This is a genomic window from Micromonospora sp. WMMD956 (assembly GCF_029626125.1).
Taxonomy (GTDB): domain Bacteria; phylum Actinomycetota; class Actinomycetes; order Mycobacteriales; family Micromonosporaceae; genus Micromonospora; species Micromonospora carbonacea.
Genome location: NZ_JARUBI010000005.1, coordinates 5,048,081 through 5,105,751, shown reverse-complemented (window position 1 = coordinate 5,105,751; position 57,671 = coordinate 5,048,081). Strand labels below are relative to the sequence as shown.

Here is a 57,671-nt window from a genome sequence, read left to right as displayed (position 1 = left end):
GCCGAGCCAGCGGCGGACGAAGCTGTTGGCGCCGTCGCAGCCGAGCACCCAGTCGGCGGTGAAGGCGTGGGGCGTGCCGTCGGCGTCGACGGCGGCCACCTCGACGTGGTCGCCGTGGTCGGCGAGGTCGGTCACCTCGACGCCGCGCAGCACCCGTACGCCGGGCAGGGCCGCGCCGCGTGCGGCGAGGGCGGCCTCCAGGCCGGGCTGGTAGAAGGAGATCGAGTCGGGCCAGCCCGTCGGGCCGTCCTCGGCGACCTTGACGTGCAGCAGGGTGCGGCCGAAGCCGTTCTTCCAGGTGTATTCGCCGGACAGCTCGCACACCGGGTCGAGGGTGTCGCCGAGGTCGCAGGCGGCGAGGATGCGGCTGGCCTCGCCGTCGTAGGACACGGCGCGGGGCATGCTGTACGGGGTGGCCCACTTCTCCACCACCTGCACGGTGAAGCCGCGCTGGGCGAGCAGGATCGCCGCCACCTGGCCCACCGGGCCGTAGCCCACGATCAGTACGTCGGTCATCGCCGTCCCCCCGGGTCCGCGCGTCGGTCGGGCGTCACAGCCCGAGTTCCGTGTCGATCAGGCTGAAGATCTCGTCGTCGCTGGCCTGGTCGAGGTCCAGGTCCAGGTCGTGGTCGGTGGCGGACGCGCCGCGCATGGTGCGCCACTTGGCGACCAGCACCTCCAGCCGGGCCGCGACCTGGGTGTGCAGCTCCGCCTCGACGACCGTCTCGGCGAGGGACCGTTCCAGGTTCTCCAGCTCGGCGAGGATGGCCGGCGCGGCCTGGCCGGCGTCGGGCACGAGCTGGGCGCGCAGGAAGCCGGCCAGCGCGGTCGGGTCCGGGTAGTCGAAGATCGCGGTGGCGGGCAGCCGGTGCCCGGTGGCCTCGGTGAGCCGGTTGCGCAGCTCGACGGCGGTCAGCGAGTCGAAGCCGATCTCGTTGAACGCCTGGGCGGGTTTGACGGCGTCGGGGCTGGCGTGGCCGAGGACGGTGGCCGCCTCGGCGCGGACCAGGTCCAGCAGCAGGGCGGACTGCTCGCCGGCGGTGAGCGCGCGCAGCCGGTCGGCGAGGTCCCGGCCGCCGGTGGCGGCCTCGGCGCGGGCGCGGGGGCGGACGCGCCGGACGAGTCCGCGCATCAGCGCGGGCACGGTGGCCCGGCCGGCGAGGGCGGTCACGTCGACGCGGGTCGGCACGAGGTGTTCCTCGGGGGCGGCCAGCCCGGCGTCGAACAGCGCCATGCCCAGGTCGGTGCCGATGGCGAGCTGCCCGTCGCGGGCGGTGATCCGGGGGTCGGCGCGGTCCAGCTTCGCGGTCATCGCGCTGGCCTGTTCCCACAGGCCCCACGCGTACGACTGGGCGGGCAGGCCCGCGCCGCGCCGCCGGGTGGCGAGGGCGTCGAGGTAGGCGTTGGCGGCGGCGTAGTTGCCCTGGCCGGGCACGCCGAACACCCCGGCGCCGGAGGAGAACAGCACGAACCCGGCGAGGTCGAGGTGGCGGGTGGCCTCGTCGAGGTGCCGGGCGGCGTCCACCTTGGGCGCGAAGACGGTGTCGAGGCGGTCGGGGGTGAGCGCGGTGACGACGCCGTCGTCGAGGACCCCGGCGAGGTGCACGACGGCGGTGAGCGGACGCTCGGCGGGCACGGCGGCGACGAGCCGGGCCACGGCGGCGCGGTCGGCGACGTCGGCGGCGGCCACGGTGACGGTGGCGCCGAGGGCGGTCAGCTCGGCGGTCAGCTCGGCGACGCCGGGCGCGTCGGGGCCGCCCCGGCTGGCGAGCAGCAGGTGCCGCACGCCGTGGCCGGTGACGAGGCGGCGGGCGACGAGGCCGCCGAGCAGGCCGGTGCCGCCGGTGAGCAGGACGGTGCCGGCGGGGTCCCACGGGGCCGGCACGGTGAGCACCACCTTGCCGACGTGCCGGGCCTGCTGGACGTGGCGGAACGCGTCGGGGGCCTGCCGGACGTCCCAGGCGCGCACCGGCAGCGGGGTCAGCGCCCCGGCGGCGAACAGGCCCATCAGCTCGACGAGCATCCGTTGGATCCGGTCGGGGTCGACGGCGGTCAGGTCGTACGCCTGGTAGGCGACGCCGGGGTGGTCGGCGGCGACGCGGCCGGGGTCGCGCAGGTCGGTCTTGCCCATCTCGACGAACCGGCCGCCGCGGGGCAGCAGCCGCAGGGAGGCGTCGACGAACTCCCGGGCGAGGGAGTCAAGGACGACGTCGACGCCGCGCCCGCCGCTGGTGGCGAGGAAGTGCGGTTCGAAGTCGAGGGTGCGCGACGACGCGAGGTGGCTGTCGGGGATGCCCATCGCGCGCAGGGCGGGCCACTTGCCGGGGCTGGCGGTGGCGTAGACGGTCGCGCCGAGGTGGCGGGCGAGTTGCACGGCCGCCATGCCGACGCCACCGGCGGCGGCGTGCACCAGCACGGACTCGCCGGCCCGCAGCCCGGCCAGGTCGACGAGCCCGTGGTAGGCGGTGAGGAACACCACCGGCACGGACGCGGCCTGGGCGTACGTCCAGCCGTCGGGCATCGGGGCGAGCAGCCGGCGGTCGGTGACGGCGACGGGGCCGAAGCAGCCGACGAAGACGCCGAGGACGCGGTCGCCGGGGCGCAGGTCGGTGACGTCCGCGCCGACCTCGGTGACGACGCCGGCGGCCTCGCCGCCGGGCGGCCCGGGGTCGCCGGGGTAGAGGCCGAGCGCGTTGAGCACGTCGCGGAAGTTGAGGCCGGCGGCGCGGACCCGCACCCGCACGTCGAGGGGGCCGAGGGGTGCGTCGGCGGCGTCGGTGGGCGCGAGGGTGAGGTTCTCCAGGCTGCCGCGCGCCGTGGTGTCGAGCCGCCAGGCGGTCGCGCCGGCCGGCGGGGTGAGCGTCGCGGCCTCGATGCGGCGGGCCAGCCGGGGGGCGTACGGGGTGCCGGCGCGCAGCGCCACCTGGGGTTCCGCGGCGGCGAGGACGGCGGTCAGCTCGGCGTCGGTGGGCGGGGCGTCGGCGTCGAGCAGGACGAACCGGTCGGGGTGTTCGGACTGGGCGGTGCGGACGAGCCCCCAGGCGGTGGCGGCGTCGGGGTCGTCGACCTCGGCGGGGCTGTGCACGCCGACCGCGCCCCGGGTGAGCAGCACCAGCGGGGTGGCCGCCCAGCGGGGTTCGGCCAGCCACGCCTGGACGAGGGCGAGCGCCTCGGCGGCGACGGCCCGCGCCCGGTCGGGCTCCCCCGCGAAAGCGTCGGACGCGCCGGTCGCGGGGGCGTCGGCCCAGCCCAGCGGGGCGAGGACGGCGTCGGGCGGGGCCGCGCCGCCGTCGACGGCGCGGGCGAGCGCCGCCGGGTCGGCGTGGTGCGGGAACGCTCCGACGGCCCGGCCGAGCGCGACGACGCGGGCCGGGGCGGGGGTCTCCGGCGCGGCCAGGGGCTGCCAGGCGAGGCGGAACAGCGCGTCGTCGACGGCGGCGTCGCGGGTGCCGAGTTCGGCGCGGGAGATGGGGCGCATCGCCAGCGACGCCACCTCGGCCACGGGCGCGCCGGTGACGTCGGCGACGGTCAGCGCGATCGCGTGCGGGGCGACCCGGGTGAGCCGGACCCGCAGCGCGGACGCCCCGGCGGCGTGCAGGGCGACGCCGTTCCAGGCGAACGGCAGCAGCAGCCGGTCGGGGCCGGCGTCGCCGATGCCGCCGAAGTGCGCGGCGTGCAGGGCGGCGTCGAGCAGGGCCGGGTGCAGGTGGTACCGGTCGGCGTCGGCACGTTGCCCGGCGGGCAGCTCCACCTCGGCGTACACCTCGTCGTCGCCGGTCCACACGGCGCGCAGCCCCTGGAACGCCGGCCCGTACGCGTAGCCGTCGGCGGCGAGCCCGGCGTAGAAGCCGGTGAGGTCGGCGGGGCGGGCGTGCGGCGGCGGCCAGGCGGTGAGGCCGGTGGGCGGGGTGGGCGGGGCGGCGGAGAGGGTCGCGCTGGCGTGCCGCGTCCACGGGGTGCCGGGCGGGGCGTCGGCGGGGCGGGAGTGCACGGCGACGGGGCGGCGGCCGGTGTCGTCGGGCGCGCCGACGGTGAGCTGCACCTGGGTGGCGGCGTGCCCGGGGCCCGGGGTGCCGGCGGCGTCGGCCGGGCCGGTTCCCGGGGCCGGCGCGGCGGCGGGGAGCGCGAGCGGGGCCTCGATGACCAGCTCGTCGAGGACGGGGCAGCCGACCTCGTCGCCGGCCCGCAGGCACAGCTCGACCAGGCCGGTGCCGGGCACCAGCACCGTCTCGCCGACCCGGTGGTCGGCCAGCCACGCCGGCGCGCCGGCGGCGATCCGGCCGGTGAACAGGTGCCCGCGCGCCTCGGCCAGCGCCACGGACGCGCCGAGCAGCGGGTGCCCGGCGGCGTCGAGGCCGGCCGCGCCGACGTCGCCGGGGCCGGTGGCGGGCCGGGGCCAGTAGCGGCGGTGGTCGAACGCGTAGGTGGGCAGGTCGACGCGCCGGCCCCCGGCCAGGGCGGGCCGCCAGTCGACGGCGACGCCGCGTACGTGCAGCTGGGCGGCGGAGAGCAGGAACCGGGCCCGGTCGCCCTGGTCGCGCTGCACGGAGCCGACGACGACGTGCGGGGCGTCGTGCTCGGCGAGGGTCTCGGCGATGCCGACGGTGAGCACCGGGTGCGGGCTGCACTCGACGTACGTGTCGTGGCCGAGCGCGGCCAGCTCCACCACGGCCCGGTGCAGCTCGACGGGCTGGCGCAGGTTGCGGTACCAGTAGTCGGGGCCCATCTCCGGCCCGTCGAGCCAGCGCAGGTCGGTGGTGGAGAACAGCGGCACGGCGGCCGGGCCGGGGGTGATGCCGGCCAGCGCCCCGGCCAGGTCGGCGCGGATCCGTTCCACCTGGGCGGAGTGGGAGGCGTAGTCGACGGCGATGCGGCGCACCCGGGCCCCGTCGGCGGCCAGCTCGGCGAGCACCTCCTCGACGGCGGCCTCCGCGCCGGAGACGACGACGGCGGCGGGCCCGTTGACGGCGGCGACGGCGACGGCGTCGCCGTGGCGGGCGATGCGCTCGCGGACCACGTCGGCGGGCAGCGCCACGGACGCCATCGCCCCGTGCCCGGCCAGGGCCCGGATCGCGCGGCTGCGCAGCGCCACCACCTGCGCCGCGTCGGGCAGGGAGAGCACCCCGGCGACGCAGGCGGCGGCGATCTCGCCCTGCGAGTGGCCGACGACGGCGGCGGGCCGCACGCCGTGGGAGCGCCACAGCTCGGCCAGCGACACCATCGTCGCGAACAGGGCCGGCTGCACCACGTCGACCCGGTCGAGGCTGGGCGCGCCGGGGGCCTGGCGCAGCACGTCGAGCACCGAGTAGCCCAGGTGGGGGCGCAGGGCCGCGTCGCAGGCGGCCATCCGCTCGGCGAACACGGGTGCCTGGTCGAGCAGGTCGAGGCCCATGCCGGGCCACTGGGAGCCCTGGCCGGGGAAGACGAACACGACCTTGCCGGCGGCGGTGGTGTCGCCGCGTACCAGGTCGGGGTGGGGGCGGCCGGCGGCGAGCGCGTCGAGGGCGGCGGCGACCCGGTCGGGTTCGGCGGCGACGACCACGGCCCGGGAGTCGAACGCGGCCCGGGTGGTCGCCAGCGACCAGGCCACGTCGCGGTGCGGCTGGTCGGGGTGGTCGGCGAGGTGGTCGCGCAGCCGGCGGGCCTGCCCGGCCAGCGCGTCGGCGCTGCGCGCGGAGAGCAGCCACGGCAGGGCGGCGGGGTCGGCGGGCGGTCCGGCGACGGGCTCGGGCTCGGCGGGCGGGTCGGCGGGTTCCGGGTCGGCGGGGACGGCCTCGACGACGACGTGGGCGTTGGTGCCGCTGATCCCGAAGGAGGAGATCCCGGCGCGGGCGGGCCGGTCGGCGCGCGGCCACGGGCGGGCCTCGGTGAGCAGCTCCACGGAGCCGGCGGCCCAGTCGACGCGGGTGGTGCGCCGCTGGGCGTGCAGAGTGCGGGGCAGGACGCCGTGCCGCATGGCGAGGACCATCTTCAGCACCCCGGCGACGCCGGCGGCGGCCTGGGTGTGCCCGAGGTTGGACTTGACGGAGCCGAGCAGCAGCGGCGGGGCGTCGGCGGGACGCTGGCCGTAGGTGGCGAGGATCGCCTCGGCCTCGATCGGGTCGCCCAGCGGGGTGCCGGTGCCGTGCGCCTCGACGGCGTCCACGTCGGCGGGGGTGAGGCCTGCGGCGGCCAGCGCGGCCCGGATGACCCGCTCCTGGGCGGGCCCGTTGGGGGCGGTCAGCCCGTTGGACGCCCCGTCGGAGTTGACGGCGGTGCCCCGGATCAGCGCGAGCACGGGGTGGCCGCGGCGGCGGGCGTCGGAGAGGCGTTCGACGACGAGCACGCCGACGCCCTCGGACATGCCGAACCCGTCGGCGTCCTCGGCGAACGCCTTGCACCGGCCGTCGGCGGCGAGGCCGCGCTGGCGGCTGAACCCGGTGAGCCCGGCGGGGCTGGACAGCACCGACACGCCGCCGGCGAGGGCCAGGTCGCAGTCGCCGGCGCGCAGCGCCTGCGCGGCCAGGTGCAGCGCGACCAGCGACGCCGAGCAGGCGGTGTCGACGGTGACGGCGGGCCCCTCCAGCCCGAGGGCGTACGCGACCCGCCCGGACAGGACGCTGGCGGCGGTGCCGGTGAGCAGGTGCCCCTCGTCGGCGGTGGTCTCCCCGTCGTCGGAGGCGACGCCGGGGGCGATCTGGTCGGTGTAGTCCTGGCCGTGGGTGCCGGCGAACACGCCGGTGCGGCTGCCGCGCAGGGTCCCGGGGTCGATGCCGGCGCGTTCCAGGGCCTCCCAGGAGGTCTCCAGCAGCAGCCGGTGCTGCGGGTCCATGGCCAGGGCCTCGCGGGGGCTGATGCCGAAGAACGCGGCGTCGAAGTCGGCGATGCCGGCGAGGAACCCGCCGGAGCGCACGTAGGTGCGGCCGGGGGTGCCGGGGACCGGGTCGTACAGGTCGGGCCAGCCCCGGTCGGTGGGCAGGTCGCCGATGACGTCGCCGCCGTCGTCGAGCAGCCGCCACAGTTGTTCGGGTGAGCCGATGCCGCCGGGGAACCGGCAGGCCATGGCGACGACGGCGACGGGTTCGTCGGCGGCGACGGTGGTGGCGTCGGCGACCTCGGTGGCGGTGGTGCCGAGCAGCCGGGCGTGCAGGTGCGCGGCGAGCAGCTCCGGGGTGGGGTGGTTGAACACGGCGTGCGGGGCGAGCCGGACGCCGGTGGCGGCGGAGAGCCGGTTGCTCAGCTCCACGGCCATCAGCGAGTCGAAGCCGAGGTCCTTGAACGGGCGGCGCGGCTCGATCTGCTCGCCGCCGGTGTGTCCGACGACGGTGGCGCACCGGGCGCGCACCAGGTCGAGCAGCGCGGCGGCCCGTTCGGGTTCGGTGCGGCCGGCGAGCCGGTCGGCGAACCCGGCGGCGGACGCGGGCGCGGGGTCGGCGTTGACGGCCCGGCGCGGCGGCGGGGGCAGCAGGGCGCGCAGCAGGGCGGGCACCTCCCCGGCGGCGCGGACGGCGGCCAGGTCCAGGCCGATCGGCACCAGCGCGGGCCGGTCGGCGCGCAGGGCGGCGTCGAACAGGGCCAGGCCGGCGGCGGTGTCCAGGGGGCGGGTGCCGCCCCGGGCGAGGCGGGCCAGGTCGGCGGCGGTGAGCGCGCCGGCCATCCCCTCCGGCGTGGCCCACAGGCCCCAGGCGAGGGCGGTGGCGGGCAGGCCGTGGGCGCGACGGTGCGCGGCGAGGGCGTCGAGGAACGCGTTGCCGGCGGCGTAGTTGCCCTGCCCGGGGCTGCCGAACACGGCCGACGCGGAGGAGAACAGCACGAACGCGGCCAGGTCGAGGCCGGCGGTCAGCTCGTGCAGGTGCCACGCGCCGTGCACCTTGGACCGCAGGGCCCGCTCCCAGCGGGCGGCGTCGAGGCCGGTGATCAGGGCGTCGTCGGTGGCCCCGGCGGCGTGCACGACGGCGGTGAGCCGGCCGGCGAGCGGGGCGAGCACCGCGGCGAGGGCGGCCCGGTCGGCGACGTCGGCGGCGACGACCCGCACGGTCGTCCCGGCGGCGGTGAGCGCGTCCATCCAGTCGGCGGGCCGGCCGGTCCGGCTGACCAGCACCAGCTCGGCGACGCCGTGGACGGTGGCGAGGTGGGTGGCGACGTGCCGGCCGATCCCGCCGGTGCCGCCGGTGACGAGGACGGTCCCGCCGGCCAGCGCGGGCAGCGGCCCGGCGGCGGGCGGGCCCGCCGGCAGCGAACCGGGAGCGGTCAAGCCGGCCGCCGGCAGCGGGTCGGAGGCGGTCGGTGCCGGTGCGGCGGCGGGCGCGGGCGCGGGCGCGCCGCCGGTCGGGGCCGGGGGCGGCGGGCCGGCGGTCGGGGGCTCGACGGGGCGCAGCCGGGGCAGCAGGGCCCGGCCGTCGCGGACGGCGACCTCCGGCTCGTCGGGGCCGACGGCCAGGGCCGTGCGGATCCCCGCGTCGTCGGCCGCGTCGAGGCGCAGCAGCAGGAACCGGTCGGGGTGCTCGGCCTGGGCGACGCGGACCAGCCCGGCGACGGTCGCGTGCGCGGGGTCGCCGTCGCGGACGACGACGGCGAGCCGGGTGCCCTCGGCGCGGGGGTCGGCCAGCCAGCGCTGGAGCACGCCGAGGGTGTCCAGGCCGGCGGCGTGCGCCCGGTCGGGCACCGGGGCGGCCGGGTCGCCGTCGCCGACCCGCAGCACCAGCACCGGCGGCAGCGGGCCGGCCGGCGGCGCGCCGTCGGCGAGCGCCCAGGCCGGCACCGGGGTCGCCGGGGCGGCGGCGGGCAGCCAGTCCACGGCGTACAGGCCGGCGGGCGCGGCGGCGGGGGCCGGGCCGTCGGGGGCCGGGGCGGCCACGGCGCGCAGCACCACCCGCTCCGCGTCGAGCACGGGTGCGCCGGCGTCGTCGACGGCGGACAGGGTGACCGCGTCCGCCCCGGCGGGGGCGAGCACGACCCGCAGGGCGTGCGCGCCGGTGGCGTGCACCCGCACCCCCGCCCAGTCGGTCGCCGTCGGCCGGGCCACGGCCCCGGCAGCGGGGGCGAAACCGGCGAGCGGGAGCAGGCGCAGGGCCGCGTCCAGCACCAGCGGGTGCACCGCGTACCGCTCGGCGTCGGCGTCCCGGGCGTCCTCCGGCAGGCGTACGTCGACGCAGAGCCGGTCCCCCGCGACCCACGCGGCCCGGGCCAGCGCGCCGGCGAGCGCCCGCCGCTGCGGGGTGTCCAGGTCGACGGGCCGGGCCCCGGTGGGCGGCCACACCGCCGGCGCGGCGGCTGCGGGCTGGTGGTCGGCGGGGGCGAGGACGGCCTCGGCGACCTCCCGCCACGGCTGGCCGTCGGCGGCGCGCACGTGGCAGCGGGCCACCCGGCGCGGGTGCTCGTCGGGCGCGTCGACGGTGACCTGCACGTCGACGGAGAGGCCGGCGGGCAGCGGCACCGGCGCGGGGACGCGCAGCCGCTCCACGGTGGGCAGGTCGAGCAGCATGCCGAGATGGGCGAACACGTCCAGCAGGGCGGTGGCGGGCAGCAGCGCCGGCCCGTCGGCGTCGGGCGCGACCAGCCACGGGTGGGTGGCGACGGCGACCCGCCCGGTGCAGACGACCTGCCCGGTGCCGGCGACGGGCAGCACCGCGCCGAGCAGCGGGTGCCCGGCGTCAGCCAGCCCCACGTCGGCCGGCCCGCCGGCCACCGCCGAGTACGGCAGCCAGTAGTGCCGGCGCTGGAACGCGTAGGTGGGCAGGTCGACCCGGCGGCGCGGCCCGGGGCCGGCGACGGCGGCGGGGTCCACGGCGACGCCGCGCACGTGCAGCCGGGCGACGGCGGCGACCAGCGCGTCCGGTTCGCCGTCGACGGTCCGCACGGCGGGCACGAAGGCCAGCTCGTCGGCGGTGTCGTCGGCGAGGCAGTCCTGGGCCATCGCGGTGAGCACCCCGCCGGGGCCGACCTCCAGGAACGTGGTGACCCCCAGCCCGCGCAGGGCGCGCATCCCGTCGAGGAAGCGGACGGTGCCGCGCACGTGGTCCACCCAGTGCTCCGGCGAGCAGAGCCGGGCCGGGTCGACCGGCCGACCGGTCAGGTTGGACACCACGGGCAGGTGCGGGGTGCGGTAGGTGAGGCCGGCGGCCACGGCGCGGAACGCGTCGAGCATCGGCTCCATGCGCGGCGAGTGGAACGCGTGCGACACCCGCAGCCGGCTGGTGCGCCGGCCGGCGGCGCGCAGGGTCGCGGCGGCGGCCAGCACCGCGTCGGTGTCGCCGGAGAGGACGACGCTGCGCGGCCCGTTGACGGCGGCGAGGCCCACCCGGTCGGTGAGGTGGGCGGCCACCTCCGCCTCGTCGGCCTCCACGGCGACCATCGCGCCGCCGTCGGGGAGCTGCTGCATCAGCCGGGCGCGGGCGGCCACCAGCGCCGCCGCGTCGGCGAGGGAGAACACCCCGGCGACGTGCGCGGCGGCCAGCTCGCCGACGGAGTGGCCGAGCAGCGCGTCGGGGCGGACGCCCCAGGACTCCAGCAGCCGGTGGAGGGCCACCTCGAAGGCGAACAGGGCCGGCTGGGTGTAGAGGGTGTCGTCGAGCCGGGCGGCGAGTGCGCTGCCGTCGGCGGCGGCGACCACGTCGGCGACGGGGTGCGGGGCGTGCCCGGCGAGGCAGCGGTCCAGCTCGGCGCAGGCGGCGTCGAACGCCTCCGCGAAGACCGGGTACGCGGCCCGCAGCCCGCGGCCCATCCGGGGGCGCTGGCCGCCCTGCCCGCCGAAGAGCAGGCCGAGCCGGCCGTCGACGACGCGGCCGGTCAGCACGGCCGCCGGGTCGGGTTCCGCCTCGCCCCGGGTCAGCGCGGTCAGCCCGGCGCGGGCGGCCGCCGGGTCGCCGGCCAGCACCACGGCCCGGTGTTCCAGGGCGGCGCGGGTGGTGGCCAGGGCGTGTCCGACGTCGGCGGGGTCGGCGTCCGCGCCGGGGCCGTCGAGCCAGGCGAGCAGGCGGGCCGCCTGGTCGCGCAGCGCCTCGCCGGTGGCGGCGGACAGCGGCCACGGCACCGGCGGCCGGCGGCCGGCGGTGCCCGGGTCGACGTCGCCGGTGCCGCTGCGGGGCCCGGGGGCGGCGGCGGTCTCCTCGTCGTCGTCGGCGGGGGGCGCCTCGATGATCACGTGGGCGTTGGTGCCGCTGATGCCGAACGACGAGATGCCGGCCCGCCTCGGCCGGTCCACCGCCGGCCACGGGCGCGCCTCGGTGAGCAGCTCCACCGCGCCGCCGGCCCAGTCCACCTCGGACGTCGGGGCGTCCACGTGCAGGGTCGCCGGCAGCGTGCCGTGCCGCATGGCGAGCACCATCTTGATCACCCCGGCGGCCCCGGCGGCGGCCTGGGTGTGGCCGAGGTTCGACTTCAGCGAGCCCAGCCGCAGCGGCTCGGCGTCGCCGCGCCCCGCCCCGTACGTGGCCAGCAGCGCCTGCGCCTCGATCGGGTCGCCGAGCCGGGTGCCGGTGCCGTGCGCCTCGACGGCGTCCACGTCGGCTCCGGTGAGCCCGGCGTTGGCGAGGGCGCGGCGGATGACCCGTTCCTGGGCGGGGCCGTTGGGGGCGGTCAGCCCGTTGGATGCCCCGTCGGAGTTGACGGCGCTGCCGCGCAGCACGGCGAGCACCGGGTGGCCGTTGCGGCGGGCGGCGGAGCGGCGCTCCAGCAGCAGCACGGCGACGCCCTCGGACCAGCCCGTGCCGTCGGCGGCGTCGGCGAACGCCTTGCACCGGCCGTCGGGGGCGAGCCCGCGCTGCCGGCTGAACTCGACGAACGCCTGCGGGGTGCCCATCACCGCCACGCCGCCGGCGACCGCGAGGTCGCAGTCCCCGGCGCGCAGCGCCTGGGCGGCCAGGTGCAGCGCCACCAGCGACGACGAGCAGGCGGTGTCCACGGTGACCGCCGGCCCCTCCAGCCCCAGCGCGTACGCGACCCGCCCGGAGACGACGCTGCCGGCGGTGCCGACGCCCAGGTAGCCCTCGGTGCCGGGCGGGGCCTGGCGCAGGTTGGCGGCGTAGTCGTGGTGCATGACGCCGGTGAAGACGCCGGTGGCGCTGCCCCGCAGCGAGGTGGGGTCGATGCCGGCGCGCTCGAACAGCTCCCAGGAGGTCTCCAGCAGCAGCCGCTGCTGCGGGTCCATGGCCAGCGCCTCGCGGGGGCTGATCGAGAACAGGGTGGCGTCGAAGTCCGCCGCGTCGGGCAGGAACCCGCCGACGCGCACGTACGAGGTGCCGGGGGCATCGGGGTCGTCGGAGAACAGGTGCGCCAGGTCCCAGCCCCGGTCGGTGGGGAACCCGGTGAGCCCCTCCCGGCCCTCGGCGACCAGGTCCCACAGCTCCTGCGGGGAACCCACCCCGCCGGGCAGGCGGCAGGCCATCGCGACGATGACCACGGGATCGTCGGCGTCGGGCGCGGTGGCCGGCCCGGCCGGGGCGACGGGGGCTCCCGGGCCGCCGCGCAGCCGGGCGGCGACGTGCCGGGCGAGGGCGTCGGGGCTCGGGTGGTCGAACGCGGCCGTGGCGGACAGCCGTACCCCGGTGGCCCGGGCCAGCCGGTCGCGCAGGGCGACCGCGCCGACGGAGGTGAAGCCCAGTTCCTTGAACGCGCGACCGGGGCGGACGGCGGCCGGACCGGGCAGGCCGGCGACGTCGGCGGTGGCGGCGCGGACCAGGTCGAGCAGGAGCCGGTCGCCCTCGGCGGTGGTCAGGCCGGCGAGCCGGCGGCGCAGCTCGGCGGCGTCGGCCGCGTCGCCGGCCTCGCCGGCCGCGCGGGCGGGGGGCCGCCAGGCCGGGTGGGGCGCGTCGGCCGGCACGGCGAGCAGCACGGGGTCGTCGCCGTCGTGGGCGACGTCGAAGGCGGCCAGGTCGGCGGCGGTCCCGCCCGCCGGGGCGGCGGCGTCGCCCGCGTGCGGCGACGCGGCGGGACCCGCAGGCTGCGCGGATCCGGCGAGGTCGGCCGACGGCGCGGATCCGGCCAGGTCGGCCGGCGGCGCGGACAGGGCCGGGTCGGTCGTGCCGATCAGCCGGGCGGGCAGGCCCGCCGCGCGGCGGCGGGCGACGAGGGCGTGCAGGGCCGCGACGGCCGCCGCCGCCCGCTCCCGACCGGGCGCGCCGAGCAGCAGGGCCGCCGGGACGGCGACGGTGAACGCCGTGGCGGCGGCGTGCCGGGTCCGGGCGTCGAGCGCCTCGGCGGAGGCCAGCAGCGCGGCGACGGCGGCGTCGTCGGCGAGGTCGGCGGCGGAGGGGCAGAGCAGGACCGCACCGACCGGCCCGTCGGCGGGCGCGGCGTCGGTGGGCCCGGACCCGGCGTGGGTGTCGGCGGGCGCGGCGAAAGCGGTGTCGGCGGGCGCGGAACCGGCGTCGGCGTCGGCGTCCAGCGGGGTCACCGTCGCGCCCGCGGCGGTCAGGTCCGCGACGAGTCGCCGCAGGGCGGCGTCGCCGGGCGGGCCGGCGGGCGCCAGCCGCAGCCGGCGGGCGCCGTGCGCGGCGACCAGGTGCCGGGCCAGCGCCGCACCGGTCGGCCCGTCGACCCCGGTCACCACCGCCGGGGCGGCCGGGTCGGCCACCGTCGCCGGCAGGCGGGGCGCGCGGGCGGGGGCCGGGCCGAGAGCCGGGTGCCGGGCCGTGCCGGCGCGCAGCGCGACCTGCGCGACACCGGCGGCCACGGCCGCCGGCACCAGGGCCAGCGACAGGTCGTCGGCGTCCCGGTCGACAAGCACGACCCGGTCCGGGTACGCGGCACCCAGGCAGCGCCCCCACGCCCACGCCGCCACGGCCGCCGGCACCAGGTCGGGGTCGTCGGGCCGGTCGGGAGTGGACGCGTCGACGGCGCCGGTGGTCAGCAGCGCCAGCCGGGTGCCGGCGTACCGGGCGTCGGCGAGCAGGTCGCCCAGCCGCCCGGCGAGGTCCGGCGGGTCGGCGACGCCGGCCGGCAGCAGCGCCACGTCGGGCGCGTCCGGGTCGTCGTCGAGGGCGGCGAGATCGGGGTACGCCCGGAACACGTCGCCCGCCGAGGCCACGGCCAGCGCCTCGACGAGGGCCGCGCCGCCCGGCCCGACGACCGCCCAGCGGCGCGGCCCATGGGCGGAGTCGGCGGCGGCGGGGTCGGCGCTGGTCTCCGCTGCGGCGGCGGCCAGGTCCAGCGGTTGCCAGGTGATCCGGCTCAGCGCCTCGTGGTGTCCCCCGTTGACGGCGCGCAGCCGGGCCGGCCGGGCCAGCAGCCGGCGGGTGACCTTGCCGGACGCGGTGCGGGGCACCTGGTCGATCTCGTACAGCGCGTCGGGGACCTTGTAGTAGGACAGCCGCTCCCGGCAGGCCGCGTACGCGGCGGCGGGGTCGAACCCGTCGGGGCCGGGGACGACGAACGCCACCGGCACCTCGCCGAGCACCTCGTGCGGCCGGCCGGTGACCGCCACGTCGGCGACGCCGGGCACCGACCGCAGCGCGTCCTCCACCTCGGCCGGGTGGATCTTCTCCCCGCCCCGGATGATCAGCTCCTGATGCCGGCCGGTGACGAAGAGGTTGCCGTCGGCGTCGCGGCGGGCCAGGTCCCCGGTGCGGTACCAGCCGTCGCGCAGCGCGGCGGCGGTCACCTCCGGCAGGCCGTGGTAGCCGAGCATCACGCTCGGGCCGCGTACCCACACCTCGCCCTCGCCGCCGACCGGGACGTCCACCCCGGTCTGCGGGCTGACCAGACGCACCTCGACGCCGGGCACGGGCTGCCCGCAGGAGCCCTCGACCCGGGGCCGGTCCGGCCGGGTGATCGCGATCGACCCGCAGGTCTCGGTGCTGCCGTACGCGTCGAGCAGCGGCGCGTCGAAGACCTCCTCGAACGCCCGACGCAGCGCCCCCGTGGTGATCGCCCCGCCGACCAGGCACACCCGCAGGTCGGGGGCGCGGAAGCCGGTACTGCGGGCGGCGGTGACCAGGTGGTGGTACATGGCGGGCACCCCGGCCAGCACCGTCGCGGAGTCCTCGGCGACGGCGGCCAGCACGTCGTCGGCGGAGAAGCCGTCGACGAGCCGGGCGCTCGCGCCGACCGCGGTGACGCTGAGCACGCAGCCGATGTGGGACAGGCTGTGGAACAGCGGCAGCGGCCACACGACGCGGTCGTCGCCGGTGAGGCCGGGGATCGGCACGTAGCAGGACGCGACCGACCACAGGCAGGTGCGCTGCGTGGAGAGCACGCCCTTGGGCCGGCCCGTCGTGCCCGAGGTGTAGAGCATCCAGGCGACCTCGTCGAGGCCCAGGTCGTCCCGGGCCGGCACGCCCGGGTCGGTGTCGACCAGCTCGCCCCAGGCGGCCACGCCGTCACCGGGCACGCCGTCGCCGGCAATGCCGTCACCAGGCACGCCGTCGCCGGTGACCCAGAGGCGCAGGGCGGGGCGGTCGGCGCGCAGCCGCAGCAGCTGGTCGAGGTGTTCCGGGTCGGTGACGACCAGCACCGCGCCGGAGTCGTCCAGCAGGTGCGCCAGCTCCGCGTCGGTGCAGCGCGGGTTCAGCGGCACGCCGACCGCGGCGGCCCGGGTGACCGCCAGCCAGGTCTCGACCGTCTCCACCCGGTTGCCCAGGCAGAACGCGACCCGCTCGCCCCGGCCCACCCCCGCCGCCGCCAGGTGCCCGGCTAGCCGGGCGGTACGCGCCGCCAGCTCGGCGTACCGGACCGCGCGGCGGTCGTCGCGGAACGCGACCCGGTCCCCGAAATCCTCCGCGTGCGCCCTCAGCAGACCGGGCAACGGCTGGACCAGGTCGCTCCGAAGCATGTCACCATCCGTCCGCTCGGCGAGACTCCCCATCCGCGGCGTAGACCTCGCTCGCCGTAACGGCACAAGTCTTCCGAGGGCCGTGGCGGCGACCTACCCCTGTCGCACCCCTAACCCGTCCCCAGTTCCGGCCGCCGATCGACCGGCGCGACCTGCGGCGGGGGCGATGATGGGCGGGCCCGCGCAGACCGTCGTGCCCATGCCCCACCTTCCGTCAGTCGAGGTGTCGTCGTTGGAACGCTCGTGGTTGTTCGCCCGCCTGCCCGTGCCGGCCGGCGGCTGCCCGGACGCCGGGGCGGCCGAGCTGGTCGGCACCGTCGTCGCCGGGCTGGTCGCCGCCGTCCGCCGCGCCGACCCGGGGTCCGGCTGGTTCTACGACCGGCTCGGCCCCACCGGCGTCCCCGTCGCCCCGGCCGCCGGGCAGCGGCTGCGCCTCGGCTTCCGCGCGTCGGCGGCGGGGCTCGACGCGGTCCGGGCCGGGCTGCGCGCGTACGACCAGGGGTGTTCCCTGGTCGACGAGCCGCACGTGGTCCGCGACGCCGCCCGGGGCGGGCCCCTCGCGCAGGCCGCCAGCGACCTGGCGCTGGCCCTGCTCGCCGGGGACGGGCCGTGGCTGCCCGGCGCGGAGCTGCCGCTGGCCGTCGCGCACCTGCGGCACCTGGCCGGGCTGCTGCCGGCGGCCGACCGGCCGGCGTTCCTCTTCCTGCACTGGCAGGACCGTGCGACGGCGCTCACCGGGGCGCACCGGCGGGAACTGGCCGCGCAGGCCGCCGCCGGGGCGGACAAGATCGTCCTGACGGCGGGCGACCTGCCGCCGGGCGGGGCGGCCGGGGCCGCGTGGCGGCGCTACCTTGACCGGGTCGCCGACGTGGCCGGGCGGGACCACCCCGGCGCGCCGCGCGGCTTCCTGTTGGCCCACCACGCCCAGCTCAGCCACGACCGGTGGGGCATCGCCCCGGACGTCGACGCGCTGGCCGCGCTGGCGCTGCGGCTGACGCTGGTCCGCCGCCCCACCGGTGCAGAGGAGAAGACAGCCACATGACGACGGAGCATCCCGCACGGATCGAGGTGGCGCTCGGCGAGCGCGCGTACCCGGTGCTGATCGGGCCGGGCGTGCGCCACCGCCTGCCGGCGGAGGTGGCGCGGATCGGCGCGCGGCGGGTCGTCGTGGTGTCGGCCCGGCCGCCGGAATGGACGCCCGACCCGGGCGTGCCGCACCGGGTGGTGCCGGCCCGCGACGGCGAGCACGACAAGACCCTCGCCACGGTGGAGCACCTGTGCCGGGCGTTCGCCGAGTTCGGGCTGACCCGCGCCGACGCGGTGGTCTCCTGCGGCGGCGGCACCACCACCGACGTGGTGGGGCTGGCCGCCGGCCTCTACCACCGGGGGATCGCCGTCATCCACCTGCCGACGTCGCTGCTGGCCCAGGTCGACGCCAGCGTCGGCGGGAAGACGGCGGTGAACCTGCCGGAGGGCAAGAACCTCGTCGGCGTCTACTGGCAGCCCCGCGCGGTGCTCTGCGACACCGAACACCTGACGACCCTGCCGGAGCGGGAACGGCGCAACGGCTACGGGGAGATCGCCCGCGCCCACTTCATCGGCGCGGGCGACCTGCGCGGCCGGCCGGTCGCCGAGCAGATCGCCGCCTGCGTGGCGCTCAAGGCGCGGGTCGTCGCCGCCGACGAGCGCGACGGCGGGCTGCGGCACATCCTCAACTACGGCCACACGCTGGGACACGCCCTGGAGGTCGCCACCGGCTTCCGGCTGCGCCACGGCGAGGCCGTCGGCGTCGGCACGGTCTTCGCGGGCCGGCTCGCCGGCGTCCTCGGCCGGATCGGCCCCGACCGGGTCGCCGAGCACCACGAGGTGGTCGCCGGCTACGGCCTGGACACAGAGCTGCCCGCCGGGGTGGACCACGACGAGCTGGTCGCGCTCATGCGGCGCGACAAGAAGGCGACCAGCGGGCTCTCCTTCGTCCTCGACGGCCCCGGGGGCCCGGAGCTGGTCGCGGACGTCCCCCGGGAGGCCGTCCACGCCGCCTTGGTGAAAGGAAGGGCACCTTGTTAACGCTTTCTGTTGTACAGGGGCCCCCTCCTAACAAGCCGTAATCCGGTGGACAGCGCGCGCCCCGGGGACGACCGTCGGCTCATGCGACAAGAGGACATCTGGGACGCCGACGCCGCCGAGCACTACGACACGCCGGGGGTCGGCATGTTCGCCCCCGAGGTGCTGGGGCCGACCGTCGACCGGCTCGCCACGCTCGCGGGCGACGGGGCGGCGCTCGAGTTCGCCGTCGGCACCGGCCGGGTGGCCGTGCCGCTCGCCGAACGCGGGGTGCCCATCGCCGGCATCGAGCTGTCCACCGCCATGCTCGACAGGCTGCGGACCAAGGTGGACGAGGCCACGCTGCCCGTGGTCGTGGGGGACATGGCCACCGCCGTCGCGCCGGGGGCGTACTCCCTCGTCTACCTCGTCTTCAACACGATCGCCAACCTGCTCACCCAGGCCGAGCAGGTCGCCTGTTTCCGCAACGCGGCCCGCCACCTCGACCCGGGGGGCCGGTTCGTGATCGAACTGTGGGTGCCGGAGCTGCGCCAGCTCCCGCCGGGCCGGCAGGCCACGGTCTGGCACTGCGAGCCCGGCTACCTCGGCCTGGACACCTATGACGTGCTGCGCCAGCGCGTCGTGTCGCACCACTTCAGGTTCGGCGAGGGCACCGAGGCGCGCCTGTTCCGCACCCCGCACCGCTACGTCTGGCCAGCGGAGCTCGACCTGATGGCGCAGTTGGCCGGCTTCGCGCTGGAGTCGCGGCACGCGGACTGGGTCGGCGGCGAGTTCACCGCCGAGTCGCGCAGCCACGTGTCCGTCTACCGGCTCCCCTGACCGGCCACCGGGCCGGTCAGCCCGCCGCGCCGGCGGGGTCCCGGGCCGGCGGGGTCCCGGGCCGGCGGGGTCGGGGCCGGGGTCGGGGGTCGCCGCGCCACGTCGGCGACATGGCGGTATCGAGCCGACCCGGACCCCGCGATGTCGCCGACATGGCGGGGCGCACCGCCGCGCCCGGCCCGAGACGGGCCGGCGGGCGAGACGGGCCGGCGGGCGAGACGGGCCGGCGGACGGAACGCGCAGGTCAGGGGACCAGGGCCGACGGGCAGTACGCCAGCAGGTCCGTCGGCGCGTGGGCGACCACGTCCGGGCCGGCGGCGAGCAGGGCGGCGACGTCGCCGCCGTGCCAGGTGGTGGCGACCGTGGTGACGCCGGCGTCCCGGCCGCTGAGCAGGTCGATCACCGCGTCGCCGACCATCATGGCCTGCTCCGGCGGCACGTCGAGGTGGCCGAGGGCGGCGACGACGATGTCCGGGGCCGGCTTCGGCCGGGCCACCTCGTCGGAGCCGAGCACCCGGTCGAAGAGGCCGAGCACGCCGAGCGTGTCGAGCAGCGAGCGGGCCCGGGGGCCGCTCTTGCCGGTGGCGATGGCCATCCGAACGCCCCGGCCGTGCAGCTCCTCCAAAGTCTCGCGTACGCCGGGGAACAGCGGCACCAGGTGCGCCATCCGATAGCTCTCCCGGACGAACGGCTCCTCCATCTCCAGCGGCAGCCCCATCAGCCGCATGATGTCCGGGAAGTACCGGCCCATGTGCCGGTTGTACTCCTCGAACGGCGCGGGCCCGTCCCCCACCACCTCGGCGTACGCGATGCTGAACGCCTCGCGCATGACGGCCGAGCTGTCGACCACGACGCCGTCGAGGTCGAACACGACCGCGCGGATCGGGCCCCGGGCGGGCGGCGGCGGGAGGGTGACGTCGACGGTGGACGGTGGATGGGTCATGGCTGCTCCCCGGAGCGAGTGAGGTCGCCGGTGGTTCTCACCGGTCGCGTTGGCCCGCCAGCGCGTGCTCCCGCTCCGGCTCGGTGGGCCGGGCGGTGCGGTAGATCCGTTCGATGATGTCGATGGTGCGGTGTGCCTCGGCGACGGCCGCGCCCCGGCTGGCCGGTGCGGCGAGCAGGCCGGGCAGGGCGTCGAGCTGGCGGTCGTACTCGGCGCCGATCGGCTCGGTGGACAGCGGCAGCGCGACGGTCCGGCCGTCGCGGGTGCGGGTGAGCACCGGCGTCGGCTCCCGGTTCGGGCTGAACCCGAACGTGCAGCGCAGGGTGGCCGTGCCGGCGACGCCGTGCACGGTGATGGTGGTGCGGTCCAGCGCCTCGTGCGACGCCCAGCAGGCGTGCACGGCGACGGACGCCCCGTCGGCGGTGAGCAGGAACCCCCGGGCGGTGTCCTCGACGTCGCCCCGCGAACTGCCGACCGGACCGTCGCCCCGCGACCCGCCGACCGAACCGTCGCCCCGCGACCCGCCGACCGAACCGTCGCCCCGCGACACGCCGACCGGACCGTCGCCCCGCGACCCGCCGACCGGACCGTCGCCCCGCGGCGCGCCCGCGGCGCCGACGGCACCGGCGGGGTCGCGCCAGACGGCGTGCGCGGCGACGTCGTTGACGAAGTCGGCGGAGACGCTGCCGACGGCGTGGGTGATCCGGGTGGCCGGGCCGAGCAGCGGCAGCACCGTGTCGAGCAGGTGCCAGCCGAGGTCGACGAGCGCGCCGCCGCCGGAGAGGTCGCGGCGGGTGAACCAGCCACCCGCGTCGGGCACGCCCCGGGCGCGTACCCACGCCACGTCGACGTGCCGGATCGGGCCGAGTCCGGCGGCGGCGTCGGCGAGGGCCCGCACGTCGGCGCGCCACCGGGCGGCGCTGCCGGCGAGCAGCACCGCCCCGCCGGCGCGCTCCGCGTCGGCCAGCAGCGTCGCCTCGGCGGAGCTGAGGCAGACGGGCTTCTCCAGGAACACGGGTACGCCCCGGCGCAGCAGCCGGGCGGCGACGGCGGCGTGCAGGTGGTTGGGCACGGCCACCACCACCAGGTCCGCCGCGCCGACGGGCAGGTCGTCGACGTCGGCGTACGCGAAGGGCACCGCGTGGGTGTCGCGGGCGGCGCCCCGGACGGCTGGCTGGGGATCGACCAGGGCCGTCACCTCGAACGCCGGGTGCGCGGCGAGCCGGGGCAGCCAGATCTCCCGCCCGGCCCAGCCGAGGCCGACCACGGCGACCCGGACGGGGCCGCCGGGCGGCACGGCGACGCCGGAGACGGCCGGCGGCGGGGTGGTCATCCGGCGAGGACGTCGGCCAGCACGGCGGCGATGTCGTGCATCTGCTGTTCGGTGCCGAGCAGGGTGCGGTGGTGCAGCCAGACGCAGTCGGAGTGGATCTGCTCGACGTTGGGGCAGCGGGCGGCGATCTGCTCGACGGTCTCGTCGGGGGCGCCGGCCTTCCAGAACCCCTCGCACCGGTAGATGGCCCGGAACGCCACGAACGCGGGCACGCCCCGGGCGATGAGCGCGTCGACCACGGCACGGCGGCGCTCCGGGGTGATCCCCGGGATGCGGAACATGGCCATGTAGTGCGGGTTGCGGTCGGTGCGCGGGTCGATGGTCTGCGGGACGACGCCGGGGATCTCGGCGAGCAGCCCGGCCAGCAGCGGCCAGCGCTGCTCGCGTACGTCGATCTGGCCGGCGAGGCGGGCGAGTTGCGCGCGCAGCACGGCGGCGGTGAACTCGCCCATCCGGTAGTTGGAGCCGGTGGTGCGGTGCAGGTAGTCGCGGTCGGTGCGCGGCCGGCCGCAGCTGTGCACGAGGAAGGCGCGCTCGCGGGTCTCCTCGTCGGGGAAGAGCACCGCGCCGCCCTCGCCGGCGGTCATCAGCTTGCCGTTCTGGAAGCTGAACGCGGCGACCGAGCCGAGCTCGCCGACCCGGCGGCCCTGCCACTGCGCGCCGTGGGCGTGCGCAGCGTCCTGGAGCAGCGCCACCCCGGCGTCGGCGGCGATCTTGTCGAGCGCGTCCATGTCGGCGAACTGCCCGGCCATGTGCACCGGCATGATCACCTTGGTGCGGTCGGTGACGGCGGCGGCGACGGCGGCCGGGTCGACGCAGTAGGTGTCGAGGTCGACGTCGACCGGCACGGCGACCGCGCCGAGGCGCTGCGCCGCGAGCGACGACGAGATGAAGGTGAACGCCGGGACGATGACCTCGGTGCCGGGCCCGACGCCGAGCACCTCGAGGGCCACCTCGAGGGCGTGGGTGCCGTTGGTGACGGCGAGGGCGTGCGGGGTTCCGTGGTACGCCCCGAACTCCGCCTCGAAGGTGTCGACCTCGCTCCCGCCCATCCGCCACCACTGGCCCTGTTCGAGGGCGCGGATCAGGCCGGCTCGTTCCTCGTCACCGAACTGCGGCCACTCGGGGAACTCCGGCACCGTCGACGGCTGACCACTCATGACTTCCCACTTCCCAATCCAGGAGGACCAGCGGTTCCCCGGCCGTCCCGCGGCGGCTGGACGCAGCGGTCTCCAGCTGGCAACGTCATCGGCTCGCGGTGGACGCTAACCGACCCGGCAGCCTGCTCACTTCCCCTAGCGGGCCCCTACCCACCCCTTAGTTCGCCGGTCGGGCGGCGGTGCCCGGCCCGTGGTCGGCGGGTGGCGTAGTAAGACTGCGGGGAATCTGTCGCCGGCCCCGCCGGGTCGCCCCACGCGAGGTGAGCTGTGTCCGACGTGCTCCTGCTGAACGGCCCGAACCTGGGCATCCTCGGTCGACGCCAGCCGGAGATCTACGGCACCGACACCCTCGCGGACATCGAGCGGGCGGTCGGCGAGGAGGTCGCCGCGCGGGGCTGGAACGTGGTGGCCGTGCAGCACGACTGCGAGGGCGCGCTGGTGCGCACGGTGCAGGAGCACTACGACACGGTGGGCGCGATCGTGAACCCGGGGGCGTTGATGATCGCGGGCTGGAGCCTGCGCGACGCCCTCGCCAACTACCCCCGGCCGTGGATGGAGGTCCACCTGTCCAACGTGTGGGCCCGGGAGAGCTTCCGGCACGACTCGGTGCTCGCCCCGCTGGCCAGCGGGGTCATCGTCGGGCTCGGCCCGCTGGGCTACCGGCTGGCCGCCCGCGCCCTCGTCGCCACGGTCGGCTGAGCCCGGCAGGCCCGCCCGCCTCCGACCGGCCCGCCGGGCCGGACCGCCCGACAGGGTCACCGGCGACCCGTCACCCCCTCCACTAAGGATGTTTCCGTGCGGACTCCCACCATCACCCTCAGCATCATCCTGGCCGCCGTGTTCATGGCCACGGGCGTGCAGAAGCTCCTCGGTGAGCGCAAGACCCGCGAGCGGATGGACCACCTCGGCGTCTCCGCCGGCCTCACCCGGGTCATCGGGGCGTTGGAGCTGGCGGCCGTCGTCGGCCTGCTCGTCGGGCTGTACTGGGCGCCGGCCGGGCTCGCGGCGGCGGTCGGCCTCGTCCCGCTGATGATCGGCGCGGCCGTCTACCACGTGCGCGCCCGGGACCCGTTCGCGGTGACGGTGATGCCGCTCGCGTTCGGGGTGGCGGCCGCCGCGCTCGCGGTGCTGCACGTGCTCCAGGGCTGACCCCGGTGACCGGGGGCAGCGGCGGCGACGGGGCGGGCCTCGGCGTCCTCGGCGTCGACATCGGCGGCACCAAGGTCGCGCTGCGCGCCGAGCAGGTCGCGGCGGACCCGCGGGGGGTCGCGGCCGGGCCCGCGGAGGTCCCCCGCGCCGGGGAGGGCCGGGCCGCGCCGACGGCGGGCGGGCGGGCGTACGAGCGGGTGTTGACCTGGCCCGGCGGCGGCGTCGACGCCGACGTGGCGGCGCTGGCCGACGCGGTCGGCGCGCTGCGCACGGAGTCGGGGCTGCGGTTCGCGGCCGTCGGGGTGGCGATGCCCGGCACCACCGGCCCGACCGGCCGGGTGGTCGTGTGGCCGGGCCGGCCGAGCTGGGCGGGGCTGCCCTTCGACGAGACGCTGCGTCGCCTCTTCCCGGGCAGCCGCACCGCCTGGGCCGACGACGGTGACCTGGCGGCGCTGGCCGAGGCCCGGCACCTGGGCGCGCAGGACGTCGTCTACCTGGGGGTCGGCACCGGTGTGGGCGGCGGCGTGGTGCTCGGCGGCCGGGCCCTGCCGACGCCGGGGCGGGGCTCCCCCGAGGTCGGCCACCTGGTCGTCGACGTCGACGGGCCCCGGTGCGACTGCGGTCGGCACGGCTGCCTCCAGGCGGTCGCCTCCGGGCCGGCGACGCTGCGCCGGGCCGGCGCGGCCCGGGGCGGCGAGGTGGGCTTCGGCGAGCTGCGCGACGGGCTGGAGCGGGACCGGCCGTGGGCCCACGACGCGGTCCGCCCGGCGGCCACGGCCCTCGCGGCGGCCGTGGTCAGCCTGGGCGAGCTGCTCGACCCGGCGGTGGCGGTGCTGGGTGGCGGCTTCGCCGCCGGGCTGCCCGGCTTCGTCGACCTGGTCGGCCGGGAGGTGGTCCGGCTCACCCGTCCGGGCCGTCCGGCCCCCGCCGTGCGGGCCGCCGCCCTGGGCGGGCTCTCCTCGCTGCACGGCGCGGTGGCGTTGGCCCGGGACCTGGCCGCACCCCGCTGAACCCGCACCGGCCCGGGTCGCCCGTCCCACCGCCCCCGGGCTGCCCGTCCCGCCGGCCCAGGTGGGCTTAGACTGCGGGCATGGGGCGGCACCGGTGAGCGGCGACGGCTGCCCTGCGCTGCCCACCGACCACGTCTGCTGGCGGCACGACGACCCGGCCGCCTTCGCCGCCGCCGCCCGCGCGTTCCTCGCCGCCGGCCTCTCCGCCGGCGAGCAGGTGTGGTATGTGACGGAGCGGGATCCGGCCGAGGTCCGCGCGTGGCTGGCCGCCGGTCCGGTGCTGGCCGACGCCCTGCGCGACGGGGCCGCCCGGGTCGTCCCGCTCGGCGACACCTACGTCGACGACCGCGTCGCCGACCCGGCCGCCCAGGTGCGGGCCTACGCGGAGGCGACCGAGGCGGCCCTGGCCGCCGGCCGCACCGGGCTGCGGGTGGTCGCGGAGGCCACCGGCCTGGTCCGCACGCCCCGGCAGCGGGCGGCCTTCACCCGCTACGAGCACCTGATCGACGGCTACATGCGGGCCCACCCGTTCTCCGCCATGTGCGTCTACGATCCCCGCGAGCTGGGCGCGTCGGCGGTCGCCGAGCTGGCCTGCCTACACCCGGCGGGCAACACGGATGACGTGCTGTTCCGGCTCTACGCGGCGGGCCGGGGCCGGGCGGGGCTGGCCGGCGAGCTGGACCGGTCGGCCCGCGACCTGCTCGCCACGGCGCTGGAGCGGGCCGCGCCCCGCCCGGTCGACGGGCGGGTGGTGTTCGAGGCGGGCCGGCTGCGCTTCGCCGACCACCGCTGCCTGCTGCTGCTGGGCGAGTACGCCCGCGGCCTGGGCGCCGTGGCGGTGCTGCGCGGCCTGCCCGGCGTCGGCGTGGCCCACGTCGTCGACCTGCTGGGCCTGCCCGGGCTACGCGTGGAGGCCGCGCGATGAGGACGGGCGCGGCGGCGGGTCACCGGGGCTACTTCCACGAGGCGGTCTGCTATTCCTCCGAGGAGCAGCTGCTGGCGGTCGTGGTGCCGTTCCTGCTCGGCGGGGTCGCCGCCGGGGAGCCGACCGTGGTGTCGCTGGGCGCGCGCAACGCGGCCCTGGTGCGGGGCGCCCTGCCCACCGGCTGCGGGGTCACCTTCCTGCCCGGCGGAGACGTCTACGCCCGGCCGACCGCCGCCATCCGCTCCTACCGGGAGATGCTCGCCGGGCACGTGGCCGACGGGGCCCGGCAGATCCGGATCGTCGGGGAGCTTCCGCCGAGCGCCCTGGGGGTGACCTGGGACTGGTGGGCCCGCTACGAGTCGGCGATCAACCACGCCTACGACGAGTTCCCGCTGTGGAGCATGTGCGCGTACGACGCGCGCAGCACGCCCGCGTCGGTGCTGCGGGACGTGGCGCGCACCCATCCCCGGCACGCCACCCCCGACGGGCGGCACGTGCCGAACCCCGACTACACGGAGCCGACCACCTACCTGCGGGAGAACCGGCCGGCGCCGCCGGACCCGCTCCAGTGGACGCCGCCGGTGGTCGAGTTGTCCGCGCCCACGGCCGCGCAGGCCCGCGCCGCCGTGTATTCCGTCGACGGGGGCCGGCTGCCGGCCGACGACGTCGAGGACCTGGTGGTGGCGGTCAGCGAGACGGTGACCAACGCGCTGCGCCACGGCCTGCCGCCGGTGTGCGTGCGGCTGTGGGTGGGGCCCGACCGGCTGGTGGTGACGGTCTCCGACGGCGGCGACGGGCCGAAGGACCCGTTCGCGGGCCTGCTCCCGGCCGGCGACGGCGCCGACGGCGGCCTCGGCCTGTGGATCACCCACCAGTCCTGCAACCACGTGTCGGCGCACCGGGGGCCGGGCGGCTGGACGCTGCGGCTGACGGCGGGCAACCCGCACTTCGCCGCGTGAGGCCGCCCGGCCCGCCGGCTCAGGGGATCGTCACCCCGTACGCGCTGAGGATCTCGGCGATCGGCTGGTAGTAGGTGGTGCCGCCGGTGGTGCAGTTGCCGCTGCCGCCGGAGAGGATGCCGACGATCCTGCCGGCGGCGGCGACGTAGAGCGGGCCGCCGCTGTCGCCGGGTTCGGCGCAGATGTTGGTGCGGATCAGGCCGGTGACGGAGCCCTGGGCGTAGTTGACGGTGGCGTTGAGCGCGGTGATCGAGCCGCACCGCACGCCGGTGGTGGAGCCGCTGCGGCAGACGACCATGCCGACGTAGGGCGTGGCGGTGCCGGTGATGGTCAGCGTGCCGGGGTAGGTGTGGACCGCGCTGGGGTGGGCGACGGTGGTGGAGGTGTAGCGGACGATGCCGTAGTCGTTGCCGGGGAAGCTGCTGCCGGCGCGGGAGCCGAGCACGCTGCTGCCGGCGCTGTCGGCGTACCAGGTGGTGGCGGTCGCGGTGCAGTGGCCGGCCGTCACGAAGTAGGAGACGCTGCCGCTTCGGACGTTCGCGCCGAGCGAGCAGCGCCCGCCGCCGCCGTAGATGGCCTGCCCGCCGGCGATGAGGGTGCTCAGCCGCCCGGGTTCGCGGCGGACCACGGCGTCGGTGCCGGCGAGCCGGGCGCGCAGCGCGGCCAGTTGGCTGTCGCTGACCGTGTCGTCGGCGGCGACGGTGGTCCGGCCGGTGGCCGGGTCGACGGTCAACGCGGTGCCGGCGGGGGCGTGGGCGGCGACGGCCGGGGCGGGGGCGGCCGGCGGGGCGGGGGCGGCGTGGGCGGTCGCCGGTGGCGCGAGCAGGGGTACGGCGAGCAGGAGGGCGAGCAGGGGGAAGCGGCGCATCCGAGCCTCCATGTATCGGCGTGCGTGGATGCGTTACAGCTTCCCTGTCCGGGCCCGCCCGGATCAAGTGCCCCGACGGTCGTCGACCACCACGGAGATGCCGTCGAGCACCCGTTGCAGGCCGAACTCGAACGCGTGCTCCGGCCCGTACGCCGCGCCGTGCGCCGCGCCGGCCGCCGCGCCGACCCGGGCGGCCGTCGGGTAGCTGCCCGACTTCATGAACCGCTCCAGCCAGGGCGCGTGCGACTGCCACCACTGGCCGTCGGTCAGGCCGGTCTCGCGCTCCAGATTGACCACGTCCAGCTCGGCCCGCGCCGCGCTCCGGACGTGGCCGAGGAGCAGGGTGAGCACCGCGTCCATCTCGACGTCGTCGAGGCCGGTGTCGGCCACCGCGCCCAGCTCGTAGTCGTACTTGGCGAGCAGGTTCGGGCCGAGGACCGGCCGGGTCGTCTCCGCGCGCAGCAGCCACGGGTGGGCGCGGTAGAGGCGCAGGTTCTCCCGGGCGATCTGCTCCAGCCGGGGCCGCCAGCCGCCGGGCACGTCGGCCGGGCGGCTCATCTCGCCGTAGAGGGTGTCGACCATGACGTCGAGCAGCTCGGCCTTGCCGGGCACGTACGTGTAGACCGACATGGTGCCGATGCCCAGCGCCTCGCCGACCCGGCGCATGGTCAGCGCGTCGATGCCCTCGGCGTCGGCGATCTCGATCGCCGCCCGGACGATCCGGTCGACGCTGAGGCCGGGCCCGGCGCTGCGGCTCGCCGGCTCCCGGGTGCGCCAGAGGATCGCCAGGCTGCGGGCGGGGTCGACCTTGCCCTTGCGCGCGTTCGACATAGTGCCGCCATCCTATCGGCGGGATACCGTACCTCGTACGGGGCAGGCAGCGGGCCGGCGGCGTCAGCCCTGGGGCAGGTCGAGCAGCGCGTCCACCGGGTCCGGGCCGGGCGGTCCCGCCGGCCACCACTGGCCCGAGCGCCTGCGGAACGGATACCACCGGCCGTCGCGGCCGTAGCGCACCTGCGCGTCGCGGCCGACCGTCCACCGGTTGCGCCAGTTGCGCACCTCGGGCGCGGCCCCGTCGCCCCCGCCCGCCTCGCGCAGCGCGGCGGTGGCCCGGGCGACCAGCTCCCTCGGCGGACTGAACACCGCGTCGACGACGTCCACGCCGGCCGCGCCCGCGTACTCCCAGGCCCTGACGGCCCGGGGCAGCTCGGCGGCCCGGCCGCTGGCCTCGCCCAGCCGCCTCGCCGCCGGGGAACCCGGCAGCCGGGCGGCCAGCCGCACCGCGTCGCACCAGGCGTCGGCCTCGGGGGCGAGCAGTTCCTCCCGAGTCGAGGCGAGCAGGTCCCGGGCCCGGTGCGCCGCGTCGGCGGCGAGCGCCCCGAGCGCCTCGGCGTCGATGCCGGCCGCCTCGTGCCCGGCGAGCAGCGGGGCGAGCGCGAGGGGCTCACCGGTCACCGGCCCCGGCGGCGCGGGCAGGGCGGCGGGCGGCGCGGCGTACGCCTGCTCGGCCGGGGTGCCGGTTGCCTCGTCGGTGGCGTCGGCGGCGACGGACCGGCGGGCGTTGCGCCGGCGCAGGTCCGCCATCAGCTCCGCCTCGCCCCGGCCGCGCATCAGCAGCAGCACGAACGGGTCCCGGTCGAGCAGCCACGCCGCCTGGTACGCCAGCGCGGCGGCGTGCCGGCACGGGTGGTCCCAGGACGGGCAGTCGCACTCGGGTTCGAGGTCGCCGTAGCCGGGCAGCAGGCGCACCCCGGCGTCGTCGGCGGTCTGCGCCAGGTCGTGCGGCATGTCCCGGTCGAGCAGGGCGGCGATGTGCCCGGCCTTCGCGGCGACCCGGTCGAGCAGCCGGTCCCACCCGGCCGCGGCGAGGGTGCCGATGCGCACGACCGTGTCGTACGGGGTGTACTGGTCGCCGTCGTGCACGGCGGCGGAGATCCGGCCGGGGCTGACGGTGATCGACCCGACCTGCCCGGCGAAGGCGTACCGGCGGCCCTTCCTGAGCTGCTCGGCGTCGAGGGCGGTGCGCTCCATCGACTCGATCCAGGCGTTGCCCCACCAGGTGTCGGCGAACTTCCTGCCGATCCGCTTGCCGGGGCCGAACCTGGGGAAGCTGCGCGCCCGCCGCTCGTCGGCGGACAGCTCCGTGTCGTCGTCGGGCTCCAGCTCGTCGTACTCGATGTCGAAGTCCACGTCGTGGCTCCTCATCCTTCGTGGCGCAGTTGCACGAGCCGGAGCAGCTCGGCGTCGGAGAGTTCGGTCAGGGCGGTCTCGCCGCCGGTGAGGACCGCGTCGGCCAGTTCCCGCTTGGACTCCAGCAGGGCGGCGATCCGGTCCTCCAGGGTGCCCTGGGCGATCAGCCGGTGCACCTGCACCGGCCGGGTCTGCCCGATCCGGTACGCGCGGTCGGTGGCCTGCTCCTCCACGGCCGGGTTCCACCACCGGTCGTAGTGGACGACGTGGTCGGCCCGGGTCAGGTTGAGGCCGGTGCCGGCCGCCTTGAGCGAGAGCAGGAACACCGGCACCTCGCCGGCCTGGAACCGGCGCACCATCTCCTCCCGCTGCGGCACGGGCGTGCCGCCGTGCAGCAGTTGCGCAGGCACCCCCCGCTCGGCCAGGTGCCGCTGGAGCAGCCGGGCCATCCGGACGTACTGGGTGAAGACCAGCACCGCGCCGCCCTCGGCGAGGATGGTCTCCAACAGGTCGTCGAGGAGTTGCAGCTTCTCCGACCGGCCGGTGAGCTGGCCGTGCGGCTCCTTCAGGTAGTGCGCGGGGTGGTTGCAGACCTGCTTGAGGCCGACGAGCAGCTTGAGCACCAGGCCGCGCCGGGCGATGGTGGTGGCGCTGGCGCGGATCTCGACCAGCACGTCGGCGACGACCCGCTGGTAGAGGTCCACCTGCTCGGCGGTGAGCGGCACGAGGTGGTCGGTGACGGTCTTCGGCGGGAGTTCGGGGGCGATGCCGGGGTCGGACTTGCGCCGCCGCAGGAGGAAGGGGCGCACCAGCCGGGACAGCCGCGCCACGGCGGCACCGTCGCGGTCCACCTCGATCGGCCGGGCCCAGGTGGCCCGGAACGCGCCGACGGAGTCGAGCAGGCCGGGGGTGGTCCAGTCGAGGATCGCCCACAGCTCGGAGAGGTTGTTCTCCACCGGCGTGCCGGTGAGCGCGACCCGGGCGCGGGCGGGGATCGTCCGCAGGGCCTTCGCGGTGCCGCTGAGCCGGTTCTTCACGTACTGCGCCTCGTCGGCGACCACCAGGCCCCACCCGTGCCCGGCGAGGCTGCCGGCGTCGACGCGCATGGTGCCGAAGCTGGTCAGCACGAACCCGCCGGTCAGCCCGTCGAGGGACCGGGCGGCGCCGTGGAACCGGCGGACGGCGACGTCGGGGGCGAACCGCCGGATCTCCCGCTCCCAGTTGCCGAGCACCGACGCGGGGCAGACGACCAGGGTGGCCCCGGCGGTGGCCGCGTCCGCCTGGCGGCGCAGGTGCAGCGAGATGACGGTGACGGTCTTGCCGAGGCCCATGTCGTCGGCGAGGCAGCCGCCGAAGCCGAGCGAGGTCGTCCGCTCCAGCCAGCGCAGGCCGCGTAGCTGGTATTCGCGCAGCGTGCCGTGGAGCCCGGCCGGCGGCTCCAGCGGCTCGGGGCCGGCGTCGGGTTCGGCGATCCGCTCGCGCAGCGCTCCCAGCCAGCCGTCGGCGACCGCCTCGACCCGCTCCCCCTCGACCTCGGTGCTGGCGATCAGCGTGGCGGCCAGGGCGTCGTACGCCCTGCGCGGCCCGAGCTGCCGTTCGCAGGCCCGGCGGGCCAGCTCCGGCCCGACCGCCACCCACCGGTCCCGCAGCCGCACGATCGGCCGGGACTTCGCCACCAGGTCCATCTCGGCGTCGGTCAGCGCGTCGCCGGCCAGGGTGAGCTGCCAGCTCAACGGCAGCGCGGCGGCGGACCGGAAGAACCCCGCCACGTCGGCGGGCTGCTCCGGCGGCGAGCTGACCAGCACCCGGGTGGCCAGCTCGCGCGACAGCCCGGACGGCCACTCGACGTCGATGCCGGCGGCGGCGAGCCGCGCCTCGGCCCCGCCGAGCAGGTCGACCAGGTCCTCGTCGAGCAGCTCCAGCTCGACCGGCGCGGCGTGGTCGAGGAGCCGCTCCAGCGGCGGCCACGTGGCGGCGGCGCGGCGCACGGCGCGCATCGCCTCGAAGGTGGCCTGCTCGCCGAGGCCGTGCTCGTCGCCCTCCCACAGGGCCCCCGCGTCGGCGACCAGCGTCGGGTCGGCGAGGCTGCGCAGCCGCACCACCGCGACGAACGGCGTGCCGCCCAGGTCGCCCCGGCCCTCCAGCCGCAGCGCCACCCGCAGGCCGGTGTCGACGCCGACGGAGACCTCCCGGGCCCAGTCGCGCAGGTCGTCCGCCGGCCCGGGCTCCAGGCCGGTGAACCGGGCGTCGCCGGTCAGCCACGTCGCGGCCGGGCTGCGCGGCAGGGTGTCGGCCACCGCGTCGAGGAAGGCGCGGACCAGCCCCTCCGGCTCGGGCAGGGCGAGGCGTTCGGCGGCGGCGGCGAGCGGTATCGCCCGCGCCTCGGGCGGCATCGCCGCCGCGAGGGCCCGGATGCGTGCCACGTCGGCCACGTCGAGGGGGCCCACCCGCCAGGCGTCCCAGCCCTGTGGGGAGACGCCGGGCAGGATCCGCCCCCGGGCGGCCAGGTGCAGGCCGGTGACCGCCACCGCCGACCAGAACGCGGCGGCCGGGGTGAGGTCGTCGGCGTCGCGCAGCGCGGCGAGCTGCCGGACCGCGTCGCCGACCGGCACGGCGCAGGCGGGCACCGTCCAGGCCGCCACGGGACCGTCGAGCCGGAGGGCGAGGTCCAGCTCGACGTGCTCCCCGAGCGCGTCGAACCCCTCGGGCAGCGCGTGCCCGGCGGGGTCGTAGAAGCCGACCGTGCCGGTCCGGGGCGGGTCGCCCGGCTCGAAGACGACCGCGTACCGCCCGAGTCGCACCGTGCCTCCTCCAGGTGGCCGGGCGGGCGACGACCGCCCGCCGGGAGAAAGACCAACCCTAGCGTACGTCGTACCGTAGCTGGCACGCTCGCCCTGCCGCCCCGGCCGCGGCAGGGGGGCGCTACCGACCGATCGCCGCGTAGCGGGCCTCCGTGGCGGCCTTCTGCGGCCCCCACCACCACTCGTTGCGGCGGTACCAGTCGATGGTGGCGACCAGCCCGTCGGCCAGATCCGGGTGACGGGGCCGCCAGCCCAGCTCCCGGCGGAGCTTGGAGCTGTCGCAGGCGTAGCGCAGGTCGTGGGCGGGGCGGTCCGGCACGTGGTCGAAGTCGTCGGCGGGCCGGCCGAGCAGCGTCAGGGTCAACTCCAGCAGAGCGCGGTTGCTCCACTCGGCCCCGGAGCCGATCAGGTACGTCTCCCCGCACACCCCCGCGTCGAGGATCAGCAGCACAGCGTCGTTGTGGTCGTCGACGTGGGTCCACTCCCGCACGTTCGCGCCCGTGCCGTAGAGCTTGGGCCGCTGACCGCGCAGCACGTTGGTGATCTGCCGGGGCAGGAACTTCTCCACGTTCTGGTACGGCCCGTAGTTGTTCGCGCAGTTGGACGTCGTCGCCCGCACCCCGTACGACCGGACCCACGCCCGCACCAGCAGGTCCGAGGCCGCCTTCGTCGCCGAGTACGGGCTGGACGGGTCGTAGCGGCTCTGTTCGGTGAACGCCCCGCCGCCGTGCAGCGGCAGGCTGCCGAACACCTCGTCGGTGGAGACGTGGTGCAGCCGCCGGTCGTGCCGGCGAACCGCCTCCAGCAGCACGAACGTGCCCTCGACGTTGGTCCGCAGGAACGGCGTCGGGTCCTGCAACGAGTTGTCCACGTGGGACTCGGCAGCGAAGTGGACCACCGTGTCGCAGTCCGAGACGAGGGCGTCGACCAGGTCGCCGTCGCAGACGTCGCCGCGGACGAAGGTGATCCGGTCGGCGACCTCGGCGAGGCTGTCCCGGCTCCCGGCGTAGGTGAGCGCGTCGAGGACGGTCAACCGCAGGCCCGGCCGGGCGGCCAGCGCCCGGCGCACGAAGTTGGTGCCGACGAACCCCGCACCCCCGGTGACCAGCATGTGTTCCATGCCGCGACGCTAACCGACGCGGCCCGCAGCGGGGACCGTGTGGTGGCTGACGCTGGACGACGGCGGCGCGGCCGTGCTGAAGGTAGCCCCGCCGCCCGGGGCGCGCCTGCTGCGCTACGAGCACGACCTGGCGGCGGCGGAGGCGCGCTACTTCCGGCTGGTGGCCGCGCACGCGCCGCAGGTGCCCGTGCCCCGGGTGCTGCACCACGGCCGGGACCCGGAGCGCGGCGAGTGGCTGCTCACCGACCGGCTGCCCGGGCGGCCCCTCGCCGAGCTGACGGCCGACGTCGACGCCGGCCCGGCCCGCGCCGACTTCGGTGCGGCCACCGTCGCGTTGCACCGGATCACCGGTTACCGGTACGGCTACGACGGCGACCGGGCCGGCGGGCCGACGTGGTCAAGAGCGTTCGCCGCGATCATCGACGACCTGCTCGCCGACGCGGCGGACTGGGGCGTCGCCCCGCCCGGCGGGCCACGGCTGATCCGGGAGCTGGTGCGCCACCACGCGGGGACGCTGGACCAGGTGCGCCGCCCCGCCCTGCTGCACTTCGACGGCTGGGACGGCAACGTGCTCGCCGCGCCGGACGCGACCGGCGCGTACCGGATGTGCGGGCTGGTGGACGGCGAGCGCTACCTGTGGGGTGACCCGCTGCTGGACCTGGTCTCGCCGTTGCTGTTCCGACGGGCCGAGGACGAGCCGGACCACCCCTTCGTGCGCGGCTGGCGGGCGGCCGGCGGGCAGCCGGCGGTGTTCGACGCGGCGGCCCGGGTGCGCCTCGGCCTCTACCGGCTGCATCTCTACCTGCTGATGATCGTGGAGATGCCCAGCCGGGGGATGACCCCGGAGAACGCCCCGGACCGCTCCGCGTTCCTGGCCGAGCTGCTCGACCGGGAGCTGGCCGACCTCGGCCGGGCCCTGCCCCGCCCCTGAGCCGGGGCCCCCGACGGTGCCGGTCACTCGGTGGGCATCGGGGCCGGTTCGGCGCTGCCCATCCGGCCCGGGTCCCAGTAGGAGCCGTCCGGCGACGGCAGCCGGCTGCTCGACGCGCCGGTGTCCCCGACGGACGTCGGGGCCGCCGGCCGCTCCCCCGGACCGGACCGGCGGGCCGCCACCCCGGTCACCACGACGGCGACCACGACCACCGCGAGGGCCACCGCCACCGCCGCACCCCAGCCCTGCCTCATCCCGCGCTCCTCTCCGCCGCCCCCGGCGGCGACGCGGGACCGGGTCCGACGCCCCGGCCCACGACCACGCCTCTTGGACGCGCGCCGCCCCCGACCGGATCCGTCGGATCCCGGCCGGGGGCGGGCTTCACCCGATCGGATGACTCAGACGCGGGCCGCGACCGAGTTGTAGACGTCCATGACCGCGGTGTCGAAGTAGGAGCTCTTGTTCACCCCGGCGCTGTTCAGTGTGCTCATGATTCCGTTGACGTAGCCGTACACGTCGTTGTAGAGGCGCAACCAGACCGAGCCGCTGGAGCCGCCCGTGAAGCCGCAGTTGAGGGCGATCTTGTTCTCGCTGCCGGGCCGGTACGTCGTGCCCTGGCAGTACTGCTGCCACCCGCCGTCGTACGGCGGGGCAGCCGGGTAGGCGAGGATCGTGACGGCCTGGGTGTAGCTGTAGTTGACCGAGAGCCCGTTGCCGCCGACCCGGTCGACCAGCCGCTGGCCCGACGCGTTCGGGTACACGGTGATGTACGAGACGTCCCGGTCGAGGTTGCTGTCGTTGATCCAGGCGTTGAACGCGGTCAGGTACTTGGCCGACCACCGGCCGTACGGCTCCGCGCCGTAGTTGTAGAGCGGCACGAAGATCCAGTTCTGCATCCACTGGCCGCCCCGGCCGCCGTGCACGCAGTGCCCGGCGCTCATGACGAGCAGCTTGGAGGTGCTGTTCACGGCACCGGCCGAGCAGACGTAGTTCTTGCCGTCCACGGGGTTGTAGAAGAAGACCTTGCCGACGGTGGCGGACGCGGCGACGTAGGCGCTGATGTCCCCACCGGCCTGCGACGCGACGCTGGAGGCGGCCGTCACGGTGGGCGCGGCCGGCGGCACGGAGCGGGCCGGCCCGGTCGGCTTCAGGCCCTTGCCGGCCACGGCTCCCGCCTTCTTGACCAGCACGTCCGCCGAGATCGCGGTGCGCATCCGCTCCTTGGTCCAGTAGTCGCCCGCCTGCTGGGCGGCGGTCAGCCCGCTGCGGGCCGCAGTGGTGGAGCTGGTCGCCGCCACCGTGGTGGCCGACGCTCCGCCGACGGGGGCTGCCTGCGCGGGCCCGGTGCCCACCAGCACCGTCGCCGCGACGAGCGCGGCGGACGCGGTGACCGTGACCACCCGCCGGATGTCCGGAAAGTGCATTCGTTCTCCTCCCACCAAATACATCGGCGCTTGTCTAAGCGCTCGGCACAGCATGCAAGGGCGGGAATGGACAGCGGAAGCGTCGACGGCCGTCAAAACTGTCGCTGACAGTGTGTCCGCGACCTGACTGACCGCAAGGTTTCGACATCGGAAGGTAGTGAGGCTCGGAGGCTTCCGGGCCAGCGCCAAGATGTGGGGAGAACGCCAATGGGCCGGCTCACCCGCCCTCTCGTGCCAGCAGGTCCCCTCGCCGACTTCTACGACCGACTACACGCCCTGCACCTCGCCGCCGGTCAGCCCAGCGTGCGCCGGCTGCAACAGCTCACCCGCGCCGAGCGGCGGCCCCGGGGCATCAACCCGACGTCGATCCACGCGGTCTTCACGCGTCCCCGCCTGGCCCGGTGGGAGGTGGTGGGCGAGATCGTCCGGGTGCTCGGCGGCGACGTCGAGGAGTTCGCGGCGTTGTGGCGTCGGGCCAACCACTGCCGGTCCCACGACGACAGCCTGGTCGATCCCCCGCCCCACACCCGGCCGTGGGCGTCGGCCGACGCCGCCTGCGTCCCACACGAGCTGCCGCCGGACGTGGTGCCGTTCACCGGGCGCGGCCCGGTCCGCGCCGCACTCGACGCCCTGCTCGCCGAGGGCGCCACCCGCGCCGCGATGATGACCGCCCTGCTGACCGGCTCGACCGGGATCGGCAAGAGCGCGCTGGCCGTGCACTGGGCGCACCGGGTCGCCGGCCGCTTCCCCGACGGCCAGCTCTACGCCGACCTGCGCGGCGAGAGCCCCGGGCAGCCGCCGACGCCGGTCGAGGTGCTCACGGCCTTCCTCAACGCCCTCGGCGTCGCCACCGCCGACCTGCCCGCCACGCCGGCCGCCCTGGCCGCCCGCTACCGCACCCGGATGTCGGGCCGCCGGATGCTGGTGCTGCTCGACAACGCCAGCGCCGCCGGGCAGGTGCGCCCCCTGCTGCCCGGATCGCCCGGCTGCCTGGTCCTGGTGACCAGCCGGGACGACCTGGCCGAGCTGGTCGTGCGGCACGGCGCGCGCCGGCTGGAGCTGGGTCCGCTGAGCGCCGAGGCGGGCGTCGAGCTGCTGCGCGGGCTGATCGGTGACCGGGTCGACGCCGACCCCGAGTCCGCCTACGACCTGGTCCGGCGCTGCGGCGGTCGGCCGCTGGCCCTGCGGGTCGCGGCGGAGCGGATGACCGCCCACCGCCCGACCGCCCTGGTCGCTCCCACCCTGACCACCACACCCACCCTGGTCGCTCCCACCCTGACCACGACCGCCCGGTCAGGGTCGGCCCTGGCACCGGCGCGGGTGGCGGACCACCCCCGGCTATGCGCACAGCGGTCGACGGCGCAGTAGGCGTCCGCCCCGCGCATCGCCGACGCGCCAAGATCTCCGCTGCATACGCTCGGCGACGACCGCGGAGTCACCGCGTGACGTCCGAGCCTAGCTGACTCTGGGTGGCCCTCCTCCGACCCCACACGACATCACACGCTCCCTTTGCTCTGCACCCACGGACGCAGCACACCGGCTGGCCTGCACACGGGCGAGAACGCGAACGACGCGGCGACCGACGGCCGATCACGCTGCGTAGGCATTGCGTATCCGGGTGCAGAGCAAAGGGGGCAAAGGAGGTGGGGTGGGGTCGGCGAGCGGCGACTACGCCGGGTCACGCAGCGGGGCCGGACCAAGCGTCCAGACCAGGCGGCCAGACCAGGCGGCCGGACCAGGCGGCCGGACCAGGCGGCCGGACCGGACCCGCCGCCGAACCCCGCCCACCCGCATCACGCCGGCGGGGCGACCTCCGGAACGGCCTCCGGGGCGACGCCGGGGGCGGGCGCGATCGGCAGCAGCACGCGGAACACCGTCCGGCCGGGCTCGCTCGTCACCCGGATGTCCCCGTGGTGCTTGTTGACCACGATCCGGTACGAGATGTCCAGCCCCAGCCCCGTCCCCTCGCCGACCGGCTTGGTGGTGAAGAACGGCTCGAAGATGCGCGGGCGCACGGCCGCCGGGATGCCGGGGCCGGTGTCGGCCACCTCGACGGTCAGCTGGCCGTCGACCCGGCCGGTGCGGACGGTCAGCGTGCCCTCGTCGCCCATCGCGGCGAGCGCGTTGTCGATCAGGTTGGTCCACACCTGGTTCAGCTCGGCCGCGTACGCGGGGATCGGGGGCAGCGCCGGGGCGTACTCCCGGACCATGCGGATCCCCGGCGGGAGCTTGCCCTTGAATATCACCAGCGTCGCGTCGAGCAGCTCGTGCACGTCCACCACCTGGTAGGGGGCCCGGTCGAGCTGGGAGTATTGTTTGGCCGCGCCGACCAGCTTGGAGACCCGGGTGGCCGCGTCGGCGATCTCCCGCATGAGCAGCTCGGTGTCCACGGTGTAGGTGAGCCACCGCACCGCCGGCTCCAGGTCGTCGGCCCCGAGCTCCGCGTGGACCCGGTCCAGCCAGGCGACGTCCAGCCCGCCGGCGACCAGCGTCGGGGCCAGCTCCCAGCCGGCGGCGATCCCCTGGTCGTCCAGCCAGTCGGTCAGCTCGTCCTCGGCGTCGCTGGTGGCCAGGGGCGACAGCGCGCACGCCTTCGCCGCCCGCTCGACCGCCTCCTCCTGCAACGCCACGAGGGCGTGCAGCCGCCGCCCGTCGAGCCGGCCGTCGGCGATCATCGCCAGCTTGTGCCGCATCCCGGCGACCCGGTCCCGCAGCGCGGACGTGGCCCGCACCGCCGCGCTCGCCGGGTTGTTCAGCTCGTGGGTCAGGCCCGCCGACAGGGCGCCCAGGGCCACCAGGCGTTCCCGCTCCCCGACGACCGTCTGGGTGTCCCGCATGCCGATGAACAGCCCCTCCAGCAGGTGCATCGCCATCGGGAACCAGGACCGCACCGCGTGCGCGAACGTCTCGGCGGGCAGCACGAAGAACTCCGTGTCGGTGACCGCCCACATCCCGTTGCGGTAGATCTGCTGGTCGTCCAGGTACGCCTGGGTGGCCCCGCCGTACACCCCGCGCTGCGCCGAGCGCAGGATCTCCACCTGCTCGCCGTGGATCGTCCGGCACAGCCGCACCTCGCCGGCGAGCAGCACGAAGAAGCAGGTCGCCGGCTCGCCCTCGGTGTAGACGGCCTCCCCGGCCGCGCGGCGCTCGACCCGGCCGTGCTCGGCCAGCCAGGCGACCTGCTGGTCGTCGAGCGACTCGAACAGGAACAGCGTCCGCACCTCGGCGGGGGTCAGGCCGGTCACTGCGCCTCCAGGTAGCGGTGCACCAGCGACACGGCCATCGCGCCCTCGCCGACGGCGGAGGCGACCCGCTTGACCGACGCCGCGCGCACGTCGCCGGCCGCGAACACGCCGGGCAGGCTGGACTCCAGGTGGTAGGGGTCGCGGGGCAGCGTCCAGCCGGGTGGCCGGCGGCCGCCGGCCACCAGGTCCGGCCCGGTGACGACGTAGCCCCGCTCGTCGCGGGCCACGACCCCCGCCAACCATTCGGTACGCGGCTCCGCCCCGATGAACACGAACAGCCACGACGCGTCGACGTCGCGCCGCTGCCCGGTGCGGGTGTCGCGCAGGGTCAGGCATTGCAGGTGCCCCTCCCCCGCGCCGGCCACCACCTCGGTGTGCGGGTGCACGGTGATGCGGTCGATGCGGTCGAGCTGGTCGATCAGGTAGCTCGACATGGACGCCGTGAGGTCCGCGCCCCGGATCAGCACGTGCACCCGGGCGGCGTACCGGGAGAAGTAGACGGCCGCCTGGCCCGCCGAGTTCGCCCCGCCGACGATGTAGACGTCCTGGTCGACGCAGCTCGGCGCCTCGGTGGCGGCCGAGCCGTAGAAGACGCCCCGCCCGGTGAGGTCGGCCAGGCCGGGGGCGTCGAGCATCCGGTACGACACGCCGGTGGCCAGCACCACCGCGTGTGCGGCGAGCGTGGAGCCGTCGTCGAAGCGCAGCAGCCGCGCCGAGCCGGCCTCCGCCAGGCCGACGACCTCCCGGGTGGTCAGCAGCTCCGCGCCGAACTTCAGCGCCTGCCGGCGGGCGCGGTCGGTGAGCTGCGCCCCGGAGACGCCGTCGGGGAAGCCCAGGTAGTTCTCGATCCGGCTGCTCTGCCCGGCCTGCCCGCCGGTGGCCCGCCGCTCCACGAGCACCGTGCGCAGCCCCTCCGACGCCCCGTAGACGGCCGCGCCCAGCCCCGCCGGCCCGCCGCCGACGACCACCAGGTCGTAGAAGTCCGCCGCCGGGACGACGTTGAGGCCGACGAGGCCGGCCAGCTCCGTCTCCGTGGGCGCCACCAGGGCCTTGCCGTCGGCGGTGACGACCACCGGCACGTCGGCGGCGCTCGCCCCGGCCGCCGCGAGCAGCCGCCCGCCCTCGGGCTCGTCGGCCAGCAGCCAGCGGTACGGCACCAGGTTGCGGGCCAGGAAGTCGCGCACCGCGAAGGACGGGGCGGACCAGCGGTGCCCGACCACCCGGATCTCCGTGGTGGCGGCCTCGGGGCTGGCCGTCCACGCCTCCAGCAGCGCGTCGACGACCGGATAGAGCTTCTCCTCCGGCGGGTGCCACGGCTTGAGCAGGTAGTGGTCGAGGTCGACCAGGTTGATCGCGTCGATGGCCGCGCCGGTGTCCGCGTACGCGGTGAGCAGCACCCGGCGCGCGGCGGGGAAGAGGTCCATCGCGGCCTCGAGGAACTCGATGCCGTTCATCTCGGGCATCCGGTAGTCGGCGACCAGCACCGCCACCTGCTCGCCGCGCAGCTTGATCTCGCGCAGCGTGTCGAGGGCCTCCGGGCCGGAGCCGGCGCGCACCACCCGGTACCGGTCGCCGTAGCGGCGGCGGATGTCGCGGGCGACCGCGCGGGAGACCGCCGGGTCGTCGTCGATCGAGAGGATCACCGGGTGCGCCATCGGACCATCAAACCACCCCGGCGTTACGGCTCCGCTGCCTGCGGCCCGCCGTCAGGCCGGCGGGGCCACGGGAGGCGCGGCAGCCCGCCACCGGTCGAGCGTGGCGAGCAGGTCGGCGTAGGGCCCGGCGGCGAGGGCCGTGCCGCCATCGCGCAAAGTGACCGGCTCCGGCGTGCGCCGGCGCACCGGGGTACGCAGCTCGGTGCCGTCGCCCAGCGCGATCCAGAGCCGGTCGGCGACCAGCCAGTCGGACCCGGTACGGAAGCCGTCCACCCGCTCCCACGGGACCGTCCGCGTCGCCCACAGCCACCGCACCCGCACCCCGGCGGGGCTGACCACCAGCGCGGTGCGGTGCAGCCGCCACGCGAGGGTGAGCCACACCGAGAAGAACGCGGCGACCGGCAGCACCTGGATCGGGGCGATCCGCTCCCAGTGCGTGACGATCTGGAGCCCGGCGAAGAGGCACACCATCGTGCCGGCCGAGGCGATCGCCCCGGTGAACCACCGCATCGGGTCCGCGTACGGCCGGGTCCACGTCCTCACGCGGCCATCCTGGCAGCCGGGGTCCAGCCGCGCCGACGCCGGACGTCCCGGCGGCGGGGTCAGGCGGGTGGGCCGGCGTGCGCCACCTCGGCCTCGGTCGCCGGCGGCCCTTCCGCCGGGGCGGCCCGACGACTGTGGGTGGCGGTGGCGGTGACCGCCGCGGCGACGGCGATGCCGAGGGCGATCCACAGCGCCGGGTTGGTGCGCAGCCCGTCGGGCAGCTGCTGGGCCAGGACGAACACGCCCATCACCACCACGAACCACCCGAACGCCCGGCGCAGCACCGCCTCGGGGATGCGCCCGGCGAGCCGGCCGCCGGCGAGGCTGCCGACCACGGCGGCGGCGGTGACGGCGGCGGCCAGCCCCCAGTCGATGCTGACGGCGGAGAGGTAGCCGGCCAGGCCGGCGAAGGACTTCATGGCGATGACCACCAGCGAGGTGCCGACGGCGACCGGCATCGGCAGGCCGCCGAGCAGCGCCAGCGCGGGCACCACCAGGAAGCCGCCACCCGCCCCGACCAGGCCGGTGACCAGCCCCACCACGACCCCGTCGAGGATCACCCGCGGCACGGCGAGCTCGTGCGGCACGGGCCGGTCCCCGGCGTCGCGCCGCCCCCGGATCATGGCGACCGCCGTGGCGAGCATCATCAGGGCGAACCCGGTGAGCAGGACGGCGGCCGGGACGTACGCGGCGAGGCGGCCGCCGGCGTACGCGCCGGTCATGCCGGCGAGGCCGAACACCAGGCCGGTGCGCCAGCGCACCCGGTGCGCGCGGGCGTGCGGCAGGACGCCGACGGCGCTGGTGACGCCGACGACGAGCAGCGACGTGGCGATGGCCTCCTTCGCCGGCAGGTCGGCGACGTAGACGAGCAGCGGCACGGCGAGGATGGAGCCGCCGCCGCCGAGCAGCCCGAGGCTGATCCCGATGAGGACGGCCAGCCCGACCGTCAGGGCCAGGGTGCCGGTCACGGCCGCCGCCCGGCGGTCGAGCCCTCGCGGAGCTGGCCGACGATGGTGTCGAGGTCGCAGCTCGCGCCCCGGTTGTAGGGCAGTCTGCCCAGCAGCAGGCCCATCGCGCAGGTGTTGGTGAGGGCGGCGAAGGTGAGGCCCGCGCCGATGGCCGCCGCGACCCACTTGAGGCCGGGCACCAGCACCGAACCCAGGACGGCGACCAGGACGATCGAGCCGGCGACGAGGCGGACCTGCCGTTCGAGGTCCCAGCGCGGCACGCCCTCCCGGACCGGCGCGTGCGCGGCCTGCCAGGCCAGCATCCCGCCGTCGAGGACCTTGAGGTGGGGCAGCCCGACCCCGGCGAGGGTCTGCCCGGCCTGGGTGGCGCGGGCGCCGGAGCGGCAGATCAGCACGACGTCCTCGTCGAGGTGGTTGCGTAGCTCCTCGCGGTGCTCCCGCAGCAGGTCGAGCGGGACGTTGTACGCGCCGGGGATGTGCGCGGTCTCGAACTCGGCGGGGGTGCGCACGTCGAGCAGGCGGGGCGCGCGGCCGGCGTCGATCAGTTCGCGCAGGCCGGCGGCGTCGAGCGCGGCGGGCCGGGCGGCGTCGGGCGTGGCCGGGCGGGTGTTCTCGGAAGTGCTCATGTCTCCTCGTTCCTGTTGTCGGTCTGGGTCGGTCGGGTCTGGGCCCGCTCAAACCGGTCGTCGATGACGACGACCTCCCGGCCGGCGTTGGCCAGCAGGGACGCGGCGACGGTGGCGCGGTAGCCGGAGCCGCAGTGCACCCAGACGGTGCCGGCGGGCACGTCGGCGAGGCGGTTCGGCAGGTCGGGCAGGGGGACGTGCACCGCGCCGTCGAGGTGGCCGGCGGTCCACTCGTTGGTCATCCGGACGTCGAGCACGACGTCCGGCGCGGGCAGGCCACCCGGCCGTCGGAGGCCAGGTAGCTGCGGTCGCCCAGCGACGAGGTCGCGATGACGGACACGTCGGGCGTCATGGCGCGCTCCCTCCATAGATACCCCTGGGGGTATGATGTCGACGGACTGCGCCGGGGACCGGGCGCACCCCACACGTACCCGTGCCCGCCGTCGCCATGCGGGCCGCGGCCACGGGGTCGAACATACCCCGGGGGGTATTAGGTCCGCCACCGGGCAACCCCGGGAAGGGCGGGACCTTCGACCTGGAATATACCCCCGGGGGTATGCGCTACAGTCGGTGTACCGCCGACCATCACCGCAGAGGAGACCGGCCCATGTTGTTCACGCAGTACTACCTCGACTGCCTGTCCCAGGCGTCCTACCTCGTGGCCGACGAGCGCACCGGCAGGGCCGTGCTGGTCGACCCCCGCCGCGACATCGGCGACTACCTCGCCGACGCGCGGGCCCACGGGCTGACCATCGAGGGAGTGGTCAACACGCACTTCCACGCGGACTTCCTCGCCGGCCACCTGGAGGTCGCCGCCGCCACCGGCGCGTGGATCGGCTACGGCCGGCGCGCCGAGACCGAGTACCCGATCCGCAAGCTCGCCGACGGCGAGCGGATCAGCCTCGGCGACGTCACCCTGGAGATCATGGAGACCCCGGGCCACACCCCGGAGTCGATCAGCGTGCTGGTCTACGAGCACGCCGCCGACCCGGTGCCGCACGGCGTCCTCACCGGCGACGCCCTGTTCATCGGCGACGTCGGCCGCCCCGACCTGCTCGCGTCCCTCGGCGTCACCGCCGAGGAGCTCGGGGCGATGCTCTACGACAGCGTGCAGCGCAAACTGATGGGCCTCCCCGACGAGGTGCGGGTCTTCCCCGCCCACGGGGCGGGCTCCGCGTGCGGCAGGAACCTCTCCACCGAGCGGCAGTCCACCATCGGCGAGCAGCGCCGCACCAACTACGCCTGCGCGCCGATGAGCCAGGAGCAGTTCCTCGCCCTGGTCACCGGCGGCCAGCCGGCCGCGCCGGGCTACTTCGCGTTCGACGCCGTGCTCAACCGGCGGGCGCACGAGCTGTTCGACGCCCGCGCCACGGCCCGCCCGCTCACCGCCGCCGAGTTCGCCGGGGCCCGCGCCGACGGCGCGGTCGTCGTCGACGCCCGCGACCCGCAGGAGTTCGCCGCCGGGCACGTCACCGGGGCGATCAACGTCCCGGCCGACGGCCGGTTCGCCGAGACCGCCGGCAGCGTGGTCGCCCCCGACCGCGCGGTGCTCGTCGTGGCGCCGGAGGGCCGCGAGGAGGAGATCGTCGTACGGCTCGCCCGCATCGGCTTCGACCGGGTCCTCGGCCACCTGCGTGACGCGGGGGCGACCCTGGCCGAGCTGGCGTCCGAGACGAGCCGGGCCAGCCGGGTCACGGCGACGGAGCTGCGCGCCGCGCTCGACCGTGCCGAGCCGCCGGTGGTGCTCGACGTCCGCAACGTCGGGGAGCGGGAGCAGGGGGCCGTCGACGGTTCGCTGCACATCCCGCTGGCCGAGCTGACCCGCCGCCTCGACGAGGTGCCCGCCGACCGGCCCGTGGTCGTGCACTGCGCCGGGGGCTACCGCTCCTCGGTCGCGGCGAGCCTGCTGCGCAGCGCCGGCCGGCGGGACGTCTCCGACCTGCTCGGCGGCTACGGCGCCTGGCGGGCCGCGTACGCGCAGGTCTGACCGCCGGTGGGAGCGGCCACGGGCCGGGCCGCCCCCGACATTGGATCGGGGGCGGCCCGCCCGCCGGTCAGGCCGTCGCGGCGCAGCTCAGCGTCGGGGTGCTGGCCGCCCCCGAGCCGGTGAAGCCGAAGCTGGCCTTCCCCTCGGCCGCCAGCGTGCCGTTGTAGGCGACGTTGCGGGCGGTCACGGTCGACCCGCTGGTGGTGACCGTGGCGCTCCAGGAGGACGCGATCTGCTGCCCGCCGGGCCACGTCCAGGTGACCGTCCAGCCCCGGATCGGGCTGCTGCCGGCGGTCACCTCGACCTCGCCCTGGAAGCCGCCGGACCACTGCCCGGTGGACTTGTAGACGGCCGAGCAGCCGGCGGTGGCCGGCGGCGTGGTCGCGGGCGGGGTCGTCGCGGGCGGGGTGGTGGGCGGAGCCGTGGTCGGCGTGGTGGTCGGCGGCGGCGTGGTCGGCGGGGTGGTGGTGCCGCCGAAGTTCACGTCGCTGCACAGGTAGTAGGACTGGTCGGAGTGGCTGGCCTGCCAGATCGTGTAGACGATGTGCCGGCCGGTGCGGCCCGGCGCGTTCGCCGGGACCTGGATCGACACGCCCTGGCTCTCCTTGGTCGGCCACTGCGCCGCCGGGGTGTTGCCGATCTGGCCGACCAGCTCCAGGTCACTCCACGCCAGCGGCTTGGTGAGGGCGTTGAAGCCCTGCTTGGTGACGTACACCCGGATGTAGTCGGCGCCGTGGCTGGCCTGGTCCCACAGCTTGACCTTGAAGCTGTTGGCGACGTTGGTGGTCTTCCAGGCGCCGAGCGCGTCGAGGGAGTTGTAGCGGCCGTCGCCGGTGTGGCCGGCGCTGCACAGCTGGCCGTCGGGGATGGCGGCCTGGTGGTTGCCGGCGACGCCCTCGCGGTAGAGGCCGTTCCAGTTCCACATGGCCGACGCGTTGTACTGCCAGGCCTGCCAGCACATCGGATCCTCGGTGGCCATCGCCGGGTTCTGGAAGTCGCTGGCCCAGCGGGCCCAGCAGCCGTAGTTGCGCGACGCCGGGTCGACGGTGGAGCCGTGGGCGGCGGCCGGGTTGGCCAGCGCGGTGGTCAGCAGCAGCGTGGCGGCCGCGCCGACGGCGAGCAGCCACGCCACGAGGGGGATGCGACGTGGTCGGACGAGATGGGACACGGAGCCCTCCAGGGAAAGGTCGGACGACGACACCCGGACGGTCGGGAGTTGCCCGCTCCCGCGCCTGCTCGCGTGGCTCCCGCTGCGGCTCTGCCTGGCAGACTCCCACATGCATCGAAACTAGTCAATCTTGACCGGTTCGGGTCGGCACGGCGCACGGCCGACCCGTCAGGGTGGGCTCAGGGAAGAACCGGATGGTCCGCCCCACCGGGGGGGCGGAAGACTTCCCGACATGAGCAGATTCGTAGGCGGAATGCGCCGCCTCGCCCGGCAGACGTACGGGCCCGTCATGTGGCGGCGGCTGGCCCGCGTCGTGACCGGGCTGCCGCAGGTGGGGCGGGCGTTGGCGTCCCGCCGGTTCGGCCGCGGCCTGCTGGCCGTGCCGATCGCCCTGGCGAACGCCGCCCTCACCGCGACGCTCCTCGGCCTCACCTTCATCAACGTGGCGTACCCGCTCCGCAGGTACATAGGGCTGGGCGGCAACTCCGGCGGAGGGGTCTGGGCCAGCACCTACGACAACGCCTGGGGCGGTCCGACGCTGCTGGGCGCGTGGGTGGTGCACGGCGGCGGCATCCTGCTGCTCGTCGTCCCCACGCTGGCCTGGGCGATCCGCGGCCTGCTCGGGGTGCAGGAGCGCCTCGTCGGCGCGCGGCGCGCCCCGGCCCGGCCGAATCCCCCGACCCCGACCCCGACCCCGGTCTCGGCCTCGGTCTCGGCCTCGGTTCCGGCCCCGTTGCCCGCGCCGCGGCCGGTCGCGGTCTCCGCCGGGCGGGGAACCCGGGGCCGGGTCGCGCGCCGGGGCGGGGTGGTCGCGGCGGCCCTCCTGGTCGCCTACGCCATCGCGGTCGTCGCGCACGCGTCCGGCATCGGCGACAACGTGCTGTGGCTGCCCCGGGATCTGTCCAGCGGCGCGGCGCTTGCCGCGGTGCTCGCGCCCGTCGCCGCCGCGCTGGCCCCCCGCCGGTGGTGGCGCGCCGCGTACGCGACGGGTCGTGGCGTCGCCGCCCGCTGAGGCTGCCGGCCCCGACCGCCCGGAGTCCTCGCGTCAGCGACGACTCCGGGCGTGGCCGACCCGGCGGATCAGGCGACGAAGCGGGTGCGGCGACGGCGGGCCAGCAAATAGCCGCCCGCGCCGGCGGCGACCAGCAGCCCGCCGAGGCCGGCGATCAGGCCGGTGGGCGCACCGGTGATCGGCAGCGAGCCGTCGTCGCCGCCCCCGGTGCCGCCGGCCTGCCCGACCGTGATCTTCGCGGTGTCGTTGGTCGGGTCGAGGTCCTTGACCGGTCCGTCGCCGTCGAAGGTGTGCAGCTTCACCGTGCCGGTCCGGCTGCCGGCCCGGTCGATCCGCAGCGCGAACTCGAACGTCACCCGCTCGCCCTCGCCGATCGTGCCCCGGGCGGAGCACTCGTAGACCCGCGCGCCGGGCTTGCCGGGCTGCCACTCGTCCTCGTCCGGGTCCACGCAGGACTTCGACACCGTCACGGCCGTGACGCCGTCGGGCAGGGTCACGATGGTGGCGACGTTGAGCCCGCGCTGGCCGTTGGGCCCGACGCGCGCCGGGCCGTTGTTGCGGTAGCCGACGGTCATCGGCACGGTGGCCCCGACCGCGCCGGTGACGGTGGCGCCCTGGGCGGCGGCGTCGCCGCGCTGGTCGCCGGCGACGGTCAGCGTGACCCGGGTCTCGTTGTCGACGGGGCCGGTGTCGGTCTGGCCGGCCGCGCGGGCCTGCGCGCCGCCGGCCGGCACCAGTTCGAGGGCCGCGTCGGCGCCCTTGCGGCCGAATGGCTCGGCCGGACCGTACTGGGCCCGGAACTCCGCCCAGTCGGCCGGGGTGAACCACACGGCGAAGCTGTGGTGCAGGTTCGGGGCCCACGCGTCGGCCGGGATCGTCCCGCCGAACGTCGGGTCCACCCGGACCGTCGCGCCGGGGGCCAGCTCGTCGTCGAAGGTGCAGGCGAAGCTGCTGTCGTCGAGGGCCGGGTCGGCGTACTCGCAGTTGCGGTAGCGCTTGCCCGGGGTGAACCCGTAGGAGCCGGAGAGGTACAGCACCGCGCCGCGCGCGGTCGTCGTGCCGCGGTTCGTCACCGCCAGCGGGACGTCGACCCGGGAGCCGGGCCGGCCGTCGAGCGAGAGCTGCCCTCCGGCGACGAGGTCGACCCCCTCGCCCGTGCTGACGGTCGACTCGTACGTCGCCGGGCCCAGGCCGGGCGCGGTCACCGTGAACGCCAGGGTGCCCTGCCGGCCCTGCTCCGCGCCCGCCCGCGCCTTCACCGCGAGGCTGACCAGGCTCGAATCCTCGCCGTCGTCGGTGATCGAGCAGGTGATGACGTCGCCCGCCGTGGTGCAGGAGCCCCGGTCGTCCTCGGCGACCTCGGCGAACGCGGCGACCGCGCTGCGGTCCACCCGCACCGTGTACGTGCCGAAGGCCCGGTCGGGCAGCGCGCGCAGCGAGACCCACTTCTGCGGGCCACCGGAGGCGACGGTCACGTCGTTGGCGTAGAGCGCCACCTCGTCGGCCGGTGCCGCGGCGACGGCGGTGCCGGCGGAGGTCGCGACGAGCGCGCCGGCCACGGCCAGCCCGGCGAGCCAGCGTCGGGCGGGGTGCGGGTGCATGACGGATGCCTCCGGTCGGGGGAAGACGGGACGAGGTGCGGCCAGGCTCTCACGGATGCGCACGGCGTGGGGACCCGTTCCGAGCTGCGGGATCAGCGCAGCTGGATACGGTTGCCGCTGATCAGGGCGGCGGCGTCGGAGACGAGCTGGCAGATCACCTCGGCGACCTGTTCCGGGCTGGCCACGCGGGTGCCGCTGTCCGCGACGTACCGTCGGACGGAGTCGGTGATCCAGCCGGTGTCGGTCACCGGCGGGTGGACCATGTTCGCGGTGATCCCGAGCGGGGCCAGCTCCGCCGCCGCCGACATCGTGTAGTTCTCCTGCGCGGCCTTGGCCGCGCCGTAGGAGACCTCCTGCGGGAAGCCGCCGCTGCCGCCGGAGGTCAGCCCGACGATCCGCCCCCAGCGCGCGCCGCGCGCCGCGTGCCGGCGGGCGAACTCGCCGATCAGCAGCGCCGGCGCCATCGCGTCGACGGCGAACTGCTGCGACCAGGAGGCCGCGGTGACCGGTTGCAGCGCCCGGCCGTGCCGGTCGGCCGGGGCCGGGGCGAAGCTGTCGGCGACCCAGCCGGTCGCGTTGTTGATCAAAATGTCGACCGGCCCGAACGCCTCCTCGGCGGCGTCGAAGAGGAGGCCGGCGGCCTCCGGGGCCCGCAGGTCCTGCGCCACGGCGAGCGCCCGGCCGCCGGCCTGGTGGATCGCCGACACCACCGCCCCGGCGTCGCGGGCCCGGCTCCGGCGGTACTCGTCGGGCAGGCCGGCGTCGGCCGGGTCGTGCACCGGCCAGTACGCGCAGAGCACCGCGCAGCCCTCCCGGGCGAGCGCCCGGGCGACCGCCGCGCCGATGCCGTGGTTGGCCCCCGTGACGATCGCGACGTGACCGTCCTGCGTGCCGCTCACCGTTCGCCCTCCGATCCGGTCGGCTCGCCTGCCGCCCGCCGGCAGCATGTCCCGGGGCGACGGGCCGGTCAACCGGATTGACCGCCGCCGGGTCGGACGCCGTCGAGGAAGATGGCCCGCTCCGCGCAGCTCACCGGGGTGGACGTCGCGCCGGCGTGTTAGATGGGGGCCATGGACATCGTCGAGCGGCTGGCCGGGGCCTCGCGCATCGGGCTGGGGCTGGCGGCCGTCGGCCGGCCGGGTTACATCAATCTCGGCCGGGCCACGGACCTGCCGGCCGAACGCTCCGTCGAGGCGATGCGGGCCCGCGCCCACGAGCTGCTCGACCGGGCGTACGCGGCCGGCGTCCGCTATGTCGACGTCGCCCGCTCCTACGGCCGGGCGGAGGAGTTCCTCGCCCAGTGGCTGCACGCCCGGCCGGACGCGGACGACGTCGTCGTCGGCAGCAAGTGGGGCTACACCTACACGGCCGGGTGGCGGGTCGACGCCGAGGTGCACGAAACCAAGGACCACGGCGTCGCCACGTTCACCCGGCAGCTCGGCGAGACACGCGCGCTGCTCGGCGACCGCCTCGACCTCTACCAGATCCACTCGGTCACCCCGGACAGCCCCGCGCTGCACGACACGGGCCTGCACCGGCGGCTCGCCGACCTCTCCGCCGCAGGCACGGTCGTCGGGCTGTCGACCAGCGGCCCGGCGCAGGTCGAGACGGTCCGGGCGGCGCTCGGCGTGCGGGTCGACGGTCGGCCGCTGTTCCGCAGCGTGCAGGCCACCTGGAACCTCCTGGAGCCCAGTGCCGGCCCGGCGCTGGCCGAGGCGCACGCAGCCGGCTGCCTGGTGCTCGTGAAGGAGGCGCTGGCCAACGGCCGCCTCGCCGTGGGCGGGCACGCGCCGGGCGACGCCGCCGCCCTCGCCGCCGCGCTGCGCCAGCCGTGGGCGACCGTCGTGCTCTCCGGGGCCGCGACCGCCGACCAGTTGGCCTCGAACCTGCGGGCGGAGGAGGAGCCCACCGGCGACCCCGCCCGGTGGGCGGGCCTGGCGGTGCCCGCCGACCGTTACTGGGCCGACCGGTCGCGGCTGCCCTGGGCCTGAGCCGCCGGGGCCGCCGGCCTCGCGCGGTGGCGGTCGCGGCGGGCCTGGCCTGCGGCGCGCGCGGTCGCGGCGGGCCTGGCCTGCGGCCGCGCGCCGTCGCCTCGCCCCGGGCCTAGCCTTTCGCCTCGCGCGGTCGCGGCGGGGTCGCCGGGACGACCAGCTCCACCTCGTTCGCCGCCAGGGCGTCCCGCAGCTCGGGTGCCGGCATCCGGTCGGTGACCAGGTAGTCGGCGACGCCCAGCTCCGACACCTGGGCGAACAGCCGGCGGCCGAACTTGGACGAGTCGGCGAGGATCGCCACCCGGGTCGCGCGGGAGAGCATCTCCTGCATCATCGCGGCCTCGGCGAGGTTGCTCGTCGTGTAGCCGGCGTCGGCGTCGACCGCGCCGACCCCGATCAGCGCCAGGTCGCAGCTGACGTCCAGCTCCGCGCGGGTGTTGGCGCGGAAGCTGACCGGGCCGACCGTGGCCAGGGTGAGCGAGCGCACCGCGCCGCCGAAGATGTAGATGTCGCGGACGGCCGTGGGCGGCAGCGCGCCGGGCACCAGCAGGTTGTTCGTCGCCACCGTGAGGTCGCGGTGCTGGCGTAGGTTGCGGGCGAGCGCGAGCGTGGTCGTCCCGCCGTTGATCATGATGGTCGAGCCGTCCTTGACCAGCCCCGCGGCCAGCGTCGCGATCTTCTCCTTCTCGCGCTCCTGGAAGGTGAGCCGCTGGTCGACGGCCCGGTCGGTGCGGGAGACCGTGGCGAGGCTGACCGCGCCGCCGTAGGTGCGCACGAGGATGCCCTCGGCGCTGAGCTGGTCCAGGTCGCGCCGCACCGTGTCGATGGAGACGCCGAAGCGCTCCGCCAGCTCGCCCACCGTGACCTGGCCGGCGTCGGCGACGTACGCGGCAAGCTGGGCCTTGCGCCCGGCGGGCAGGTGGCGCTGCCGTTCGTCCCTGTCCTCGCTCACTGATCTCCCTCCATCAGTGCGGCAGTATGCCACAAATGCGGCCCAGTCACGCGCATCACCGCACAGAACAGCAGGGAGCAGCCCACCTGGGCAGGGCCGCAGAGACGCCCCTCACCTGTGCACAAGCAGGGATCTTGCGGGTCCGACAGCCGCCCAGCCGACCTTGCAGCGCGGCACCGTGCCGCACTCCGCTGTTTTCTGCCGTTCTTCTCTTGTCTACATCCGTAACACGCTGCTAACGTGGCCGCCAACACAGCACAGAACAGAAAGATCTAGATATAGAAGGAGCCCGCCATGACGACTCGCGCGACCCGGCTGAAGCGACTGATAGGGGCGGTGACCGTGGCCGCGACGGTGGCCACCGTCGCGGCGTGCGGCTCGGGCGACTCGGGCGACACCGCCGCGGACGGCACCGTCACCCTGGAGTTCGCCCAGTGGTGGGGTGCCGAACTCCCGGCCGGGGACTTTGACAAGATCATCAACGACTTCACCGCGCAGAACCCGAACATCAAGATCAAGCTGCTCAGCGCGCCGTACGCCTCCACCAAGCAGCAGCTCGTCACCGGCGCGGCGTCCAAGACGCTGCCCGACGTGGTCGGCCTCGACGGGGCCTGGGTCAACGACTTCGCCAAGCAGGGCGCGATCGCCGACATGTCCAAGCTGATGACGGACGCGAACTACGACGCCAGCCAGCTCGCCAGCCAGATCCAGCTCGACGGCAAGACCTACATGATCCCGGTGGTCAACTTCGTCTACCCGCTCTTCGTCAACAAGGACCTGTTGACCAAGGCCGGCGTCGCGGACGTGCCCGCCACTCGCAGCGAGTTCCTCGACGCGGCGAAGAAGATCAGCGCCACCGGCGACAACGTCAAGGGCTGGGCGCTCCCGCTCGACACCGCCGTGCCCAACGGCATCCAGAACGACGTCATGTCCTGGCTGTGGGCCTCGGGCGGCAGCATGCTGACCGACGGCAAGCCGAACCTGACCAGCCCCCAGGTCAAGAGCACCGTCGAGTACGTCAAGAGCCTCAACGACGCCGGCGTCATCGCCCCCGGCTCCCTCACCATGAAGGAGCAGGACAAGGTCGAGAAGTTCACCAACGGCCAGGTCGGCATGATGATCGACTCGCTCGCGCACATCAACCTGATCAAGAAGAACAAGCCGGACCTGAACTTCGAGGTGGCGGCCCTGCCGGCCGAGGACGGCTACACCGGCAAGCGCGGCATCCCGTACGCGTCGTGGGGCATCGGCATCTCCAACTCCACCAAGCACAAGGCCGAGGCGTTCAAGTTCGTCTCCTACCTGATGAGCCAGGAGACCAACGCGAAGCTGAGCACGATCGCCAACGGCTTCCCCGGCAACAAGAACGCCGAGCCCGACTTCAGCGACAGCGACCCGCTGTTCAAGGCGGCCTTCGACATCTACAAGCAGGGCTACCCCGCCAACGAGTTCGTCGGCCTGCCCAAGGCCGAGGACCTCATGCGCAGCTTCGACGAGCAGCTCCAGCTCGTGCTGACCGGCAAGCAGAGCGTCGACGACGCCCTGGCCAAGTCGCAGGAGTCCTGGTCCTCGGTGATCGGTTAGTCCACCCGGGCGCCGCGCCGGTCCACCGGCGCGGCGCCCGACCAAGGAGACAGCGATGACATCCGCGCACGTCGAGCCCGTGACCGCGCCGCCGGTCGCGCCGCCGGCCGGGCGGCCCGCCCCGGGCCGGGCCCGCGTCAACCCGGCCCGGCGCCTGATCCCGTACGCCTACCTGTCCCCCACCATCGTGCTGATGGTGGTCCTGATGATCGTCCCCATCGTCATGGTGGTCGGCTACTCGTTCCGGGACAACGTGATCGTCCAGGAGAACTCGGTCTTCGTCGGGTTCGCCAACTACACCAAGGTGCTCACCGACCCGGACTTCCTGGTCGCGCTGAAGAACACCGCCGTCTTCATCTCGGTGAGCACCGTCGCCCACCTGGTCCTCGGCCTCGGCTTCGCGTTGATGCTCAACACGCAGTTGCTGAGCGGGGTCACCAAGGCGGTCTTCCGGATCGTCTACATCCTGCCCTGGCTGTTCACGATCGCGGTGATCGCGGTCATCTGGCGGCTGCTGCTCGACCCGGCCGGCGTGGTCAACTACGTGCTCCAGACGCTCGGCCTCGTGCAGGAGGGCGTGAACTGGCTCGGCGACCCGAGCACCGCGCTCTGGGCGGTCACGTTCGCCAACGTCTGGTCGGGCTACCCGTTCTTCATGATCAGCCTGCTCGCCGCGTTGCAGGGCATCTCCGCCGACCTGTACGAGGCGGCCGCCGTGGACGGGGCCGGCCCGCTGCGGCGGTTCCTCAACGTGACGCTGCCGCAGCTGCGGCCCGTGATCATCAGCATGGCGGTGCTCGACCTGATCTGGACCTCCCAGCAGTTCGCGCTGATCTGGATGATGACCGGCGGCGGGCCGCTGAACACCACCGAGATGCTCAGCACCTTCACCTACAAGCAGGCCTTCAGCGAATACGAGTTCGCGACCGCCTCGGCCGCCGCCGTGATCGTGCTGCTGCTGACGATGGTCCTGGCCTTCTTCTACGTACGCCAGCAGCAAAGGGAGCGGTGAGATGGCAGGCGTCAAGCGGCGGCACACCCTCGCGAAGGCCGGCGTCGTCACGGGCCTCGTCCTCGGCGGGCTGTTCGCCGCCCTACCGGTGCTGTGGATGCTCTCCACCTCGTTCAAGGGCAACGGGGAGGTCTTCGCAAACCCGCCGCAGTTGATCACCGAGGGCTTCTCGTTCGACGCGTACCGGGAGATCCTGGGCAACGGCGAGCAGCTGCGGTTCTTCCTCAACAGCTACATCGTGGCCGGCGCGGTGACCCTGCTGACGCTGCTGGTCGCCGTCCTGGCGGGCTTCGCGTTCAGCCGCTTCACGTTCCCGTTCCAGCGCACCATCAACGCCGTGATCGTCAGCGTCCAGGCGGTGCCGCCGATCACGCTGGTCATCCCCTACTTCGGGCTCGTCGTCGCGCTCGGCCTCTACAACACCTACCCCGGCCTGATCCTCACCCACATGGTGTTCACCCTGCCGTACGCGATCATCATGACCACCGCGTACCTGAACACCCTGCCCAAGGAGCTGGACGAGTCGGTCAAGGTCGACGGCGGCACCGGCTGGACGGCGCTGTGGCGCATCCTCGTGCCGGTCTCGGTGCCCGGCCTCATCGCGGTCGGGGTCTACACGTTCATGATCTCGTGGAACGAGTACCTGTTCGCGCTGACGCTGACCCGCACCAACGACATGCGCACGGTGCCCATCGGCATCCAGATGCTCATGGGCCAGCACTCGTACGAGTGGAACCAGATGATGGCGATGAGCATCCTCGGCTCCATCCCGGTCCTGGTGCTCTTCCTCCTCTTCCAGCGGCGCTTCATCGGCGGCCTCACCGCCGGCGCCGTGAAGGCCTGACCACACCCTCTCTGCACTAAGGAGCAACACCGACATGCTGACGACCGGCAAGACGATCCTGGACGTCGCCAACGAGCACAGCTTCGCCGTGCCCGCGTTCAACATCAGCGACTGGGCCATGTTCCGGGGCATCGTGGAGATCAGCGAGGAGAAGAACGCTCCCCTGATCGTCGGGATCCACCCCGACGAGGTGCGGCACATCGGCCGCGAGATGATCACCGGCATCATCGAGCGCGCGCACAGCTCCACCGTCCCGATCGCGATCCACTGGGACCACGGCGCGACCTACGAGCAGATGCTCCAGGCGTTCCAGTACGGCTTCACGTCCGTGATGATCGACGGCTCGCTGAAGCCGTTCGACGAGAACCTCGCCATCACCAAGAAGGTCACCGACTCCGCGCACGTCCTGGGCGTGTCGGTGGAGGGCGAGCTGGGCACGATCGGCGGCAACGACAGCTACGCCGAGGCCGGCGCGGCCGAGATCATCTACACCGACCCGGACGACGCGGTCACCTTCGTGAAGACCACGGGCGTGGACAGCCTCGCCATCGCGATCGGCACCTTCCACGGCTTCTACCCGGCGCACCTCAAGCCGGAGCTGAAGCTCGACCTGCTCAAGGAGATCAAGAGCCGGGTGGGCATCCCGCTGGTGCTGCACGGCGGCTCCGGCAACCCGGACGACGAGATCCGCGAGGCGGCCCGGATCGGCATCAACAAGATCAACATCTCGACGGACATCAAGGTCGCCTACCACGACAAGATGCGCGAGGTGCTGGGCAGCGACTCGAAGGTGCGCGAGCCCAACGCCATCCAGCCGGCCTGCCTCGACGCCATGAAGGAGGTCGCCGCGCACAAGATCGACCTGTTCGGCGCCACCGGCAAGGGCTCGCTCTACTGACATGGCCGACGCCTCCCGGGTGGTCCTCGGCCTCGGCGGCTGCGTCGACCAGGAGCTGACGCTGACCGCCGACGTCCTGGAACGGCTGGTCACCGACTACGGCATCGCCGCCGCCGAACTGGCGACGCCGCCGACCGCCGTGAACAGCGAGCGGGACCTCGTGGTGTCCATCCTCGGCTACGTGGCCCAGGGCCGGGGCGGCGAGCACTTCGTCGCCGCCGCCCCGGCCCTGGAGACCTTCGCCGACCGGTTCCCGCACCGCACGACCCTGGGCGGCACCTCCGTGCGGGCCGGGATCCTGCTCAGCCGGCTGGGCGTGCCGTCGACGCTGCACCTGGTCAGCGTCAACGACACCGTCCGGCGGCTGCTGCCGGCCGGCACCGCGTACGTCTCCAGCGGCGTCGCGGACACCTACCACCCCCACCTGATCGTCCAGTACCACCAGGGCCTGCGGATCCGGGCCGGCGACCTCGACGTCACCGCGCCGTTCCCCAACCGGCTGATCTACGTCAACGACCCGGCCAACAGCGCGCTGCTGCTCACCGGCGACCTCGGCGACCGGCTCGGCCGGGCCGACGTCTTCCTGATCTCCGGCTTCAACGCCATGCGCGACGCGGCCGAACTCGACCGGCGGCTCGCCGAGCTGCGCGCCCACATGCGGCGGCTGCCGCCCGGGGCGGTGACCTACTTCGAGGACGCGGCCTACCACGAGCCCGCCTTCAGCCGCCGGGTCCGCGACGCGCTGCTCGACGCGATCGACGTGTACGGGCTCAACGAGGACGAGTTGCAGTCCTACCTCGGGCGTGCGGTGGACCTGCTCTCGCCCGACCAGGTCGCCGACGCGCTCACCGCCGCGCACGCCCTCGTCCCCGCGCCGACGCTGGTGCTGCACACGAAGTACTGGGCGGCGGCGCTCGGCGCGGACGCCCGCCGCTACGCCGACGCCCTCGACACCGGCACCCTGCTGGCCGCGACCCGCTACGCCCACGGCGACGACTTCACCGACGCCGACGTCGACCGGCTGCGCCGGCAGCCCCGCCGGCCCGAGTCCGTCGCCTTCGCCACCGCGCTGCACGAGCGGCTCGGCGACCGGGTCCACTGCGTCCCCGGGTTCGCCCTCGACGTCGCCGACCCCACCACCATCGGCCTGGGCGACACCTTCGTCGGCGGCTTCCTCGCCGCGCTCGTCCGACAGGAGGAACGATGACCATCGAGGCGCTGCCCGCCAACCAGCCCGACACCTTCTACCGGGGGGACGGCCGGATCGCGCGGTTCCGCGACGCGCCGGCGCTGCCCGACCGCCCCGAGGACTGGGTGGGCTCCGTGACCAGCCGGTTCGGGCTCGCCCCGGCCGGGCTGTCCACCCTGCCCGACGGGCGGGTGCTCGCCGACGCCGTCGCCGCCGACCCGCGCTGGTGGCTCGGCCCGCGCCGCACCGACACCGGCGTGCTGGTGAAGCTGCTCGACGCCGGCCAGCGGCTGCCGCTGCACGTGCACCCCGACCGCCGCTTCGCGAATGCGCACCTCGCCTCCCCGTACGGGAAGACCGAGGCGTGGGTGATCGTCTCCGCGCGCCCCGACGCGTACGTCCACCTGGGGTTCGCCCGCGACGTCGCCGCCGACGAGCTGGCCGGCTGGGTCGCCGGCCAGCAGGTCGACCGGATGCTCGCCGCCACCAACCGGGTCCCGGTCGCGGCCGGCGACGCGATCCTCTGCCCGGCCGGGCTGCCGCACGCGATCGGCGACGGCATCCTGCTGGTCGAGGTCCAGGAGCCGACCGACTACTCGGTGCTGCTGGAATACGAGGGCTTCGGCCTGACCGAGGGGCACCTGGGCCTCGGCTACGACCTGGCCCTGGACTGCGTCGACCGGGGCGCGTGGACGCCCGCGCGCCTCGCCGGGCTGCGGGGCGCCGGGGCGCGGCTGCTGCCCGAGGCCGCCGACGAGTTCTTCGCCGCCGACCGGGTGCGCGGCGGCGACCGCCTGGCGCAGGGCTTCGCCGTCCTGGTCGTGGTGGCCGGCGCGGGGCGGCTCACCGGCGAGCGGGACGACCTGCCGGTGCGCCGGGGCGACACGCTGCTGGTCCCCTACGCCGCCGGGCCGCTGCGGCTCGACGGCGCGGTCGAGGCGATCCGCCTGGC

At 75.9% G+C, this 57,671-nt stretch carries 40 protein-coding genes and 1 pseudogene (2 of these 41 running past the window's edge); 19 read left to right on the top strand and 22 right to left on the bottom strand.

Annotation, left to right across the window (positions count from 1 at the left end; translation table 11 throughout):
* Both O7628_RS23025 and O7628_RS23020 read right to left on the bottom strand, forming a co-directional pair.
* Window positions 1–516, bottom strand: partial view of a bifunctional 3-(3-hydroxy-phenyl)propionate/3-hydroxycinnamic acid hydroxylase gene (locus tag O7628_RS23025; protein WP_278133559.1) — the beginning only. 1,074 nt of this gene lie to the left of the window's left edge; the window shows 516 of its 1,590 coding nt (coding positions 1–516); its start codon is at window positions 514–516; its stop codon lies beyond the left edge, outside the window.
* 34 nt (window positions 517–550) lie between these two features.
* Window positions 551–15,748: a type I polyketide synthase gene (locus O7628_RS23020; RefSeq protein WP_278133558.1), complete on the bottom strand. Its 15,198-nt coding sequence runs from the start codon at window positions 15,746–15,748 to the stop codon at window positions 551–553.
* Between the two features lie 199 nt (window positions 15,749–15,947).
* On the opposite strand from O7628_RS23020, the gene O7628_RS23015 reads away from it, so the two are divergent.
* The 3 genes from O7628_RS23015 to O7628_RS23005 all read left to right on the top strand — a co-directional run bounded on the left by O7628_RS23015 (window position 15,948) and on the right by O7628_RS23005 (window position 18,631).
* Window positions 15,948–16,790 (top strand): hypothetical protein, encoded by an 843-nt coding sequence (locus tag O7628_RS23015; protein ID WP_278133557.1) that lies wholly within the window; start codon window positions 15,948–15,950, stop codon window positions 16,788–16,790.
* Window positions 16,787–17,815 (top strand): 3-dehydroquinate synthase family protein, encoded by a 1,029-nt coding sequence (locus tag O7628_RS23010; protein ID WP_278133555.1) that lies wholly within the window; start codon window positions 16,787–16,789, stop codon window positions 17,813–17,815. Before O7628_RS23015 ends, O7628_RS23010 begins: the two co-directional genes overlap by 4 nt.
* 81 nt (window positions 17,816–17,896) lie before the next feature.
* Window positions 17,897–18,631, top strand: a complete 735-nt coding sequence (locus O7628_RS23005) for a class I SAM-dependent methyltransferase (RefSeq protein WP_278133552.1) — start codon at window positions 17,897–17,899, stop codon at window positions 18,629–18,631.
* A gap of 244 nt (window positions 18,632–18,875) precedes the next feature.
* Here O7628_RS23005 and O7628_RS23000 read toward each other — a convergent pair whose 3' ends face one another.
* From O7628_RS23000 to O7628_RS22990, 3 genes are read right to left on the bottom strand one after another with little or no spacing between them, the layout of a single operon-like run.
* A complete protein-coding gene (locus O7628_RS23000; RefSeq protein WP_278133550.1) occupies window positions 18,876–19,574 on the bottom strand; it encodes an HAD-IA family hydrolase in 699 nt (232 codons plus the stop codon).
* A gap of 37 nt (window positions 19,575–19,611) precedes the next feature.
* Complete coding sequence (locus O7628_RS22995; protein ID WP_278133548.1) at window positions 19,612–20,907, bottom strand: Gfo/Idh/MocA family oxidoreductase; 1,296 nt, start codon at window positions 20,905–20,907, stop codon at window positions 19,612–19,614.
* Window positions 20,904–22,067: a DegT/DnrJ/EryC1/StrS family aminotransferase gene (locus O7628_RS22990; protein WP_074478946.1), complete on the bottom strand. Its 1,164-nt coding sequence runs from the start codon at window positions 22,065–22,067 to the stop codon at window positions 20,904–20,906. Before O7628_RS22990 ends, O7628_RS22995 begins: the two co-directional genes overlap by 4 nt.
* 267 nt (window positions 22,068–22,334) lie before the next feature.
* On the opposite strand from O7628_RS22990, the gene O7628_RS22985 reads away from it, so the two are divergent.
* The 5 genes from O7628_RS22985 (at window position 22,335) to O7628_RS22965 (ending at window position 26,110) form a co-directional block, all read left to right on the top strand.
* Window positions 22,335–22,766 carry a type II 3-dehydroquinate dehydratase gene (locus O7628_RS22985; protein WP_043962699.1) on the top strand — a complete coding sequence of 144 codons (432 nt, stop codon included), beginning with the start codon at window positions 22,335–22,337 and terminating at the stop codon, window positions 22,764–22,766.
* Between the two features lie 96 nt (window positions 22,767–22,862).
* Window positions 22,863–23,216 carry a DoxX family protein gene (locus O7628_RS22980; protein WP_278133545.1) on the top strand — a complete coding sequence of 118 codons (354 nt, stop codon included), beginning with the start codon at window positions 22,863–22,865 and terminating at the stop codon, window positions 23,214–23,216.
* A 5-nt stretch (window positions 23,217–23,221) separates the two neighbouring features.
* The gene (locus tag O7628_RS22975) at window positions 23,222–24,226 is read left to right on the top strand and encodes an ROK family protein (protein ID WP_278133544.1); all 1,005 of its coding nucleotides are present in this window, start codon (window positions 23,222–23,224) and stop codon (window positions 24,224–24,226) included.
* A 94-nt stretch (window positions 24,227–24,320) separates the two neighbouring features.
* Window positions 24,321–25,151 (top strand): MEDS domain-containing protein, encoded by an 831-nt coding sequence (locus O7628_RS22970; protein WP_278133542.1) that lies wholly within the window; start codon window positions 24,321–24,323, stop codon window positions 25,149–25,151.
* Window positions 25,148–26,110 (top strand): sensor histidine kinase, encoded by a 963-nt coding sequence (locus O7628_RS22965; protein ID WP_278133540.1) that lies wholly within the window; start codon window positions 25,148–25,150, stop codon window positions 26,108–26,110. Before O7628_RS22970 ends, O7628_RS22965 begins: the two co-directional genes overlap by 4 nt.
* A gap of 19 nt (window positions 26,111–26,129) precedes the next feature.
* On the opposite strand, the gene O7628_RS22960 is transcribed toward O7628_RS22965, so the two are convergent.
* From O7628_RS22960 to rfbB, 5 genes are all read right to left on the bottom strand, one after another.
* Complete coding sequence (locus tag O7628_RS22960; protein ID WP_278133538.1) at window positions 26,130–26,978, bottom strand: S1 family peptidase; 849 nt, start codon at window positions 26,976–26,978, stop codon at window positions 26,130–26,132.
* Window positions 26,979–27,041: 63 nt separating this feature from the next.
* Entirely contained in the window at window positions 27,042–27,809 is a 768-nt protein-coding gene (locus O7628_RS22955; RefSeq protein WP_278133537.1) for a TetR/AcrR family transcriptional regulator, read from the bottom strand.
* Between the two features lie 63 nt (window positions 27,810–27,872).
* Window positions 27,873–29,168, bottom strand: a complete 1,296-nt coding sequence (locus tag O7628_RS22950) for an SWIM zinc finger family protein (RefSeq protein WP_278133536.1) — start codon at window positions 29,166–29,168, stop codon at window positions 27,873–27,875.
* A gap of 11 nt (window positions 29,169–29,179) precedes the next feature.
* Complete coding sequence (locus tag O7628_RS22945; RefSeq protein ID WP_278133534.1) at window positions 29,180–31,969, bottom strand: DEAD/DEAH box helicase; 2,790 nt, start codon at window positions 31,967–31,969, stop codon at window positions 29,180–29,182.
* Window positions 31,970–32,090: 121 nt separating this feature from the next.
* A complete protein-coding gene (gene rfbB, locus O7628_RS22940) occupies window positions 32,091–33,089 on the bottom strand; it encodes a dTDP-glucose 4,6-dehydratase (RefSeq protein ID WP_178064061.1) in 999 nt (332 codons plus the stop codon).
* A 37-nt stretch (window positions 33,090–33,126) separates the two neighbouring features.
* Here rfbB and O7628_RS22935 point away from each other — a divergent pair, with 37 nt between their 5' ends.
* The gene (locus O7628_RS22935; RefSeq protein WP_278133531.1) at window positions 33,127–34,020 is read left to right on the top strand and encodes an aminoglycoside phosphotransferase family protein; all 894 of its coding nucleotides are present in this window, start codon (window positions 33,127–33,129) and stop codon (window positions 34,018–34,020) included.
* Window positions 34,021–34,043: 23 nt separating this feature from the next.
* On the opposite strand, the gene O7628_RS22930 is transcribed toward O7628_RS22935, so the two are convergent.
* Complete coding sequence (locus O7628_RS22930; RefSeq protein ID WP_278133529.1) at window positions 34,044–34,274, bottom strand: hypothetical protein; 231 nt, start codon at window positions 34,272–34,274, stop codon at window positions 34,044–34,046.
* Between the two features lie 144 nt (window positions 34,275–34,418).
* Window positions 34,419–35,444 (bottom strand): hypothetical protein, encoded by a 1,026-nt coding sequence (locus tag O7628_RS22925; RefSeq protein ID WP_278133527.1) that lies wholly within the window; start codon window positions 35,442–35,444, stop codon window positions 34,419–34,421.
* A 231-nt stretch (window positions 35,445–35,675) separates the two neighbouring features.
* Here O7628_RS22925 and O7628_RS22920 point away from each other — a divergent pair, with 231 nt between their 5' ends.
* Window positions 35,676–36,812, top strand: coding sequence for an NB-ARC domain-containing protein (locus O7628_RS22920; protein WP_278133525.1), 1,137 nt, complete (start codon window positions 35,676–35,678; stop codon window positions 36,810–36,812).
* Between the two features lie 425 nt (window positions 36,813–37,237).
* Here the strand turns inward: O7628_RS22920 and O7628_RS22915 are convergent, their stop codons facing one another.
* The 6 genes and pseudogenes from O7628_RS22915 to O7628_RS22890 all read right to left on the bottom strand — a co-directional run.
* The gene (locus O7628_RS22915) at window positions 37,238–38,689 is read right to left on the bottom strand and encodes an ATP-binding protein (RefSeq protein WP_278133523.1); all 1,452 of its coding nucleotides are present in this window, start codon (window positions 38,687–38,689) and stop codon (window positions 37,238–37,240) included.
* Window positions 38,686–40,344, bottom strand: coding sequence for an FAD-dependent oxidoreductase (locus O7628_RS22910; protein WP_278133521.1), 1,659 nt, complete (start codon window positions 40,342–40,344; stop codon window positions 38,686–38,688). Before O7628_RS22910 ends, O7628_RS22915 begins: the two co-directional genes overlap by 4 nt.
* A 51-nt stretch (window positions 40,345–40,395) precedes the next feature.
* Complete coding sequence (locus O7628_RS22905; protein ID WP_278133519.1) at window positions 40,396–40,887, bottom strand: PH domain-containing protein; 492 nt, start codon at window positions 40,885–40,887, stop codon at window positions 40,396–40,398.
* A gap of 59 nt (window positions 40,888–40,946) precedes the next feature.
* Window positions 40,947–41,855, bottom strand: coding sequence for a sulfite exporter TauE/SafE family protein (locus tag O7628_RS22900; protein ID WP_347405210.1), 909 nt, complete (start codon window positions 41,853–41,855; stop codon window positions 40,947–40,949).
* Window positions 41,852–42,481, bottom strand: a complete 630-nt coding sequence (locus tag O7628_RS22895; protein WP_278133518.1) for a rhodanese-like domain-containing protein — start codon at window positions 42,479–42,481, stop codon at window positions 41,852–41,854. Before O7628_RS22895 ends, O7628_RS22900 begins: the two co-directional genes overlap by 4 nt.
* Window positions 42,478–42,924, bottom strand: a pseudogene (locus O7628_RS22890) (rhodanese-like domain-containing protein); the annotation flags it as partial. The pseudogene O7628_RS22890 and the gene O7628_RS22895, both read right to left, overlap by 4 nt.
* A gap of 164 nt (window positions 42,925–43,088) precedes the next feature.
* Between O7628_RS22890 and O7628_RS22885 the strand changes: the two are divergent.
* Window positions 43,089–44,468 (top strand): rhodanese-like domain-containing protein, encoded by a 1,380-nt coding sequence (locus O7628_RS22885; RefSeq protein WP_278133517.1) that lies wholly within the window; start codon window positions 43,089–43,091, stop codon window positions 44,466–44,468.
* Between the two features lie 67 nt (window positions 44,469–44,535).
* Here the strand turns inward: O7628_RS22885 and O7628_RS22880 are convergent, their stop codons facing one another.
* Window positions 44,536–45,591 carry a lytic polysaccharide monooxygenase gene (locus O7628_RS22880; RefSeq protein WP_278136388.1) on the bottom strand — a complete coding sequence of 352 codons (1,056 nt, stop codon included), beginning with the start codon at window positions 45,589–45,591 and terminating at the stop codon, window positions 44,536–44,538.
* A gap of 277 nt (window positions 45,592–45,868) precedes the next feature.
* Between O7628_RS22880 and O7628_RS22875 the strand changes: the two genes are divergently transcribed.
* Window positions 45,869–46,648, top strand: coding sequence for a hypothetical protein (locus O7628_RS22875; RefSeq protein ID WP_278133515.1), 780 nt, complete (start codon window positions 45,869–45,871; stop codon window positions 46,646–46,648).
* A gap of 68 nt (window positions 46,649–46,716) precedes the next feature.
* On the opposite strand, the gene O7628_RS22870 is transcribed toward O7628_RS22875, so the two are convergent.
* Together O7628_RS22870 and O7628_RS22865 are read right to left on the bottom strand one after the other, a co-directional pair.
* Window positions 46,717–48,249, bottom strand: coding sequence for a cell wall anchor protein (locus O7628_RS22870; protein ID WP_278133514.1), 1,533 nt, complete (start codon window positions 48,247–48,249; stop codon window positions 46,717–46,719).
* Between the two features lie 92 nt (window positions 48,250–48,341).
* On the bottom strand, window positions 48,342–49,148 hold the full coding sequence (locus O7628_RS22865) for an SDR family NAD(P)-dependent oxidoreductase (RefSeq protein ID WP_178064050.1): 807 nt from the start codon (window positions 49,146–49,148) through the stop codon (window positions 48,342–48,344).
* Window positions 49,149–49,319: 171 nt separating this feature from the next.
* Between O7628_RS22865 and O7628_RS22860 the strand changes: the two genes are divergently transcribed.
* Window positions 49,320–50,240 carry an aldo/keto reductase gene (locus O7628_RS22860; protein WP_278133512.1) on the top strand — a complete coding sequence of 307 codons (921 nt, stop codon included), beginning with the start codon at window positions 49,320–49,322 and terminating at the stop codon, window positions 50,238–50,240.
* A 112-nt stretch (window positions 50,241–50,352) separates the two neighbouring features.
* Here the strand turns inward: O7628_RS22860 and O7628_RS22855 are convergent, their stop codons facing one another.
* On the bottom strand, window positions 50,353–51,192 hold the full coding sequence (locus O7628_RS22855) for a DeoR/GlpR family DNA-binding transcription regulator (RefSeq protein WP_278133510.1): 840 nt from the start codon (window positions 51,190–51,192) through the stop codon (window positions 50,353–50,355).
* Window positions 51,193–51,486: 294 nt separating this feature from the next.
* On the opposite strand from O7628_RS22855, the gene O7628_RS22850 reads away from it, so the two are divergent.
* The 6 genes in view from O7628_RS22850 to O7628_RS22825 are tightly spaced (at most 55 nt apart) and all read left to right on the top strand, a layout consistent with a single transcriptional unit that may run on beyond the window.
* On the top strand, window positions 51,487–52,776 hold the full coding sequence (locus tag O7628_RS22850; RefSeq protein ID WP_278133508.1) for a sugar ABC transporter substrate-binding protein: 1,290 nt from the start codon (window positions 51,487–51,489) through the stop codon (window positions 52,774–52,776).
* Window positions 52,777–52,831: 55 nt separating this feature from the next.
* Window positions 52,832–53,788 carry a sugar ABC transporter permease gene (locus tag O7628_RS22845; protein ID WP_278133506.1) on the top strand — a complete coding sequence of 319 codons (957 nt, stop codon included), beginning with the start codon at window positions 52,832–52,834 and terminating at the stop codon, window positions 53,786–53,788.
* A 1-nt stretch (window position 53,789) separates the two neighbouring features.
* Window positions 53,790–54,632 carry a carbohydrate ABC transporter permease gene (locus O7628_RS22840; protein WP_178064045.1) on the top strand — a complete coding sequence of 281 codons (843 nt, stop codon included), beginning with the start codon at window positions 53,790–53,792 and terminating at the stop codon, window positions 54,630–54,632.
* A 34-nt stretch (window positions 54,633–54,666) separates the two neighbouring features.
* Window positions 54,667–55,530: a ketose-bisphosphate aldolase gene (locus O7628_RS22835; protein ID WP_178064044.1), complete on the top strand. Its 864-nt coding sequence runs from the start codon at window positions 54,667–54,669 to the stop codon at window positions 55,528–55,530.
* 1 nt (window position 55,531) lies between these two features.
* Window positions 55,532–56,737 (top strand): ADP-dependent glucokinase/phosphofructokinase, encoded by a 1,206-nt coding sequence (locus O7628_RS22830; protein ID WP_278133504.1) that lies wholly within the window; start codon window positions 55,532–55,534, stop codon window positions 56,735–56,737.
* Window positions 56,734–57,671 carry the 5' portion of a class I mannose-6-phosphate isomerase gene (locus tag O7628_RS22825; RefSeq protein ID WP_278133502.1) on the top strand. It continues 16 nt past the right edge of the window, so only the first 938 of its 954 coding nucleotides appear in the window; its start codon is at window positions 56,734–56,736; its stop codon lies off the right edge, out of view. Before O7628_RS22830 ends, O7628_RS22825 begins: the two co-directional genes overlap by 4 nt.

What these genes read in the sequence shown, in the direction of transcription:
- O7628_RS23020 (WP_278133558.1), bottom strand. Translation starts at nt 15,748, where the DNA reads ATGCTTCGGAGCGACCTGGTCCAGCCGTTGCCCGGTCTGCTGAGGGCG.
- O7628_RS23015 (WP_278133557.1), top strand. Translation starts at nt 15,948, where the DNA reads ATGCCCCACCTTCCGTCAGTCGAGGTGTCGTCGTTGGAACGCTCGTGG.
- O7628_RS23010 (WP_278133555.1), top strand. Translation starts at nt 16,787, where the DNA reads ATGACGACGGAGCATCCCGCACGGATCGAGGTGGCGCTCGGCGAGCGC.
- O7628_RS23005 (WP_278133552.1), top strand. Translation starts at nt 17,897, where the DNA reads ATGCGACAAGAGGACATCTGGGACGCCGACGCCGCCGAGCACTACGAC.
- O7628_RS23000 (WP_278133550.1), bottom strand. Translation starts at nt 19,574, where the DNA reads ATGACCCATCCACCGTCCACCGTCGACGTCACCCTCCCGCCGCCGCCC.
- O7628_RS22995 (WP_278133548.1), bottom strand. Translation starts at nt 20,907, where the DNA reads ATGACCACCCCGCCGCCGGCCGTCTCCGGCGTCGCCGTGCCGCCCGGC.
- O7628_RS22990 (WP_074478946.1), bottom strand. Translation starts at nt 22,067, where the DNA reads ATGAGTGGTCAGCCGTCGACGGTGCCGGAGTTCCCCGAGTGGCCGCAG.
- O7628_RS22965 (WP_278133540.1), top strand. Translation starts at nt 25,148, where the DNA reads ATGAGGACGGGCGCGGCGGCGGGTCACCGGGGCTACTTCCACGAGGCG.
- O7628_RS22960 (WP_278133538.1), bottom strand. Translation starts at nt 26,978, where the DNA reads ATGCGCCGCTTCCCCCTGCTCGCCCTCCTGCTCGCCGTACCCCTGCTC.
- O7628_RS22955 (WP_278133537.1), bottom strand. Translation starts at nt 27,809, where the DNA reads ATGTCGAACGCGCGCAAGGGCAAGGTCGACCCCGCCCGCAGCCTGGCG.
- rfbB (WP_178064061.1), bottom strand. Translation starts at nt 33,089, where the DNA reads ATGGAACACATGCTGGTCACCGGGGGTGCGGGGTTCGTCGGCACCAAC.
- O7628_RS22930 (WP_278133529.1), bottom strand. Translation starts at nt 34,274, where the DNA reads ATGAGGCAGGGCTGGGGTGCGGCGGTGGCGGTGGCCCTCGCGGTGGTC.
- O7628_RS22925 (WP_278133527.1), bottom strand. Translation starts at nt 35,444, where the DNA reads ATGCACTTTCCGGACATCCGGCGGGTGGTCACGGTCACCGCGTCCGCC.
- O7628_RS22910 (WP_278133521.1), bottom strand. Translation starts at nt 40,344, where the DNA reads ATGGCGCACCCGGTGATCCTCTCGATCGACGACGACCCGGCGGTCTCC.
- O7628_RS22895 (WP_278133518.1), bottom strand. Translation starts at nt 42,481, where the DNA reads ATGAGCACTTCCGAGAACACCCGCCCGGCCACGCCCGACGCCGCCCGG.
- O7628_RS22885 (WP_278133517.1), top strand. Translation starts at nt 43,089, where the DNA reads ATGTTGTTCACGCAGTACTACCTCGACTGCCTGTCCCAGGCGTCCTAC.
- O7628_RS22875 (WP_278133515.1), top strand. Translation starts at nt 45,869, where the DNA reads ATGAGCAGATTCGTAGGCGGAATGCGCCGCCTCGCCCGGCAGACGTAC.
- O7628_RS22870 (WP_278133514.1), bottom strand. Translation starts at nt 48,249, where the DNA reads ATGCACCCGCACCCCGCCCGACGCTGGCTCGCCGGGCTGGCCGTGGCC.
- O7628_RS22860 (WP_278133512.1), top strand. Translation starts at nt 49,320, where the DNA reads ATGGACATCGTCGAGCGGCTGGCCGGGGCCTCGCGCATCGGGCTGGGG.
- O7628_RS22850 (WP_278133508.1), top strand. Translation starts at nt 51,487, where the DNA reads ATGACGACTCGCGCGACCCGGCTGAAGCGACTGATAGGGGCGGTGACC.
- O7628_RS22845 (WP_278133506.1), top strand. Translation starts at nt 52,832, where the DNA reads ATGACATCCGCGCACGTCGAGCCCGTGACCGCGCCGCCGGTCGCGCCG.
- O7628_RS22840 (WP_178064045.1), top strand. Translation starts at nt 53,790, where the DNA reads ATGGCAGGCGTCAAGCGGCGGCACACCCTCGCGAAGGCCGGCGTCGTC.
- O7628_RS22835 (WP_178064044.1), top strand. Translation starts at nt 54,667, where the DNA reads ATGCTGACGACCGGCAAGACGATCCTGGACGTCGCCAACGAGCACAGC.
- O7628_RS22830 (WP_278133504.1), top strand. Translation starts at nt 55,532, where the DNA reads ATGGCCGACGCCTCCCGGGTGGTCCTCGGCCTCGGCGGCTGCGTCGAC.